Here is a 50,592-nt window from a genome sequence, read left to right on the forward strand (position 1 = left end):
TGCATGCGCACGCTTCCACGCTTATTACGGTAACAGTTTGAACCTGGGAGTGAGAGGCGTCAGCCACTCCCATCCGTTTCGAGTAGTTTGAGGTCGAAGCCAATGAAGAAGAAGCGACTATGACGACAAAAGCCAAAAGAACACCGAAAAGGGTGATCCGTTTTCCGGCTGATCGATATGAATACAAATGGCGCATGCTTATATTTTCATCAAAGGACAGCCCGTATCCGCATGCGCCCCATCGTTGACCGCAAACGGCCTCGCTGACTGCTCGTATTGGGCGCAAGCGCGGAATATTTCGATACTAGTTCCAACCGGCAATGCCGCGGGCAACTGGATATCATTCGTGGTCAAATGTTTCATGCAGATATGCCAATACGTCGTCGATATCTGAATCGGTAAGACTTGCGTTTCCTCCCTTTGCGGGCATTGGCATGGCCGAGCGCCGACCACGGAATCCGTTGGTGATATGATCTGTGAGGACATCATCGTCTTGAGATAGCACGCCATTCGCCTTGTTGAAATCTGGCGTACCGGGAATGGTGCCTTTGCCGGTAGGGCCATGACATGCGACACACGTCCCGGCATAGACTTCCTTGCCACGAGCCGTGTCGGATGTGTCTTGAGCCTCGGCGCCAGAAGCCAGGAACATGGCGCCGCTGGCAAAAAAGACGATGCAGAGGGTGCGTGGGAATCGCAAATTCATCGGAACGACCCTTTCATGTGATCTTGTTCGCTAATTGTTGCTGGCTTGAAGAAATGCTCGAATGTCATCGGTGTCCGATCCCGGCATATCGCCACCTGAAAAACCAACATCGGCATATCCGGCTAAATGCCATTTCGTATCGGGCGCTTCGCTTGGTCTGGTATTGTCCGCAATCAGATCCGTCTGATTTTCTACCCCTGCTATTCTGTCAACAGCATTGAGTGCAGTTGTCTCCGCTTTTGTGGCTGTCAGGGATGATTCCAGAACTTTGGCTCGCAAGTCTCCCAGTTCAGTCTCAAGCTTTTCTATGCGCTCCAACAGGGCCTGAGCCTGTTGATCGGCACCTGTCGTCGTTTGCTGGGCCTGCGCGTTAGCCGATAAGATACTGGACAGCGCCGTTGCAGCAATCAACGTGCGATACAAAGTGGAATTCATGTTTCAGCCCTCGATCTTTCCGCGTGTTGTCTGTCTTCAGCCTCAGGCAGCTTGTACGCGTCAGGTCATGGTGCCCCTCAGAATATCTGCGAGTATCCTGGGATCCGGTTTTCTGGCGGTTCGCCTGGGACCCATAGGCAAGGTGAAGACGGCGCGCGGATCGCGGTGGCCCGAGGGTTTTTGTTGTGCCGGCAGTCACCGCACGGCCTGAGCAGGCAATATCAGGTAAAACGGGCTTGGAGTGGTGTGCTCAGGCGAAATGATTTGCCCAGAGCATAATAGTCGATCGTTTCTTGCCGAGCGTTCTCTGGCTATAGTTGCCACTGGTCGGTCCGCTTGAAACGAGGTCCACGGAGCAGGGAGGGAGAGTTCCGACGAGCTCTTCTGACCGTGGTACGGGCGCGGCGGATTTTCTCATTGCAGCCTGAAATTTTGCCGCTACGCTTCCGATATTGAAAACGGGGCATCATGAAACCTACCGATATCAAGGATCCCGACTACTTCCACAAAGTCGTCGATTGCCAGTGGGCTTGCCCGGCACATACGCCGGTCCCCGCCTATATTCGTTTGATTGCGCAAGGCCGCTATGGCGACGCCTACTTGCTCAATCGCGAGTCTAACGTGTTTCCGGGCGTGCTTGGTCGCGTATGTGACCGCCCCTGTGAGCCAGCTTGTCGCCGCACGCGTGTTGAGGAAGAGCCGGTCGCAATTTGCCGTCTGAAGCGCGTCGCGGCCGACCACCGCGATGATATCACCGACCGTCTGCCCAAAAAGCCGGAACAGTCCAACGGCAAGCGCATTGCGCTGATTGGTGCAGGGCCCGCATCCTTCACTGTCGCAAACGATCTTGCCCCGATGGGCTATGAATGTACAATTTTTGAAAAGCTCGACAAGCCAGGCGGCTTGATGCGCTCCAACATTCCGGCGTTCCGCCTGCCCGAAGACGTGTTGATGGAAGAGCTTGGATACATCCTGCAAATGGGCGTCGACCTAAAACTTGGCGCAGCCATTGAGAGCATGAAGCAACTCCAGACCGAGGGATATGATGCCATCTTCGTCGGCACCGGTGCGCCCAAGGGCAAAGACCTCGATCTGCCTGGCCGTCGGGATGCGAAGGAAGGCATTCATATTGGCATCGATTGGCTGGAATCAGTGGCCTTCGATCATACTGACGCGATTGGCGAAAACGTTCTGATCATTGGTGTCGGCAATACCGCAATGGATTGCTGCCGCACCTCGCTGCGCCTCGGAGCCAAATCGGTCAAAGTCATGGCCCGTAAACCGCGCGCCTTCTTCAAGGCCTCCGAATGGGAGCTCGAAGACGCCGAAGAAGAAAGTGTGGATATCACAGTCAATCATTCGCCAAAATCATTCGTGACGGAGAATGGCAAACTGATCGGCATGATGTTCGACGTCATGGAATACGACGTGGACGACACCGGCCGCATTACCGACCAGCGTGTTGCAAGGGAGGTCATGATCCCATGTGACGATGTTATTCTCGCCATCGGCCAGGAGAACGCATTTCCGTGGATCGAAAAAGACTCTGGCATTGAGTTCGACAAATGGGATGTGCCAGTTATCAATGAGAAGACATTTGAGTCGACAAGGCGCGGCATCTTCTTCGGCGGCGACTCTGCATTTGGCCCCAAGAACATCATCTGGGCCGTTGAGCATGGTCATCAAGCCGCAATCTCAATTCACAAATATTGTCATGGCGCAGACCTCACCGTCCGCTCCCCCGACGAGATAGAGTTCGAATCGGCCAAAATGGGCATGTTTGAATGGCGCTACTCAAACGCGTATGATGCCTCTGACCGCCGCAAGATGGAGCATATTGCGCTGGTCGACCGGTTCAAGAAACTTGATATCGAAGTTGAACTTGGCTTTTCGGCGGAACAGATCGCGACTGAGGTCGAGCGCTGCCTGAACTGCGATGTGCATACCGTCTTCGACGCGCCGCTTTGCACCGAGTGCGATGCCTGTATCGACATCTGCCCGGTTGAGTGCCTGTCCATCACGCCTCAGGCTTCTGAAGCTGACCTTCGCAACATCGTGCATGCGGCAAACGCCGATCAAGCCTTGTTCACATCTGCCCCGCTATCGTTTAGCGGTCGTGTGATGATCAAGGACGAAAACATCTGTCTGCATTGCGGTCTCTGCGCCGAACGCTGCCCGACATCGGCATGGGATATGCAGGAAGGTGTCATCAAAATCCATCACGCCAGTGGGCAAAAGTTGAGTGCTGCGGAATGACCGGACCATCTGTCAATGATTTCGTGATCAAGGTCGCGACCGTCAATGGTACGGGGTCTGCCAGCGCCAATGGTCTCTTGATGAAGACGATATTCCGCATGGGCGTGCCGGTTGTCGGCAAAAACATCTTCCCGTCCAACATTCAGGGTTTGCCGACCTGGTACGAAATTCGCGTAACCGGCGATGGCTATGGTGGACGCGATGGCAATGTCCATTTGTCTGTGGCGATGAACCCCGATACTTATGCCGATGACGTTGCGGAGCTGACGCCAGGCGGCGTTCTGATGTACGATTCAACCTGGCCACGCCCACAGCTAACGGCACGTACCGATGTCACAGTCATTGGTGTGCCCTTGTCACGGATGTGTAACGACGCTTTCGCAGTCGCCCGCTCACGTGTCTTGATGAAGAACATGGCCTATGTCGGCGCAGCCGCCGCCCTGCTCAACCTCGACATGGCAGTCATCCAGGCGCTGGTTGAAGAAATGTTCGCCAGCAAACCAAGGCTGGTCCCAGACAATATGAAGGCGCTGGCGCTCGGCTTCGACTATGTCAATGAAAACTATGAATGCCCGCTACCCTTCCGCGTCATGTCAATGAACAAGACAGAGGGCAAAATTATCATCGACGGCAATACTGCCGCAGCGCTTGGTTGCGTCTATGGCGGCGCGACATTCGGGGCTTGGTATCCGATCACACCGTCGACCTCGTTGATGGATGGCTTTGCCGAATACTGTGCCAAGCTACGGGTTGATCCGGAAACCGGGTTTAACAAGTTTTGCATCATTCAGGCCGAAGATGAACTGGCCGCAGCCGGTCTGACCATCGGCGCCTCGTGGAACGGCGCCCGTGCCTTCACACCCACGTCCGGCCCCGGCATTTCACTGATGAGCGAGTTTATCGGATATGCCTATTATGCCGAAGTGCCGATGGTATTGTTCGATATTCAGCGGGTAGGTCCATCGACCGGCATGCCGACCCGCACCCAGCAGTGCGATATTCAGCTTTGCGCTTACGCCTCGCACGGCGACACTCGCCACATCCTCGTATTTCCCGCTAATCCACGCGAGTGTTTCGAGATGGCGGTCAACGCGCTGGACCTTGCCGAGCGCTTCCAGACCCCGGTCTTCTTCATGTCCGACATAGATATCGGCATGAATGACTGGATGGTCGACGAACTGACCTGGGACGACACATACGTCCCAGATCGCGGCAAAGTCCTGACTGCGGAAGAGGTCGATGGCCTCGACACATTCCATCGCTATCTCGACGTCGACAATGACAGCATCCCGTATCGTACCTTGCCCGGAACGAACCCAAAGGGATCTTACTTTCTTCGTGGATCGGGACACAATAAATTTGGGCGCTACACAGAAAAGGGCCCCGAATACAAAGAGGTGGTCGACCGTCTTCTGGCAAAGTGGAAAAACGCTGCCGAAGCCGTTCCTGCCCCAATCACCATCTCGGCCCGTTCGAAAGCGCGCTGCGGCATCATTGCTGTCGGCAGCTCGGATCCAGCGGTTCTGGAGGCGCGCGACCGCCTCGAAGCCTCCGGCATCCCGGTCGATTATATGCGTGTGCGGGGCTTCCCTTTCTCAAAGGAAGTCGAGGCTTTCATCGATGCGCACGAGCAGGTCTTCGTGGTCGAACAAAACCGCGACGCGCAGTTGCGCGGGCTTTTGGTCGCCGAGACCACTGCGCCTAAGGAAAAACTTGTTGCGATCCTCCATTATTCTGGCGAACCGCTGAATTTCCGCTTCGTCTATGATGAAATCCAGACCGCCGTGAAAGTAAGGAAGATCGCATGACCTCCTTCGTCAAACCAAAAATCCGCCGCAAGCAAGAGCCGGTCAACACGCTCGGCATGGTCCGGGCTGATTATGACGGCACCGCGTCGACCCTATGTGCTGGGTGCGGGCATGACAGCGTCAATGCAGCTCTGGCCCGCGCCTTTTTCGAATTGTCGGTCGAGCCGCACATGGCGGTTAAAGTGTCAGGCATCGGGTGCTCGTCGAAAAGCCCGACATACTTCATGTCCGGTGCGCACGGCGCCAACACCGTGCATGGCCGGATGCCGGCTTTTGCCACCGGCGCAGTCGCGGCAAATTCTGACCTGACCTATATCGGCATTTCCGGCGATGGTGACAGTCTGTCCATCGGTCTCGGCCAGATGGCACACGCGATCCGGCGCAACGTAAACATGCTCTACATGCTCTACAATAATGGCGTGTACGGCCTGACCAAAGGTCAGTTCTCCGCCTCCGCAGACATTGGCTCAATCGCCAAGAAAGGCGGCGCCAACGAGCTGCCACCGATTGATCCTGCTGCCCTTGCTCTGGCCACTGGCGCAACTTTCGTGGCGCGCAGCTTCTCCGGCGATCGCGAACAGCTCATCGCGCTGATCAAAGCCGGGCTCAGACATACGGGCTTTGCCCTTATCGACGTCATCTCGCCATGCGTGACGTTTAACGATCACAAGGGGTCCACCAAATCCTACGCGCACACCTACAAATATTTCCATCCGGCCGTGCACGCTGATTTCGTGCCGCCGAGTGAAGAGATAATGACAGCCTATGAGGAAGGCGAGCTGATGCCTGTCGAAATGCACGATGGCAGCCGCATTCGCTTGCGTAAGCTCGATAGCGATTACGACCCTCGCGACCGAGCGGGCGCCTTTGCCAAAGTGCTGGAAGGCCAGAGCAAGGACGAAATTCTCACTGGCTTCCTCTACATAAACGAGGACGTGCCCGACATGCACGCCCGAAAGAATACGGGACCACGCCCCCTCAACCAGATTCCCTACAGCGAATTGAACCCTGGCGCAGCGAAGCTGAAGGATCTGCAGAGGTCTTTTCGATAGGGCCTATTGGCATTGTCATGTTGGACATCGGAGTAGTCGCGGTTCGGCTTCACAAGGCCAGTATGATTCTACGCTCCCCGGGAGCTATGTCAGTGCAAGTGGCGTTGAGGTCGGAGCAGGGGTGCTTAGCCCTGTTTCAGGCCGAAAAAATCAGTCCGGCTACGTCATAAATTCGCTCGACATCATTCAGCTTGGCGTCCTGGTATCTGTCAGATTTCCACTCTCGTTTCGAAACCTCGGCAACCTCCTGCATGAGCGCGGGATCGTGCGGTTCATTGAAGTGTAGGTAGCCGGGGCGGCGGGTCAGGGACTGGATTCGCGCACCAGGTCCGGCGCATTCTATCAGCAAGAGGGCGCGTCCTGAAGCGCTTAACCTGTATGGATGCGCGCGGCCTTGCTGGCATCGACACGCAGAAAGGCACGATATAGAAGAGGCCCATTGTCCACCCATTCAGGGGTTCAGCCGCTACGACCCGTTCGAACTGGATGATCAGGGTCAGGAGCGAACCGGCCCGTGTCGCGACCATGAGACCCCTGGTCTGGATGGGGCGCATGATGTCGTCAAACTCTCTTCAAACGGTGGCAGGCCACGATCAAAGGCGGTAGGTTGGAGCGATTCGAAATCGTCTGATCAGAGCGACGAAAACGGTTTACATTAGACGGTTCTCTCCGTTGAAAGTATTGAGTATTTTGGAATGCGGTTTACTCGTAACACGTTGTAACTAAATGAAAAATGTGTCGTTTACACCGACAAAACCAAGCAGATTGGCTTTCGAGTAGTTCCTCTGCTGAATCCTTTGTAGTCATCAGTCAATAATCCCACGCGAAAACGTGCGTATACTAACCATCATATGTGCCGTAGGCGAAGCGATGCGTGAATGTATTGCGTCGTAGTGCAATATACTCATTATGTTCATCGCTGTCGGGCAGGTGCCGAGCCCCGACCGAATGCGAACCGATCACTCGCGCGTCAATCGTGATAGGATCGGGCCCGATCGACGCAATATGAGCGTCTAATCATTCCTATTAGCGCCTGCTGTCATTCCGACCGAGCGCGATGCGTGCCGGTGGTTTTCTAGCTGGCCTACGAAGGCTGCTGCTGGCTGCGTAGGGGTTGGCATATAACGCATTGATATACATATATATAATCTGGAGCGGGTGAAGGAAATCGAACCCTCGTTGCCAGCTTGGGAGTTTTAATTCGGCATTATGAGTGCCACTTTTAGCCTGTCGACAGGCGTTCCTCGGAATGCCCGATAGCGCCATTCGACGAAAGATTACCCACAAGCCGTTCCACTTCGTCACCCCACAACTCCATCGCCTGGCGGACATCGCCTATACTCTCTCCCACATCATAGCGCGTGCGCATCGATCGGTCGGGCGCGTGGTTGATACACGCCTCGGCGATCGCCGGTGACACTTCAAGCTCTCGTACCAAAAGTGTCCGACCGAGGCGCCGGCAGTCGTAGAGTTGAACGCCGTCGAGCGGGCAGGTCTGGTCTATTTTCCGGGCCTCGGCGACCAGCTTGTTGCGTATCCTCATCCAGCGCTGCTTTGGGCCATCGTGACGAATGTGGTCATCGCCGACTTTGTTCGGAAACACCCATGGCAGATTGTGCTTCGAAAGGGCATCGCGGAACAGCGCGGCTGCCTGAGGTGACAGCGGCACCTCGTAAACCTCGTTTGTTTTTGTCTGCCCGGCCGGGATGCGCCACATTTCCTTTCCGTGCGTCCAGTCGAATTGGTCGCGCCTGGCAGCAACGATCTCGGCGGGCCTTTGCAAAGTGAGGGCATGCAGCATGATAGCTAGCGCGGCCCCCCAGCCGTGGCGTCCCTCGTCGCTTTGCAGTTCTTCGTTCAATGTGTCCCACATGAGCTTCAAAGCCCCGTCTGGCATCTGTGAGCGTTTGTCGGGTGTGTCCTTGAACAGTTTCCGGAAGGTGGCCGGGTTCATATCTGCCAGTTCTTCTTCGATGGCCCAGTTGAACACCGCGCGAATAACGCCCTGACATTCATTGGCGAGTTTTGCGCCGGGATTGCTACTTTCTCTGGCGCGTGGGTGTTTAGCGGCTTCGGCCTGGATTGACCGCACCAATCCTCGTACCTGAGCCCTGGTGATCTGCCGGAATTGTGCTTCCCCAAGCGAAGGCAGGATGTGGACCCGAAGGAGTCGTTCCCGTTCATCGTAGGTGCGTTGCTTGATGCTGGGCGGGGATTTCTCCGGTGTTGCCATGAAACGGGAAGTCAGAGCGGCAAAAGTCGATGCTTTCTCCTCTTGCGCCGCAACCTTTGTAGTTCGCCTGCGGGTGACGGGATCCACCTCTCCCAGCGCCATCCGGCCCAATTCCTTCATTGCAAGGGCGCGGGCGATTTCCGGAGAGCCATCATTTGCGGCGATCAGTTTCGCGTCTGTCTTGCTGCCGTCGGGTTTCACGATCTGGAGCTTGTAGGCTGCACTGCCGTTCGGCGTGATGGCCAGGAACAGTTTCGGGACCTCGGTGTCCCAGTGGCGCACCTTTTTCGCCCCGTCATGCTCCCGGATAAGGCGCTGAACATTGGTTTGGGTGAGTTTGAGTCGGTTATTGGCCATGTCTTCTTGCTCTCTTTCGAGTCTGAAGACGGTGGCTTTCAAGCCCTGTGCCACCCAAGCCACCTCTGAGCCACCAATAAGCCACCTCGGGAAGTCGGAATATGTCCGGCTTTGTCCGATTTGGCCGCAAAGCAGAAAGGTGCGACTTCCGCGTGAAGGGGCCGGTATTTACAGGGAAATCTCAACAAGTACGGGCGTTTTGCCCGCTGAGAAAATGGTCGGAGCGAGAGGATTCGAACCTCCGACCCTCTGGTCCCAAACCAGATGCGCTACCAGGCTGCGCTACGCTCCGGAGTCCCGTAATAATGGGAGCGCCGCCGCGCGCAAGCCCCTTTTGTCTGTTATTTTCAATCGTTTTACGCCGCACCGGAAAAATCCAGTCAAACAAGGCTCTATTCACGCGGTTCGACTGAAAAAGCTCAGGTCCTGGGCTTCACCATGCGCATCAGTCCCTCCTGCGCGACGCTGGCAACCAGCTTGCCGTCCCGGTCATAGACGCTGCCACGGTTGAAACTGCGGCCGCTGCCCGCAAACGGGCTGTCCATCGCGTAGAGATGCCAGTCGGAGAACTTGACCGGCGCATGGAACCAGATCGCATGATCGAGGCTCGCGGACATCAGTTTCGGATCGAACCAGGTCAGTCCGTGCGGCCGGTTGCCTGTACCAAGCAGACTCATGTCGGAGGCATAGGCCAGCAGACACTGGTGAAGTGCCGGATCGTCGCCAACCTCACGCGCCACCCGGAACCAGACCTGATGCACGTCGCTTGCCGGTTCCGGATGGAACAGGTCGAGCGGCGAGACATCGCGCATTTCGATATCACGCTCGCGGGTGAATTCGTCGCGCAGGCGGTCGGGCACCTTGTCGACGATTTCCAGCCGCCGTTCCCGCAGCTCCTTAAGAGACTCAGGAGGCGGCACGTCGGGCATGTCGTGCTGGTGCTCCCAGCTTTCTTCCGGCACCTGGAAGCTGGCTGCGAGGTTGAAGATCTGCTTGCCGTGCTGAATTGCCACGACCCGCCGCGTGGTGAAGCTGCCACCGTCCCGGGCATGATCAACCTGGTAGATGATCGGAACCTTGGGGTCGCCGGGCCGGATAAAATAGGCGTGCAGCGAATGGCACATCCGATCCTTGACGGTGCGCTGTGCGGCGACCAGCGCCTGAGCGATCACCTGACCGCCAAACACGCGCTGGTTGGCGCGCTCATCCGGACTCTGGCCGCGAAAGAGGTCGAGCTCCAGCTGCTCGATGTCCAGCAACTCCAACAGGTTTCCGACAGGATCAGACATTGCGCACCCTCCGTTTCGCATCGACGGGACCTACCAGAGACGCCAGCGCCTGCAAACCCGTCATTGCGGGCCGATGGCCGCGCCCCTTTGACAATTCGTCCAATCCCGCGTTCACCTTGTCAGGAATTGTTGACTCGGGCCGAAAACGCCCGCCCCGACTGCAGGATGATGTCTATATGAATTTCGTTTCCGTTCTGGTCCGCGAAGCCAAATACTTTCTTTCAGTACGTGCTCTCACGAAATGGACCGGTGATATCAGCCCGGACTCGCAGAATCTTGTCCCCGACGACATTGAGGGCGTTGTCGACCGGCACGGGGCCAATGTCGCGTTCCGCTTCGAGGGCACGCTGACCACCTATGACGAGTTCGATGCCCGCGCCAACCGCATCGCCAACTGGGCGCTGGAGCAGGGGCTCAAGGCAGGAGACTGCGTTGCCCTGTTCATGGAAAACCGGCCCGACTATGTCGCGACATGGTATGGCATGTCCAAGATCGGCGTCGTCACCGCGCTGATCAATTCGAATCTCGAGGGCGATTCCCTCGCACACTGCATCAATATTTCGGATGCAAGATTTGTCATTACCGGAACCGAGCAGGATAATGTGATCCGCAGTTCGCAGGGCCTGTTCACCGCCAGGCCACCGGTCTGGACACTTGGCGGGACCGAAGGCGCTGATCTTGAAGCCGCCATGGCGGGCGTGTCAGCCGCGCGGCCGTCCCGCGAGCACCGGGCGGCCCTGTTTGGGCGCGACCTCTGCCTCTATGTCTATACATCCGGCACGACGGGCCTGCCGAAAGCCGCCAGGCTCACCTATGCCCGCACGCAAGGCATGATGCGCAGCTTCATTGCGCCCTGCCACATCACCGAGCGTGATCGCATCTATCTCACACTGCCACTCTATCATGGCACGGGTGGCCTCTGCGGCATTGGCCAGGCGGTGATGACCGGAGCGTCAATCATCCTGCGCCGCAAATTTTCCGCCAGCGCCTTCTGGGATGAGGCAACCGACCAGGGTGCCACGTCCATTGTCTACATCGGCGAGCTTTGCCGCTACCTGCTGAACCAGCCTCCGCATCCGAAGGAGCAGGCGCACAAGATCCGCACCGGCTTCGGCAACGGCCTGCGTCCCGAAGTATGGGCAGAGTTTCTCGAACGCTTCAAGATCCCTCACCTTTGCGAATTCTATGGTTCGACCGAAGGCAATGTCAGCTTCCTCAACTTTGACGGCAAGGTCGGAGCTGTGGGCCGAATACCGGGCTGGCTGGAAAAGCAGTTCGCGAATATCGCCTTTGTGAAGTTCGACATCGAGACCGAAGAGCCTGTGCGGAACGCTGAAGGTTTTTGTATCCGCACGGACGTCGATGAAGCTGGCGAGGCGCTCGGGCTGATCGGGGAAGACGTCCGCAACCGTTTCGAAGGCTATAATGACGAGCAGGCCACGAAGAAGAAGATCCTCAAGGATGTTTTCGAGAAGGGCGACATGTGGTTCCGCACGGGCGATCTCATGCGCAAGGACAAGGATGGCTATATCTACTTTGTCGACCGGATCGGGGACACGTTCCGTTGGAAGGGCGAGAACGTTTCCACGAACGAGGTCGGTGAAGCCCTATCCAGTCTTCCGGGCATCGCCACCGCCAATGTCTACGGGGTTCCGCTGCCGGGTTATGACGGCAAGGCGGGCATGGCAGCGATTACGACGGATGGCGACGTTGACTTCGAAGGGCTCTACAAGGCGCTCGACGAGAAGCTGCCGCCCTATGCCATTCCGATCTTCATCCGTATCCAGCGTGATGCCGATACGACCGGTACGTTCAAGTATCGCAAGGTGGAGCTGGTCCAGGAAGGATTCAACGTGGATGATGTGACCGACCCGATCTGGATGTATCATCCCGAACGCAAGGAATACGTGCCGTTCACGCATGATCGCTTTGACTCGCTCAGGTCCGGCGCCTTCAAGTTCTAGGCCTAGCCTGAACGCGCCATCCGCTGTTCCAGGCGCGTTGAAAACCACGAGATGATCCGACGCCAGATCTCGTCCTTCATCACGGCGCCTTCGACGTCATGGTCGATGCTCGGATTGTCATTGATCTCGATGATTACGACGCCCTTGTCGGTTTCCTTCAGGTCCACGCCGTACAGGCCGTCACCGATCAGGCGCGCCGCACGCACAGCGACATCGACAACATCCGGCGGGGCATCCTCGACCGGCATCGTGGTGAAACCGCCTTCGGTCGTCTTGCCCCCGGGGGCGTGCTTGACGATCTGCCAGTGGCCGCGGGCCATCCTGTACTGGCAGGCATAGAGCGGTTCACCGTTCAGCACGCCGATGCGCCAGTCGAACTTGGTTGGCATGAACTCCTGGGCAATCACCAGCGCGGTATCGTTGAACATGCCTTTGACGGCCGTTTTCAATTCCTCCAGCGTCGTCGCCTTCACCATATGGTTCCCGAACGACCCGTCCGGCGTCTTCAGGATGACAGGCGACCCCAGTACGGCAAACGCGGCGGCCAGGTCTGACTTCTCGTCCAGGATCTCGGTCCGGGGTATCGGCAAACCCGCCTTTTCCAGGATTTCCTTCAGGTAGACCTTGTTGGTGCAGCGGATCATCGAGTGCGTATCGTCGATGACGGGCATGCCCTCCTGTTCGGCGCGGCGGGCGAACCGATAGGTGAAATTGTCGATGGAAGTCGTCGCACGAATGAAGAGCGCGTCAAATTCGGCCAGGCTGGTGAGGTCTGATGGCTCGATCAGCTCGACTTCAACACCCATCTTGGCCGCGACATCAGCGAGGCGCTTGATGGAGGCCGGCTTGGATGGTGCATGCTGCTCCTTCGGATCAACCAGCACGGCCAGCGACCATTTGGCCGGTGTGCGGGTTTTTGGCGCGCTTATCCGTCCGCTCGTATAGGTCGCCATCGCCTCCAGGAAAAATGCGCGCCTTGCATCCTTCAGCTTGTGCGGGGACACCATGCGAACCCGGGCGATGCCGCTCGGTGTGCTATCGTCGAATTCCACTTCCAGCGCAGGCGTCCGGAACCAGTCCGACACTTCCCTGGCAAGCTTTTCGTAACCGGGAACTTCCGACTTCGAGAAGGCCACGAACAGGCTGGAAATTTCAGGCGCGCCCTTGGCGCGGGCTTCGCGCACACGTTCGCCCAGGTCGGGCAGGGCGTGGGCATAGAGTCCCTTGGCCGACAGTTCGACCATGGTCTGCACGCTGGGGCTGACACGGTGTCCGCGGGCTTCGCCCAGCAGGGACGCATAATAGCCTTCCGACTGGTAGGCATATGACCGCGACAGGTTGAGGACATAGGGCCGGCGTCCGGCAAACAGGGCCGGCTTGGAAATATAGTCATTGACCCGCAGAACCTTGTGAGGAGTTTCGGCTTGTGAAATGTCGCTCGCTGATTCGACGAGGATCACCCAGTCGGTCATCGGCTCGAACTCTCGGAATTGCCCAGGGGCTTCTCCATTCGCACCGCGGTCTCTCCATTCGGGTAATAGCCAGAAACCCGCGCAATTACGCGATATCCGCTGCGCTCGTAAAGCAGAATAGCATGCTGGTTTGATTCGCGCGCTTCCAGACGCATGTGTTCGCATCCTTTTTGTGTGGCCGCAGCCTCGCCCGCCGCCAGCAGCTGCCGGGCAATTCCCTTGCCCCGCAATTCCGGCGCAACAGACAGGGTGTACAGCCTGGCCACCCGGCTGCCTCGCCGAAAAAGCAACACGGCAGTCCCCACAACGGTTCCGTCCAGAACCGCGACATGCGCGAGGGTGTTTCCACTCAGGAGGCGCTTCCAGGTCCGTTTCGGGAAGCGGTCTTCCGCAGGAAAGGTCTCTTCAATGCCGACGAGGGCATCAAGGTCAGCTGCTGAGGCCAGTCGAACATGCGCCACACCGGCATCACTCATACGCGCACCATGTCATCCCGGTGAATGATGGCAGGCCGGCCGCGATAGCCGAGGACGGCTTCGACCGCGTCGCTTTGCAGGCCGAGAATGCGCAGGATGTCGGCTGAACCATAGGATGTCACGCCCTTGGCGATCGTCTTGCCGTCAGCCAGCCTGACCGCCACCGCAGCCCCCCGCTCGAACACCCCGTCCACCCCCGTCACCCCCACGGCCAGGAGGCTTGCCCCCCCTTGCAAGGCCCGCGCAGCGCCCGCGTCCACGATCAGCGTACCTTCGGGCTTCAAATGGCCCATCAACCAGGCTTCGCGCGCCGTGGCTGGTGTAATGTTTGCGACGATTAGCGTTGATAGCGCGCCGTTCTCGATGGCCCGGAGCGGCTGGTCCCGGTTGCCGCGCGTGATAATTGTCGAGCACCCGGCTGCATGGGCAATCCGCGCCGCTGCCAGCTTGGTCACCATGCCGCCAGACCCCACACCAGACGCCGCATTGGCGCCCGTGGCCATGGCATCGTGCTCGGCAGAAAGTTCTGTCAGAACAGGGATATGTGTCGCGTTCGGGTCCATATTCGGGTCGGCCGTGTACAATCCGTCAATGTCCGACAAGAGGACCAGCAGGTCCGCGCCCATCATTTGTGCCACCCGCGCCGCCAGCCGGTCATTGTCGCCATAGCGGATTTCATCCGTCGCAACCGTGTCATTCTCGTTGATCACCGGCACAATGCCCGCGTCCAGCAAGGTATCCAGCGTCGCCCGCGCATTCAGCCAGCGCCGGCGTATTTCGGTGTCGCTCAAAGTCAGCAGCGCCTGGCCAACGGTCACGCCATGCGGCGCGAAGGCTCCTGCGAGCGCAGCCATCAGGCGCGGCTGCCCGATCGCCGCCGCCGCCTGCTTCTGGTCCAGTCGCGCAGGGGAGGGCGACCCGAGGTCGACACGTCCCAGCGCCACGGCGCCAGATGAAACAAGGATAACGTCCTTGCCCCGTGCACGCAGGTCGGCAATGTCGCCAGCCAATCGCGCCAGCCAGTCGGTACGGGCTGCCCCGCCGTCAGCCATCAGTGCGGAGCCTGTTTTTACCACGATCCGCTTTGCTTTCTGGAACGCCTCGCGTGTCATGCGCAAATACTCATCCGGCGCTGGCAATTTGGCCGGCGCTGTGCTGTGTGGACCGCAAATTCTGATCCACTTTCGACAAGGCCGAACCGATGCCCCAATTCGACATGATTCTTCTGACGCCTGACGCGGCTGCCGGCGCCGATATCCTCGAGCACACGGCTGGCAGCCCTGTGCGGGAAGGCGGCGGCGATGAGACCTATCGCTGCGGATCCTGCAAGACCAAGCTGCTTGTGAATGTTGGCCATCACGACGCGCATGGTGTTGTAGTCAAATGCGGCAAGTGCGGGCGCCTGAATACAGAGCCGCACCATCATCATCACTAGCGGCCGTCGCGCGGCGCTCAGGGGGACCATGACCCGTCCTCGTCGACACCATCTGCCTCAGCTTCAGCCTGCAGGCCGAGGTGCTTCACAATCGCAAACAGCGCGTCGCGAACGCCGGCCCCGGTGACACCCGAGATCAAAAGCGGCTTGCCTTTATAGGCTTTCTTCAGCTGCTTGACCTGCTCGGCAACGAGTTCAGGGTTCAGCGCATCAATCTTGTTCAGGCCGACGATTTCGGGCCGCTCAGCCAGTTCCGGACTGTAATCCTCCAGCTCCTTGCGGATGGTACGGTAAGCCTCAGCCGGGTTGTCCTGGGTACAGTCGATCAGGTGCAGCAGCACCTTGCAGCGCTCGATATGTCCGAGAAAACGATGGCCGAGGCCAGCGCCTTCGGCGGCGCCTTCGATCAGCCCAGGAATATCTGCCAGCACGAAGCGCGTGTTCGGGCCAAGGTCGACCACGCCCAAGCCGGGATCGAGCGTGGTGAAAGGATAGTCGGCGATCTTGGGATTGGCGGCCGTTACGGCGCTCAGGAAGGTCGATTTGCCGGCATTCGGCAGTCCGACAAGCCCGGCGTCTGCGATCAGTTTCAGGCGCAGCCACAGCCAGCGCTCCTCACCCTCTTCGCCGGCATTGGCCCGGCGCGGTGCCTGGTTGGTCGAGGACTTGAAACGCAGATTACCCCAGCCGCCATTGCCGCCGGTTGCCAGCAGGACGCGCTGTCCCACTTCCGTCAGGTCTGCAATCAGCGTTTCCTGGTCGTCCTCGAAAATCTGGGTACCGACAGGCAGTTTCAGCGTAACATCATCACCCTTGGCGCCGGTGCGCTGCTTGCCCATGCCGTGACCGCCACGCTTGGCCTTGTGGTGCTGCTGGTAGCGATAGTCGATCAGCGTATTGAGCCCGTCGACCGCCTCGGCCCACACATCACCCCCACGGCCCCCATCGCCCCCATCAGGACCGCCATACTCGACATATTTCTCGCGCCGGAACGAGACGCATCCCGCCCCGCCACCGCCGGACTTGATATAAACTTTGGCCTGATCAAGAAATTTCATCGGGTCCTCTTACGCGTTTCGCGCGATCCGCGCCATGTCGAAGTGATCAACCGCTTCGCCCCGGCCGAGGGAAAACAGCTTGCTGCGGCCAGCCCGCATGAAGCCGAGCTTTTGTAACACCCGCCCTGATGCCGGATTGTCGGCAAAGTGCCCCGACAGGAAGGCAGTCTCGCCGCGCTGTTCCAGCCATGAGAGCAGGGCCATGGCTGCCTCTGTCGTCAGGCCCTTGCCCCAAGCTGAAGGCGAGAGCCAGTAACCGATTGTGAATGACAGGCCGGCCGCCTTCCGGTTCGCCCCTATGACGCCGACAAGCTGGCCGTCCAGGATCATCGCCCTGATATGTTCACGATCTGACACCGCGGCGGCACTATGGCCTGCAATCCAGCCCAGCGTCTGGGCCTTGGACTGGCCCGGCGCTACGCTGGCAAGCATGCGGTAGACCCTGGGATTCTGCACCACCTGCGTGATCGGGCCGGCATCAACAGGCCCGACCGGCCGTAACAGCAGCCGCTCCGTCCTTATCTCGTCACTCATCTTCGCCTCCTCAGGGCAGGACAAGGGCAGGGGAGGGCAAAGAAAAAGGGGAAGCAGTGGCCTGCCTCCCCTCGGAATGATCGACTTTCGATCCGGCCACGTTCCCGCGGCCGCGCTGTCAGCCGCTATTCTGCTGCGTTCGCGAGCGGTACAATATTCACATACATGCGGCCGCCGGTCTTCTTGGCGAACTCGATCTTGCCTTCGGTCAGCGCAAACAGGGTGTGGTCGCGGCCCATGCCGACGCCCTTGCCTGGATACTTCTGCGTACCGCGCTGGCGCACGATGATGTTGCCTGGCACGACATGCTCGCCGCCATATTTCTTGACGCCAAGGTATTTCGGGTTCGAATCGCGACCGTTACGTGACGAGCCGCCTGATTTTTTATGAGCCATACTCTGCTCCTGTCCTGTCTGAAGGGGCTTATAGCGCCCTTATGCGTCCTTGGCGAATTCTTGAGCCTGTGCGACCCAGCCGTCTTTTGCAAAACGGCCCGTCAGGCTCAGCTGTTCTTCGAGCTCGGCAATCTGCGGCTCCGTGAGGGCAGCAATCTGCGCGAAAGTCGTTATGCCGGCAGCGTTCAGCTTCTTTTCGAGCGCGGGGCCGACACCGGTCATCTTTTTCAGATTGTCGGCAGAAGCAGATTCTGCGACCGGCGCTGCTGCTGGTGCAGCCTTCGGGGCTTCGGCAGCGGCCGTTTCAGCCTTTGGAGCGGCTTCCTTCTTGGCGGCAGGCTTCTTAGCAGGCGCCTTGCCGTCAGCATTTATCGACGTGATCGTCACGGTCGTCAGGTGCTGCTTGTGGCCGATTGTCCGGCGGTAAGTCTGACGCTGGCGCTTCTTCCGCGTGATCAGCTTGGGGCCGCGCATGTGCTCGGCGATTTCGCCGGAAACGGTCGCACCAGCCACGAGAGGCGCGCCAACCGTAACGGACTCACCGCTTCCGAGCATCAGGACGTTATCGAACGTCACGTCTTTACCGGCTTCAGCATCCAGCTTCTCGATGACGATCGTGTCGCCCTCGGAAACTTTGTACTGCTTGCCACCTGTCTTGATGACCGCGAACATGGGTCTCATCCTTCCGGCATGAAATCAAAATGGAATACGCGCGAAACCGTCGCCGGTCCGCGCCTGAAGCGGGGGGTAAACACCAAACCGGACCTGCTGTCAAATGTCATCTTCAGGCGATTTCAGGTGGTTGAAATCTTCTCGCAGTCAGTATAGGTCACCACCCTTCCCACCGGGGCGCGGAGAGGTGCTAGAGTGGTTGAATAGGTTAGTCTCGAAAACTAATGTGCTCGCAAGGGTACCCAGGGTTCGAATCCCTGTCTCTCCGCCAGCCCCTGGGGGTACATTCCGGGCACATGGTTTACATTTGATACCGGACAGATGGTTTACACATCTGCCGGTGCGAATGGGTTGGTAGCGGGTTCGACGCGATCCTCCTGACTATCGAAGAAGCCCAGATCATAGTTTAGAAATGAGACGAGCCAAAGCTGGTCCTCGACTTCGCGCAGGCCGAGGATTTGGCCTGCGAAGACCTGGCTCAGATTTATCTTTCGCTTTCCAATGCAGATCCGTCCACAGCGTGTGACGCGGACAGTCCTGTCATGGAAGGGATATTCGGGGTCGCCTGGCGGCTCATAGATGCGCGCCGAGGGTGTATAGAGGTCGCCGGGACAAGCTCCGGCCAATGCCTGATGCGGACGCTCATTGTTGTAAACATCGACGAAGCGGTCAAAGCTCTCCTGTTGCTGGAGAGAGTTGAAGGCGGGAGGTTTTGTGGCCTCCTTCTTCAAGGTCAGTGCATGCGTTCATGCCGGCCGTTCTGCTGCGGGCAACCGGGACGAATGCGCTCGAGTCGGATGCCGAGACGCAGCCACCAGACCGAAAGTTTGCTCAGGCCGAACATGGCATGCGAACTGGCGGAAGGCGCACCATTGTCGGTCCTGATTGCACATGGAAGTCCGAACTCCTTGAAAACACTCTCAAATACAGAAAAGGCAAAGTCTGCCTTGGTTGAGGTTACCCGTTCGCAGGCGAGCAGGTAGCGTGATTGATAATCCGAGATCGTCAGCGGGTAGCAGTATTGCCGGTTACCGAGTTGGAACTCCCCTTTGCAGTCGGCGCACCATAGTCCGTTAGGCTCACTGGCGGCATTGAGCGGCGTGCCTTGCGCCGTGTAGCGTCGGCGCTTGCGACGGATCACCAACCCGTGCCGGTCAAGGACCGCGTGAACAGTCGACACGGCTGGTGGCTTTAACATCGGCAACTCCCGCAGCAGCTTGTCTCGGATCTTTGGCGCGCCCCAGGATGGATACTCGCGCTTTATCCTGAGAATGCTGCGCTCGATCTGGAAAGGCAGCTGACTGGCCTGCCGGTACGGGCGCCGGCTGCGATCATTCAGGCCGTCCAGCCCGCAGTCCTTATAGCGATCGTAAATCTTATAGCCGGTGACCCGCGAGATGCCGAACTGACGGCATAGCGGCGCGGTAATCATCCCATTTTTAATGGGCCTGTTTCCTAGACTTCACGCGGCAAGTTTCAGTTTCATGGTGGGGGTAATTCCGCCGATGCCCATATTGGGGCGTTGATTGTTGTATGACCATAGTCATTTGGTGGCGTGGTTGCGTACCTCCTCCAATTGGGTGAGGAAGCCTTTCATTTCATCTAAAGGCACAGCGGGTCCAGGGTTGATACGGAGCGTTCTCCCTGCCGATCGCGACGGCAAGATCGCAGCGCCATGTCCCCAACGTGACCCTGGTCATGCAGGTATGGCCTGTCGGGCGGCATGCAAGCCTGTTGTCCGATTCATAAACACGGCCCCGGCCGCGTTTGCGCTCGGAGCCGTATCTGATACTGAAATACCCGTGGATCAGAGTCTCACGTCAACATCGGTGGTGGTGGTCGCAAAGGGTTCCGTCGAGCCGATATCTGGCTGCCACAGGACTTCCACGCTCGTTGGGCAATTTGGCAGGTTCGTCTGCAGCTGGAATGTCGACGTTGCGCTTGGTCCAGGTGCCACATCGGGGACAATGTCAGTCGAGAACCGGGTGACGGAGTTTCCGTTAGGAAGAACGAAATTTGCCTGAATGACTCCCTTCGCAGAGCCAACCGTATCCGATGGCGTGCCATCCGGCTCGAGTGGAGAGTGGACTGCACCCCTTATTGCGAGCTCATCGCCTACACGGCAATTTGCCCGTTCAACAGCAACTTCGTGCATGTCCTTGTTGGCCAGGAAGGCGTCAAGCGGACCTGTAAGATCCAGTATGAAGTAATGGAGTGCCTTTTCATTCGCTCCATCGGGAGTCGCGACATTCCGGTCTCCGTAATATCCCTCCATCCCGTAGGGTACGCCGACGAGATCTGCAGACGTGAGATCGAGTGCAAATCCTGAGTCGACGCGGATGTCGTTGGCTGGCATGCGGCGGTCGTCGATGGGAAGCATGACTGGCCCGTTGCTGCCGCGAATGAAGTCGGTCTCACCATCGCAATTCGGTGTAGAGCACAGATTTGATGTTATGACGCCCAGGACGACGTTCTCGGCCGGTTCGGTGAATACATCATCGGCGACCATTATTCCGGTTCCGAGTGGTCCGCCTGTCGGATCCCATGTGCCGATTGCGATCGCCGTACCGCCGATGAAGCCGCGTTGACTCCTGCCGGGCAAGAAAGGTCCCTTGAACCAACCATTGAAACCGAGAACCAGTCCATCCCTTGCGGTGCGCCGATCTGCGGTCGGGGAAACAATCGTGGTTCGCCCGGACACAAGAACGTCAATGCCGGCAACTCGAAGAATCCTGTTGACGTTGTCCCAGTCTTCGATCGGCCCTTCGATTTCTGTGGGAATGGGGGGGGCGGCCTGTGCTGACGCGACCTGGCCGATCCCCAAAGTGGAAATTGCTGCAGCGCAAGCTGCTAGTTTCAATGCGTGACGATACATCCGTATGCCCCTCTGTTTGAGTGTCTCAATCCATTAGATGCGTTCACGATGCATTGTTGCCGATCGCCTTCCGCATGGAATAATTATCGCAGCAAGCTGGCAGAACGACAGATCCGAGTGATTTGTCGGGGTACGAAGTCTTTCGATACTTTAAGACATAGTGCCTGATGGCTTCATTGCGACGGTCCCGGGCCCTGTGATTGGCGAGCAGTAAAATAGTCGCGGTTTCTAACATCTTATAAGATGTGTGGCGCGCCATGCTGCATGGATTGTTCCAACTCCGGCGATTCGACTGTAGATTTCATTGGTCGGGATCCGTGGCAGGACGAGGAGCAGACATGACCGAAAAGATCACGCAAGCGCGGCGGGCGCATGACGCTGAAGCCGGATTCAGCCTAATGGAACTGCTGGTGGCGATGGTGATTCTCGCTCTGATCATGGGCGTGGTCGCTCCGCGCGTCGTCGGCTACCTGAGCCGTGCAAAATCGCAGACAGCGGAAGTGCAGATCCGCAACATAAGAGCTGCTGCGGACATGTTCCTACTGGATGTCGGGCGTTATCCGACAAATGAAGAAGGGCTGGGCGCTCTGGTCGAGCCAAAGCCAACTGCGACAGGTTGGTTTGGACCATACCTTCAGGAAGAGACAGTTCCAGTTGATCCGTGGGGGCAGCCCTTCCGTTATGATGTGAGCGATGACGGGATGAGGGTGCGAATATTTTCGCTGGGGCGGGATAATGCGGAGGGTGGAAGCGGTGAAGACAAGGATGTTGCCATATGATCCGCTTTCGTAACGCAAGAGGCCGACCCAACCACGCTAGTCTGAAGGCGACTCAGTAACAGTTTGGCAATGAAGTGCCTGGACGCAAAGCCAGCTCTGCATCGTTGGCTGGCGCGGCGCGGATTTCGATGATCGGCCGACTGGGTCCAGTACGTCCCGTGCGGCCAAATGTTGCCTCGACCACCCGAATGCGTCCGCCATGAAGGCGAGCGGCAGCGCGGACCATTAGCGGGGCTCCTGCGTCACCGTTTGAGCGCAGTGCGCTGAGGCGCGAGACAGAATCCCGAAGGGCGACTATTCGTGTGGGTGGAACGGGCTGTGCGTTCTCCAGCGATTGGCCTTGAACAGCAGCTTGCACAGGCTCACTTGCGTAACGGAGCGATACGGAGGGTGTCCCGTTGAGCAGGGTGAGGTGGGGTCGCGCCATTTCAACCATACGAGGCGGAATTCCCGCGACCGCTGCAAGCTCGCCCACTCTGAGGAAAGGGCGATTGGCAGGCCGCGTGCGCCCCTCGCGTTCATACACAATGCGCTCTGCCCCGCCAGGCCGCGGCGTGTCGTCTGCGTCGCGATAGTCAGCAATCGCTGCGGCCGCTCTATCCGCCTGTTGTTCGCTTTCACCGAGCGCCTCGAAAAGCCCGCTCAATACGCCCTCCGGTGCCGTGTTCAGGTCTATCAGGGCCGCCGTTGGCCTGACCTCGAGTCGCAGTACATCATCTCCAAGGCGGCAAGTGATCGACTCGCCCTTTCGAAAATCCGGATGGCCCGTTTCCCACAGATCGACAGCAACCCGCAATCCGCCTTCTGCCAGGACGGTTGCGGTCAGATCGTTACGCGCGTCATATGCACTGGCTGCGCCGAGATGTGCTTCGCGCGCCATGATTGTTGCGACGACGGCCATTATGCCGACGGCCCAGATCACCAGGATCACCGCGGCCCCCTTTTCGCTATCGTGAGGACCGGAAGCATTCATGCTGCAGGCTCACCCACGGCAACGGGATCCTCCACGACCTGATTGTCCAACCTCAGGTCAGACACGGCTTTGTCGGAACTGGAATTCGCAGTCGGCTCCACAATGAGCGGGACAGGCGCGCTTCTGAAGAATGCACTCTCCACGGATTTCATCCGCTTTCTCAATTCGTCGGTCACCGCAAATGCGGACTCGCGTCCTCGCACCACACGCGGTGTTATGAGAACCAGAAGTTCGGTTCGTTGCGTGGAATAACCTGTCGTGCTGAAGGCCGCTCCGATAAGCGGCAGGTCTCCCAGCAGCGGCACCTTCGTCCTGGTATCCGTGATCCGTTCACGCATCAGGCCGCCCAGTGCAACGCTTTCACCGTCCTGAACGGCGACGGACGTCGAAATGCGCCGCTGCTGTATGGTCGGAGAGTCAATGCCCGACGATTGCGTGGCAACAACATCGCTGACTTCCTGGTCGATCTCCAGAATGACGAGTCCGCCATCATTCACACGGGGTGTGACATTCAGAATGATGCCGGTATCACGCAGGGATACGGAATTGACAATTGGCGCATCTGGATTGGTGACGCTGACGGCCGATTGGGTCACGACCGGAACCTGGTCGCCAACCTGCAGGACTGCCGTTCGATTGTCGAGTACCATCAGCGATGGTGCTGAAAGGATCTTGACGTCGGTCACACCAGCCACTGCAGACAGGGCTGCCCGGCCGTTCTCTCCTGAGAAAAGCGCAGAGAAACCGGGGAATTGCGAGCTGACGGCACCTGATGCAATGTCGGTAAACGAAAGATCGAATTCTCCGCTCTGGAAGAACCATGTCAGTCCATAGGAGAGATCATCCGTCAGCGTTACTTCGGCAATTGTTGCCTCAAGGAAAACCTGATTTGGCGTTGCATCAAGTTGCGATATCGCCCCTTCCAGCATGCCGAATTGTTCAGGCGTTGCCAGGGCGACCAGTGAATTGTTGGCATCATCGGCAAAAACCTTTGCTGCGGGAATGCTTTTTCCATCAGCGCTGGCTCCGAAGACAATAGAGGCGGAACCTGTCGCATCGGTATCTGACTCGGTTGACTCAATGAGTGTCCGCTCGCCAGGCGCTACGCCGTTTCCATTAGAACTTCCTCCGGTACGTTCTGCCGTCAGTGTATCGCGCAGGATATCGGCAATTTCCGTTGCCGGCCTGTTCTGGATCGGGATGACATAGAATCTCTGTCCGGCCTGTCCGCCCGAGCGGTCCAGCCGGCCAATCCAGTCTCCGGCTTCGTCCAGGTATGATGCCTGGCCTGTTATCGTCAGAACGACGTTGAGCCGGTCGAGCGGGACGAACCGGACGACGCCCGAGATGGGCCCGGCCATGCCGGTTCTGAAGATCGCGTCAAGATCGTCCACAACACGCGACGCGGATGTATACTGGACGGGCGTTGCAGCAAATGACATGCCCCGCATCCAGTTCACGTCGAACACGTCCACCAGGGCTTCAGCATCGTCCAGCGCCGAGCGCGATCCGTTCAGAACGATGACATTGCGGTCTGTGTCAGATGTCACTGTGACGCCCGACTGTGCCATTCCGGAAAAGACTTTCTGCAGCGAGTCGGCTGAAACATAGTCCAGCGCGATGACCCGCTGGGTTCCGGTCGATGCCCCGCTGCCATCAGCATTCCCGCCCCCCTGTACGATCCGTATGAAATCATCACCGGATGCGATTGAAGCGCCCTTGCTGCGCAAGGCACTGTCTAGCAGGCGAAGTGCACCGCTGCGGCTGACCGGCCTGGCAGTCTGGAGCGTGATGGTGCCTGTCAGGTTTGCTTCAATGACATAGTTTTCCTTGAGTATTCCCCCAAGAACCTGTTGAACCGCGTCGCCGGAAGGGACATCTACGAGGTTGATGGTGATGTCTGCATTCGTGTCGGGCTCGCTGTCCACATTGAGGTTGCGGCCATTTCGGAGGCCTTCGCCGTACTGGACAAAATTGAGATCGCCGGGGCCATGCGGCGACGCCGAAACCGGCGCTTGCCCGGGAAGCGGCCTGCTGTCTTCCGGTCGAACCTGGACCTGGCTGGTGGCAGTCTGGGGAGCCAGAGAATAGTGCGATGTGCGCTCGGGAAAGCTATGACTGGTGCAGGCACCCAGAAGCAGTGCAGCAGCAGCTGGCACGACCCTGCGCAACCGGCAGAACTTGGACGCCGTCTTGCAGGAATCGCCGAAATAAGATGTGTTGACCTGCGTCATGGTTATGGCGCTCCTTGTGTGTCAGGGTAAAGGGCGAGGGTCGTTCTGTCGTCGCCAAGGGCGAGCGTGACCCTGTCTGGTATCACTCGCACGATTTCCCAGCCGGACAGGGTTTCCCCATGCGCCAGCCAGACAGGAGGCCCACCCGAGATGGGCTGGAATGCCGCGCGCGATTCAGCACCGGCGATCACGACGCCGCGTAGTCGATAAGCCGTGTCAGGAGATGTGGACGGGTTCGAGGCATCTGTCGTCGAAATGAAATCCGGTTCATCGGCAAAAGTCCTGCGTTCAGAATGAAACAGTGGCCGTTGCGCCATGACGAATTCGGCATTTGCTGTGGGCGCAAATGCGTCAATCTCAATCGGTTGCAATGATGGGGCAACCGAAGCAGAGCTTGCAGGTGGCGGTGTCCGGATCTGCACGGCCAGGACGAGGAAGAGCAGGGCGCACATACTCAGGAGCGTCGCCGAGATCATTGCAGTGGAGGCTGCAACCCTGTTCATGGTTGACGCTCCTGCACGTTCGCGTAGGCACCGACGTCAAGTCGAATTTGCAGAATGGGAGCAGTTGGTCGCCCCGCCTGCCGACGGCTGCTGCTTGAAAGCTGGACTTGCGCGCCGCTGACGAACAGGCTGGGACGGGCAGCGTTCAACCGGGTGATGGCGTCCTGGAACTGGTCGTGGCTGGCCATGGCAGTAACCCTGACGCCGACTTCCTGAAATCCGTCGCTTGTATGCGTTTGCAATGGCTGCAGGCTCTTCACGTCGGCTCCGGCATCCTGTAGTGCCTTGCGTACCAGCGACAGGAGTCCGGATGTAGCCTGAGACTCGGATGAGGCCTGGAATATCGAACTGTGCGCACTGGCGTCAGAGTTGAGCGATGCACTGACGGATTCCATTGCCTCCCGGGAGGCGATGATTCCTTCCCATTTGGCGAGGTCTGCTTCGGCCCTTGCAATTTCCTGCTTCTGCTTCTGGATCATGCTTGAGAGTGGCAGGCCCAGGGTGGCCACAAGGCACGTACCTGCCAGAGCTGCCAGGCCCGCTGCGAGAAGCTGCTGTCGAGCTTGAGGCATCGCATGGAGGTTCATCCATTGTCCTCCGCAGGGCGCGAGAGCGAAACTGGCTGCTCAAGCATGATTTCAATGCGGAAGCGGTCAGCGCCGAGGCGGGCATCCGACACGACGGGCGACGAGAAGCGTGCGCTAAGTATGCCGGGCGTGTCTTCCAGGGTCTGCAGGATCGTACCTGATGAACGTGACAAGCCGATGAGTGAAAGGGTCTGCTCATCGAATGTCAGCGCCTCGATCCAGGTATCATCGGGAATGGCTTCGGTCAGGCTGGCATACAATTGGGGGAACTGCGTCGGCCCCGACATGCGGTTTGCGATTGTTTTGCGAATCCCGATTTCACGGCGAAGCCTGGCCTGAAGCTCCAGGACGTGTCTGGCCTCTGCTTCGGCACCTGATATCCGTGTCTGCAACGCCTCAACCTGCCGCTCCCGGTTCACCCAGCCAAGTGCAAGTATCGCGAGAACCAGACCCAGCGCGACAAGCGTCAGAATGCGGTTGAGTTGCGGCCAGGTGGCGTCCATCCGGGTTCGCAGCGCGGAGTCGAGCAGGTTGAAGCCCATTGGCGTGCCGTCCGGAGACGCAATATCCACCCTCGCAAGGCTGACGCCGTGCTGAGCCAGAGCGGATCTGTGCGTGTCGATGAGGTCCTGCCGTATGATCGCTTGCTGAACCTGAATCGTGTTGCCCGGCCCGGAGGACGAATCGACAAGCGTGTCGCTTGCGACTTCTGCCATGTCGAATGGTGTTTCCACGGGGATTTGAAGTCGCATGACCTGCTGGACGTGATTTGCGGATGCGGCAGGAAGCGTTTTCCGCCGAAGAAAGACATCATCCTGCGACACGATCAGAAGCGCGTCCGCGCTGTTCACGAGCTGTTGGGCCCGTTTCGACGCCGCAAGGTCCTCCGTCACGCCCCCAGGCGTTTCGAATACGAGATATCCGTGCGGTTGCTCACGCAGAAACACCCACCTGCGCGAAGGCATATAGGCTGTTATCAGCCATCGGGGAATCAGGGTTCTCATGGTGCTTGTCCACCATTCGAGAAGTGACCTTGCGTGCAAGGTCACGCCCAGCGCTAAGTCGGCTCGCCTTGCGCCCACGCGTTCGCTTGCATCGACCATGACTTATTCCCCACATCGCAGGCCAGACAGGGTAAGCCCGGCAGAACCTGCGCTAGGCGACAAGTCTTTGTGACTGTCCTTCCACTGTCAATCGGAGGGGGATACGCAGACGCCAAAGGCAGAGAAACGAATCTTCGCATATTTTACACTGGCCCCCCATATGACAACCGAACCCTGTTTGCCTTCTCCGGGAAGTATCGGACAATTGGAAGTATCAGCCTTGGCAGGACGGTATGGGATGGACGGCGAAGTAGATTTGATTTCATCTTGCCCTTCATCAGGTGAGGGTGATGGTGAAGGTTGGATAGAGGCTTTCGAAGCCGAGCTTCTTCGCGTCGGTCAGATTGATCCTGCGCGCCTCGCCCGGGCCAGGACGTCCGCCGCCCGGGCTGGGGAGCCTTTGGCCGCTGTTCTCGTTAAACTGGGATTGTGTACGGAAAGCCATGTCTCGACGGCGTTGGCGCGCGCAATGAACCTGCCTCACAGACCCTTGTCATCAGCCAACAGCATTCCGCCGGAATGTACCGGCATTAAGCCTTCCTTCCTGCGAGCCAGTGAGGCTGTACCTGTTGAGCTGGAGGATAATCGGCTGCTGCTCGTGATGGCGAATCCCGCTGATCTGGAATGTGCTGCAGCTATCGCCTACAAGACCGGCTTCAAGGTGGAGCGTGCAGTCGGGTTGCGCTCTGAAATCCTCGCCATGATCGACCGGCAGGCTCCGATTGAGGTGAGCGCCACTCCGGTTTTTACCGGTCATGCCAACGAAGATGAAGACCTGGAGCGCCTGATTGATCTGGCCCGCGGTGCGCCGGTTGTGCGCTGGGTCGAGGACTTGTTGACACTGGCAATCGAAGCGCAGGCTTCAGACATCCATATCGAGTCCGAGCGCAACGGCTTGCGGGTACGCATACGGGTGGATGGCGCCTTGCAGGAGGTAGATCGGCCACTTAATGGCGCTGCAGAAGCGGCGGTGTCCCGCATAAAGATATTGGCAAAGTTGAATATCGCGGAGAGACGCCTGCCGCAGGATGGGCGCATCAGGGTCGCCGTCCAGGGGCGTGAAATTGATCTGAGAATAGCCACTCTGCCAAGTCTGCATGGCGAAACGGTGGTGCTGCGTATCCTGGACCAGTCGGCGGGATACCTCACACTGGAGCGCCTCGGGCTGTCTTCGCACGCGCTGGGCTTGATCCGGAATGCAATCGCCCAACCCCATGGCATGATGCTGGTGACTGGACCTACAGGGTCGGGCAAGACGACGACGCTGTACGCTTGCTTGCGGCACCTGATCTGTCCGGAGTTGAAATTTGTTTCGGTCGAAGACCCCGTCGAATACGAGATCTCAGGCGTGACGCAGGTTCAAGTTAAGCCGGAGATCGGTCTGGGCTTTGGTCAGGCACTCCGATCGGTCCTGCGGCACGACCTCAATGTTTTGATGATCGGTGAGATACGTGACCTCGATTCTGCTTCCATCGCAGTCGAGGCGGCCCTGACAGGTCACGCGATCCTCTCGACAATCCATACAAACAGCGCGCCTGCAACGGTTACGCGCCTTATCGAAATGGGGATCGAGGATTACCTTGTTGCTTCGACAGTGAATGCAATCAGCGCCCAGCGGTTGCTACGTCGCCTCTGCCCCGATTGCGCAACTCCTGCTGCGCTGCCAGCGGGCTTCCTTGAGCGGATCGGGTCACACCTGGATGCGGAAATTGAGCGCGATTTTCGGCAACCGGTCGGGTGCACGAAGTGCCGTGGCACCGGATTCCATGGCCGCCTCAGTGTCGCGGAAGTGATGCCGATATCTGGCAGCGTGCAGGCTGCCATCATGTCCAGAATGCCGGAACAGGATTTACGGGACCTCGCGATTGATGAGGGCATGGTGGCACTGATAACTGACGGTTTGCGGCGGGCACAGACGGGACAGACGTCCTTAGATGAAGTATTTGCGGTCCTTGGAACGCAGTATCTATGATGCGCCACTTTCGGTTCAGCGCGTATGGGGCAGGCGGCCAGATCGTTCGTGACACTGTTAGCGCGGCCACCGAGACCGATGTCCTTAGCCAGCTCAGTCGCGATGGCCTGATCCCATTTGAACTCGAGATGGTCATTGCCCGCCCGCGCCAGAAGGCTTTGCGCAGAAAGCGGATTACTGGAACGGCACTTATCGGATTTTGTCGTTCAATGGCATCGATGGTGGAGGGAGGACTTCCCGTCGACGAAGCATTACAACTGATTGCGTCCGATCAAGATGATCGTTCGGCAGCGACACTGGCTGAAGCGGTCAGGGAAGAGATTATTTCAGGTGCGTCCCTGGCGGACGCGTTGTCCCGGATTCAACCCTCGCCGCCAGATTATCTCGTCGGGCTGGTCAGAGCCGGAGAGGAGGGTGGCTCCCTCGCAACGGTTTTCAGGCGTCTGGCACTTGCTTTGGAAAGCGAGAACCGCCTGGCTGATGCTGTGAAATCGGCGCTCATCTACCCTTCGGTCCTGTGCGTCACGGCCTTGGCATCGATCTGCCTGATACTGCTCGTCGTTGCCCCGGCATTGAAACCCGTCCTCATGGCGAGCGGAGCCGACGCGCCTGCGGCCGCGCGAACCCTGATTGCCGCATCCGATCTTGTGCGAGAGGGGTGGGTATGGGGACTCATATCCGTCCTTGCGCTTTGCCTCGGCTTGTCGGCCTGGTTGCGCAGCGACCATGGACGTAATCGGCTTGGTGGATGGGTCCTGAAATTGCCTTTGATTGGACAGACCGTTCTCGACATTGAATTGGCACGGTTTTCCGCAACGCTGGCCGCCTTGCTTGAAAATGGCGTCAGCATCGTGCCGGCCCTGATCATTGTACGGCAAGGCGTAGGGAATCCCGTGCTCCAAGCGTCAATCGAACCAGTGATCGACTCGGTGCGCGAGGGGAGCCGACTTTCGACGTCAGCATTGGACAACACACTTATCCCGGCCGTATTGGCGAATTTGGTCGCGGTAGGAGAGCGATCAGGGCATCTCCCGATCCAGCTTATGCAAGCGGCAAGCGTGCTTGAAGAGCGGAGCCGACGAAGGATAGACCGGACGGTAGCGCTGGCAGGTCCGACGCTCACACTCGTGTTGGGTGTCATGATTGGTGCGGTGGTGCTGACCTTGTTGAGCGCCATCATGAGTGTCAACGACCTGGCTATGTGAGATCGTGACCATGAGCCGTAACGCAGAATCGGGATTTACACTGATCGAACTCCTGGTGGCCATGTCCATCATGGCGCTTGGCTTGAGTGTCGTTACGACCACGCTGATGCGTCGCGGAAGCAATTTTGAAGCGCGCAAGATTGCACGAGAAATCGTGACGCTCGCTCGGGAAACACGATACCGAGCCAATCACGAGGGGCGGCCAGGTACCCTGATTTTCGATTCAACCGAGCGTACTTTGTCAAATGAAGCAGGTCGTCTGCTGAACCTTCCCGAACCCTTCCAGGTCGAAATGGAGTCAGCCGCTTCGGCCGGGTCCGGGAGGATTGCCTTTTATCCAGGCGGGATATCAAGCGGCGGACAGGTGCGTTTGACATCATCCCAGATTGAGATCGTGGTGAAGGTGGACTGGCTGACCAGCCATATCGACATGGTCGAGGTGTCACCTTGAACGATTCCGGCTTCAGCCTGGTAGAAACGCTGGTCGCATTCGCGATCTTCAGCCTGTCCACGGTTGCGATACTTCAGTCACATTCGGCAAGTGCGCGCACTAACATGCGCGCGAGTTCTATTTCGGAGGCGACGCTGCTGGCGCGGGAGTTATTACTGCTCGCCGAGACAGGCGCTCTGACATCGGGCGAACGAACAGGAACAACGAGCAGTGGTGCAACCTGGCGTGTCGAAGCCAGGGAATTGAATGAGAGACTGACGCGATTAACAGCGACGGTTCAGACCCCGGGCGCGCCGGAGGTTCAGATCGACACGGTTCGTTGGCATGACGAAATTGCAGTGGTGGCACCATGAGCAAGGATGCAGGCTTTACGCTGATCGAGACCATGCTGGGGCTGGCATTGACTGCGCTCATAACCGTGTCTGTTTCAAGTGCGCTCGCGACCAGCGTGCGGATTTGGGCGCGATCAGACGCGGGGGTCGCTGTTGCTGAAGCAGCACAATCGACGCGCCAGGTGGAGGTGTGGCTGTCGGGAGCGCTTCCAAACGATATTTACGATACTGATTCTCGAAAATCATTCACAGGCTCGTCTGAAAGCGTTGTGTTTTTCTCTGAAAACATTCCGGGACCTGGCAGATCGGGGCTTGTCGAGATCGTCCTGGGTGTGGTCCCTTCTGTAACGTGTCAGGGTTCGTTCGACCTGACGCTCAGGTGGACGGCGCTGGATGCGGCAGACGACCTGACTCCTGGCTTCTCGGACTTGCGGACCCTGCAGGCGTGTGGCTCTCAGCCCGCGTTTTCCTATTTCGGTCGGGCCCACCCTGAAGCGGAGGCCGCTTGGTCATCTGAATGGACCGGAAGCCATTTGCCGACACTGGTGAGGGTGGACTCCGCGGATCCTGCAAAGCGCATGATCGCTCGGCTGACATACGCAGATCGGAACGGCACTTCAATGGACGAGGACGATGAAGAGTGACCAGCTTCCCTCATGGTAAGCGCATTTTCGCAACCCGCGCTTTGGGCAAAATATTCGAATATTCATAGTTTCGAATTTCGGTCCCCTTCGTGATCCATGGACCATCTTTCCTCTGACGACTTAGTATGAAGAGCACATCCATGTTGGATTCGTAGACGTTTAGATTCGGGATAATCTGAGCGCAAGACACCTCGAAACATCATGTTTTCGAGAGGGGGACGAAATGCATTCTTTCATCAAGTTGACAGCTCTGGCCTTAATTTCGGCGACTGTATCGATGGCTGCCCATGCGCAGGCGACCTGCGCGCGAACCGTGACCGCTGATGTGGTCGTGCTGGATCAGCCCTTGATGTTCAATCGCATGGGAGCCCAGAACGTCAACGGAATGGTGTATGCCTTGCGCGGGGATGTCGTCGACAAGTTTAGTGGCAAGACCGAAGCGACAGGCGGTATTCTTGTCCCGGGCCATGTTGAGTTGCGGGCGGATAAACGCCCCCGGCCGCTGGTTCTCAGGGTGCGAGTCGGCGATTGCCTGAGAGTCAATTTCTCGAATCTGCTGGATGGCGCAGCAAATCCGAACAATGCGACTCCGTCAATTCTGACGATCAATGACCAGGTGGCCGAGCGCACGGTCGGCTTCTCGCCTGTCGGAATGAACGCCGTCAATTCGATCGATGATGTGTCCAGCTTTGCCGGTCAGAATGCAAACAGCATGGTGGCCCCTGGCGAGTCCCGTAGTTACACACTATATGCGGCGGCCGAGGGATCTCACCTGATCGTGTCGAATGGGGCAACCTTTGGCGGCGAAGGCACCGGCGGAAACATCGGCGCAGGCCTTTTTGGAGCTGTTGCGGTGCAGCCAGTAGGCGCGAAATTCTATCGCAGCCAGGTCAGCGAGGAAGATTTGCGGCTCGCAACAACGGGCACGACCGCAACGGGCCATCCGATCATCAATTATGAGGCGGTCTATCCAGCCCGCCAACCGTGGATCGCGGAGGGCAAGGCGGGCAAACCCATTTTGAACATGCTGCAGCACGCGGGCGGCGAGCTGAAGCTCGTCCACTCGGATCTGACTGCCATGATAGTGGGGCCCGATCCGGACGGTAGCTTTCCGGCGTCGACCTATCCGCTTGAATCTCAGGGCAAGCGCAATCCTGCCCTGCCAAACCGGACGGAGCCGTTCCGGGAATATGTCACGATCTTTAACGACGAAACCGTTTCGAAACAGGCATTTCCTGGCTGGTTCGAGGATCCGGTTTTCTCGCACACGTTGCATGGTGTCGGCGACAACTTCATGATCAATCAGGCATCTGCAGGTGTCGGAGCCGAAGTGATTGCCAACCGGCTCGGTGTGGGGCCCATGCATGACTGCTTGAGTTGTTCATACGAGGAATTCTTCCTCTCTTCATTCAGTGTGGGTGATCCATCCATGCTGGTGGATATTCCGGCGAATGCGGGTCTCGAATTCTGTACGCCGCTGCCAGGTGATCCCTATTGTGAGCGTGATGCGTCCATTCGGGCGACCTATGCCAAATATCCTGATGACCCAAGCAATGTATATCATTCCTATACCAATGACTTCGTGAAATTCCGCAACCTTCATGCCGGTCCAAAGGAAGCGCACGTCTTCCACCTGCACAACCATCAGTGGCTGGCGAATCCGGATGATGAAAATTCCAGCTATCTGGATGCCCAGGCGATTGGCCCTGGCGGAGCCTATACATATGAGATCGCATTCGGTGGCTCGGGCAACCGTAACAAGACTGCCGGCGATGCAATCTTTCATTGCCATTTCTACCCGCATTTTGCACAGGGCATGTGGGCGCTCTGGCGCAATCATGATGTACTTGAAACTGGAACGGTTCTCGATGCCTCCAACGGCACAGACGGCTTCCACACTAATGCTTTCGCGCTTGAGCAGGCAAAACCTGCATCCGGAGCGCGTGCTCTTCCCGATGGGGAGATCATTGCAGGCGTGCCTATCCCTGCAATTGTTCCGCTGCCAGGCAAGGCGATGGCACCTCTGCCGGGGCGGGTCTTCATTGCAGCGCTCGACAAGAACGGCGATTCTATTGCTGAATCGAGCCAGGCCGTCATTGATCGGACCGACACGGATGTTGCACTTGTGGATACGCGTCCCGTCCTTGCGTCGCTTGATCCGGGAAATCCCGAATACCAGCTCAACCCGACGGGTTTAAAAAATCCCGGCTATCCCTTCTGGATTGGCGGGATCGAGGGCGGTGTCGGCCAGCGCGCACCTACGCCTCCCCTGGATATGGCTGAAAATCCGTCTGACAGGACAGAGGGTGGTTGGGATGGTGGTTTGCCACGACACTGGCTGGATGGCTTCTCCGTTGGGGGACTTGTCACACAGGTTCAGTCGCGGTTCAGCTTCGAGAAGCACATCGACAAGGCCAAGGCCGTCTACATCAGCGAATACGGCAATGATGTGGAGCGAGCAGCGATGTCCTTCCATGCGACGCGGGAGCATCAGACCAGCCTGCTTGACATGTCCGGGAATGCGTCAGCTGCAACATTCATCACGAATGGTGGTCTGCCACGACCCGGGTCTCCTTTCTTTGAGCCATGCCAGGACGATGAGGGAGATCTGCTGAAGGCAGGCACGACGGGGCAATTCCTGTCGGGGACGCCAGGGGGGCTCGATAACAACTTCACCATCGCATATGGAGTCGATAATCCGCGGGTTTACAAAGCGGCCAACATTCAGCTCGATGTCGTGTTTAACAAGGCTGGCGATCACTTCCCGCAGCAACGCATTCTGACACTCTGGGACGACGTGGAGCCGACTCTCAACAAAACGCGTCCTCCAGAGCCTTTCGTGTTCCGTCTCAATTCCTTCGACTGCGCAAATTACTACCAGACCAACTTGGTGCCGGAATTCTATATGGTGGATGATTATCAGGTGACGACGCCCACAGACGTGATCGGTCAGCACATTCATCTACCGAAATGGGACCTGGTTGCCGCAGATGGGTCGGCCAATGGCTGGAATTACGAAGATGGCGTCCTCGGCGCAGAGACTGTGCAGGCACGGATTGAGGCCATCAACCGCTATACGCTGGAGGAAGCGACTGGGGATGAAATTCTCGAAGCCGCACCCCACCCGTATTTCGGCGCAGGACCGAATGGCAAGTACCTGGGCGCGCGCACCAATATCCAATCCTGGTTCGTGGACCCGCTACACAATACTTCCGGATTTGACCGGGGTCTTGGCATCACCTTTACACACGATCACTTCGGTCCGTCCACGCATCAGCAGGTTGGATTGTATGCGACCTTGCTCGTTAATCCGGCAGGATCAACATGGAAGCACAACGAGACAGGCGAGCCGTTTTACACTCGCCATGATGGGGGGCCGACCTCGTGGCAGGCAATGATCCTGGCGGGCGATCTGAATGGTGACGGGACTGACGACTCGTTCCGGGAATTCTATGTCGAAGCCCAGGATTTCGCACACGCCTACAACGCGAATGCCTACGTGGGCGTTGACGCCAACGGCAATCCTGCGCCGCCGACGTCGGACTCCTTCCGGTATGCACTGAATCCGTCGGTTCGTCAGTCAACGACCTTCCCGGATGCCGCTATACTGTCGGCAACATGTCCGGGCGGTGCACCGCGACCTTGCCCGGAAGCGGTGTCGGCAGCAGATATCGGGACATTCGTTCTCAATTACAGAAATGAACCGGTTGGGTACCGTGTCTATGACCCGGAAAAACTTGGCCCGGATGGCAAGCCAGGCTCACAGGCCGATGGCCTGGCTGGTGATCTGTCGTTCGCGCTGCAGACCCGGACTGATCGCGCCATGCCGCAGTTCAATACCAAGCTGGGTGATACGCCTTATCCAGCCCTGACGAAAGGGGTGCGGAACGGTGACCCGTTCACACCTCTCATGCGAACCAACGCAGGTGACATCGTCCGCATCAAGATCCAGGGCGGAGCTCATGAGCACGAACACGCTGCGACGGTGCACGGGGTCAAGTGGTTGAACGGTGGTGGCGGGTGGGGTGAAAGTGCAGATTCCGGCTGGCTTGCCGCCATGCAGGTTGCCTTGTCCGAGAAGGCCAGCTTTTCGACGAATATACTGGGCGATGTGGATGCTGCCAAGACAGTGTCCGACCATCTCTATGCCTGGGACGGTTCGCAAGAAGGCCTTTGGACCGGGACGTGGGGTGTGTTGCGAACATATGAGGTCTCGCCTTCGAATCTGGCGTCGCTGCCTAATAATCCCCGTTCGAGCACTTTGACGATCGCCAATCGTCAGGAGTTCAATGGTGTATGCCCGGTCACGGCGCCCGTTGAGTCCTTCGATGTGACCGCAGTTGCCGTAAACCAGGTGATCAAATACAACTTCAACACGACGATCATTCCGGCAGATTCATCGGCCACGATGCACGTGGGTGGACCGCTGGATCCGGAGGGAGGAACCCTTCGATACAACAAGAAGGGCTTCAGGCTTTCGAATGGCGAGAGTGGCCCTCTGCATGATCCGACGGCGCTGGTTTACGTTCCGACAGGCGATCTTCGCAAGAACATCGTCACGCCTATTGATCGTGCCAATTGCAATGAGAGGCGGGGTGGGATCCGGAACTTGCAGTGCCCTGTTAAGTTGCCGAATTCGTATAAATTCGAGCCGCTAAATCTGCGAGCAAATGCAGGAAGCTGTATCGAGATAACAGTTCGCAACCGGTTGCCTGAGACGACGCCAGACCTCGCCTCCTTTGTCACTCAGCACTTCACGGTAATCCGTGACCGTAACAGCCCGCAGGGCGTGACGACATTCAACAATAACCTTATCCGCGCCTCCAGCCATATCGGTATGCACACGCAGAAGCTGGAATACGACATATCAAGGGATGACGGTGTGAACGTGGGTATTAACCCCATTCAGACTGTCGCGCCTGGTGGTGAGAGAACATATCGCTTCTATGCGGGTGACCTCGAGCTGGATGCCCGTGCAGGGGGCAGCGGATCAGGCGTGTATGGTGGCCTCTGGGGCAATCAGTTCAATCTGGTGGCAAGACCGGTCGAGTATGGTGCAGTGAACCTGCAGCCATCAGATCTAGTGAAGCAGGGTCAGAAGGGATTGTTTGGTTCACTCACTATCCTGCCGCAAGGCTCGACCTTCGTGACGGATCCCGGCACGAATGCTCAGGCAACCGTCACGCTTCCCAATGGAGATACGTTCCGGGATTTCTCGATGGTGATCCACAAGGCCGTCAATCTTCGCTACCGGAGCGGCGCACCGGTCGAGAATATAGCTGGAGAAGGCTTCGGCGTTCCGGAAGATGCGCACGATGCCGGCGCTGCCGCCATCAATTTTGCGACTGAGCCGCTTTGGTTCCGCTATCGGCAAGCAGCAGGAACCGATTGGGGCAATGGCGGTGATCATGGTGCAGGACTGGGATCTATCCTCAACATGCGCGAGGCTTACGCGAACTCCCTGGTGAATGGAGATCCACAGACACCAGTCTATCTTGCAGAGCCAGGTCAGCAGATGCGCTTCCGCGTGGGTGCGCCCGCCGGATATGCACGTAGCACGACACTCGGCATTTTTGGGCACAACTGGGCCTACGAACCCTTTACCAGTACCGCGATGGCGTCCGATGTGATGGATTGGTCGCCTACGCATCAGTTCAGATCGTCGCAGGACCTGATCCTTCCGCCCATGTCTTACAACATACTCACACAGGCGGGAGGGCCATTCTCCGTCACCGGTGACTATCTTTACCGGGACCTTGCATCGTTCGGAAATGCGAATGGTCTTTGGGGGATCGTCCGCGTCGAGGAGGGGGCGGTTCCGCCGCCAAACTAAGCAGGATGGGGGAGGTTGTCTGGCAGGTGACCTCCTCACATCACCAGCAATGAAGTGGGGACAGGATGATCCGGCAGGCATCATCAGATTGCGATCGAAGCGCTAGGACAGGAAAGCGTGTTGCCATGGCCATCTGCGGCCTGGTGCTGTCGTACGGCCTTGCGGGGTGCGGAAAGGTCAAGGCACCTGTTCCGGAAGCAGGTGCGCAGGTCATCGAGCGGGAGGGGTTGAGGGTCGCTTTCGCGGTATCACCGGTTGGCCGCCCGGGCGAGCCGGTCAAGGCAGGGGAGATCGCTCGCCTCTCCCTGCAGATAACCAACTCCCAGACCGGGAAACCTGTCTCCGGCCTCTATCCAGCTGCGTGGATCGACCCACAATCAGGGAGTGAAGAGCTGACGCAGGAGTCGTGCAGAGCCGCGGCCGGCATGTATTTGTCCGGATATGTGGGCGTCCGTCCAATGATCGATCTCAATTCGTATTATCTTGTCGTATTGAACGAAGATCCCACGATTGCCGTGATAGATCCCATTGTCGGAATCAAAGGCATCACGAAGTTACTGACGCAGGTGATCCTTCCTGCGCGGGGTGAGGACTGGGCCCCATCCCTGGACCAGAAGAAGGTGTTTATCGCCTTGCCAACGGCAGACGCGGTCAGTGTGCTGGATCTTGATACATTCCGACTGACATCCACCGTCAATGTGGGAGACAAGCCTAACCGCATCGCGGTCCAGCCGGATGGCCGATATGTGTGGATCGGTCGCGTTGGAATAGAGCCGGGAGTGACGGTTCTCGATGCCGTGACGGATAAGGCCGTTGCTCAAATAGAGACCGGAGAAGGACATCATGAGATGGCCTTTTCAAAGGACAACCGGTTCGCATTTGTGTCCAACCGGGATTCCTCCACCGTCAGTGTCATAGATATCAGGACGTTGAAGAAGCTGCGCGACATATCATTTGATGGCGCTCCGATTTCCCTGGCATGGTCTGATCTCTCCGAAGTACTGCTTGTCGTGGATGGCGAAGAAGGAGCGGTCCATGCGATTGAGGTTCCAGGCGGCAAGACTCGGTCTCGCCTGGATCTAGAGGCGGGACTTGGCCCATTGCGCATGATGCCGGGCGGGCGTTATGGCTTCGTCGTCAATCCATCAGAGGACAAGGTAATTGTCTTCGACACAGCAACCATGCGCGAAGCGCACGCGATTGCAGTTCCGGGGCGGCCATTCCAGGTGTCGTTCTCTCGCAATTACGCCTTTGTGCGTTCGCTGGAATCAACCCGCGTTTCAATGATCAAGCTGTCTGATATCGGCGGCAAGAATGTTCCAACAGTCACAGGGTTCGAAGCCGGGGAGCGCCCGCCTTCTGAGGCGCCTCGCCTATTGCCTTCAGACTTATTCGCTGGAGCTGTGACTGAGGCGGCGACGCTCGCCGTGAGTCCCGGAGACGCTACAGTCTATTACTATATGGAGGGCATGAATGCTCCGATGGGCAGCTTCCGCAATTACGGGCACAGACCACTGTCGGCGCTCGTTGCTGACCGGACCATCAAGGAGGTCTCGCCTGGAGAGTATGTCTCCGCAGTGAAAATACCGGCATCTGGAGATTTCAAAGTCATTCTTACGATGGATTCGCCCCAAATGATCGAATGCTTCCGGTTTTCAGCGGAAAGGAACCCCCTCATCGAAGCTGATGAAGCACCGCTGCGAATTGCCTTTGAAACGCGGTCGGGATCTATTGTGCGAACAGGTGAAGCGACCACTGTTCGGTTCAGGTTGACCGACACAGCCCGCGCGGGAGCTCCGGCAAATCGGGAAGACGTCCGTGTGCTAACCTATCGCGCACCCGGACAGGACCGCACCGAGCAGACCGTGAAGCCGGTGGGTAATGGCGCTTACGAAGTGACGTTCATTCCCCAGCAGGATGGTGCACACTATGTCTATCCTGCGGTAGATGCGCTGGGCCTCACCTATGCCAAGCTTCCGTTCCTGACGGTCATTGCCCGCAGCGACACATTGCCGGTGAAAGGAACTCCGTAATGTCATTCAGCAAGTCATTGAACCGTGCTGGCGCAGGAATGGCAATGCTGTCTCTCCTGACGGTAACAGGTTGCAGCGCCGAGTCGCAGAATGCCGATCAGAAGAGTGATCCTCACGCCGCGCACCGCGCTGCGCTGGAAACTGGTGATGCCCGGCACGAGATGGTTTCAGCGGACGTCACGTTGAGTGATGCACCTATGGTGGATCAGGATGGAAATCCAAGAACGCTTGCCTCGGATGTCGTAGGTGACCGGATCGTGGTGGTCGATTTCATCTTCACGAGCTGCCAGACAATTTGCCCGGTTACAACCTCGCTCCTGGGTGAGGCGCGAAAGCGATTGGAACACATTCCCGACAGCCAGCTTGCGTTTGTGTCCATGAGTATCGATTCCAACACGGATACTCCCGAGAGACTTGCAGAATTTGCCGCCCGTCATCGTGCCAACTGGACTTTTCTCACGGGTGAAAAGGCAACCATGGATGCGGCGCTTACAGAGATGGATGCCTATTCCACCAATCCGGAAGACCATGCGCCGATGGTCCTGATCGGGGATGCGCAATCGGGACATTTCGTCCGCGTGTTCGGATTGCCCGATCCTGCCTTTGTGGAAAGCCGCGTACAAGACTATCTGACCATGCGGGAGGCGCGGTGTGACGATCCGGGCTCGCAGGAGCATGTCGAGCATGCAATGGACACTCATGGGGGGCCGCAATGAAATTTCTGGTGACGCTCAGCATCGCCTTCGCATGCCTGCTGGCGGGTCCGGCTCACGCGCATGGCGGCAAGCATAATGACGCCGCGAATGGCGTGGAGACACGGACCGTCAATGAATCGAAAGAGCACACGAAAGCGCGGGCCTATTTCACTGACACGGTGCTGAAAACGCATGATGGTTACAATGTCCGGTTCTATACGGACGTCTTGGAAGGAAAAACAGTTGTAATCAGTTTCATTTTCACGAGCTGCCTGGAAGCGTGTCCGCTGATCAACGCCTCCTTGCAGCGGGTCCAGGATCGGCTTGGTGACCGGATCGGACAGGATATCGTATTCGTATCGATAACGGTCGATCCCGAAACGGATACTCCCTCGGTCCTTCGAGAGTATCGCAAGAGGTTCAAGGCCGGTCGCGGCTGGCTGTGGCTTACTGGAGACGCAGCATCGGTCGAAAAAGTAAGTGAACGGATGGGGCAGGTGTTCGAACGGGATGCGCACCTGACGGCACTACTCGTTGGCAACACTCGCACAGCGCGCTGGCGCAAGATTCCGGCACACCTGAGCGACGCTGTCCTGGCTGCGCAGATTACAGACATTGCTGATGACAATTTCAAGTAGGGTCAGGCTGGTCACGGCCCTATTGGCGAGCGTCTGTTTCGCAAATGCAAGCCATGCCCAGCTCAGGCCCGACGAGGCGCGGGGCCGGTCTATATATTATGGCGAGCGTAGCTCGGCGCTCGAGCAGGCAACCGCGCGAATTTCCGATATGGATGTAGACTTGCCTGCCCGGAGTTTTCCATGCGCCAGTTGCCATGGAGAGAAGGGTGAGGGAAATTCTGAACGGGGCATCGTGCCAAGCAACCTTTCGCGCGACGCGCTCACACGTCCTTACGAAGTGGCGGGGCAGACCGGTCGTATGAGGCCTGGCTATACACGCGAGAAATTTGCACGAGCCGTGCAGACTGGAGTGGATTCCGGCGGCAGCTTGCTCGATCAGTCGATGCCACGGTTTAATCTCACAGATCGGGATACAGCTGATCTCTGGGCCTTTCTGGCGCAGCTCGCCAGTATCGAAGCGCCGGGCATGGATGATGGAACTATTCGAATCCTTCTCTCGCAGGACAATGATGCTGCGCCGGCAGAGGCAGAGCGAAAAATAGTGGAAGCGCTGTTTGCCGATCTCAACGCTGTTGGCGGCATCTATGGTCGCAAACTGGAGCTGGTCGTTGCAAAGGTGAACGATCCGGTACCTTCCGACATATTTGCGGCCCTGTTCCCGCCGCCGTATCCCGAGAACGATCTGCCGATAGTTGGTGTACGGGGCAGCGGTGGTGCAGACCCGCAGGTTTTTCGGCTCATGCCCGGACTCTCTGAACAGGAGGCTGGTCTGCGGCTCTATGCAGCCCGGGAGTGGGAAGAAGTTCGTTTGGCAGATCCTTGTCTGGAAGAAGATGGCAGAGTTGCCCTCCTGGGCGATCCGGCTTGTGCGTCTATGGTTGGCGCCTACGAAAAGCTACTGGTACCGCATGCCGTTCTTACGCGGATCGACGTGAAGACTCGGAGGAGTTTCCCCGAGGAGACGCGGGTCGCCTTGCCTGCATCACTGGACCGGATATCCAGACAGGCTCAGGCGTCTTTCGCCAGAACGCGAGCACATGCCGGCACCGGAGCCGACAGCGTGATCGTCCAGGCGGAGGCCTGGTCGGCGGCCGTAGTCTTGATCGAGGGGTTGATGCGGGCCGGACGGGGTGTCACCCGCGCCAGCCTGACGAAGTCGCTTGAAGGATTGAAAGAATTTGACGGCGTGATGAGCGCTCCCGTGAGCTTCGGGCCGAATGACCGTGTTGGAGCGGCTGGTGTCAACATTGTTGCGTTTGACGCCAGATTGAACCGCCTGGAAGCGCGCGGCAGCTGGATCGATCCAGAGCAGCCGACGAGATGAGCGCGTATGTATTGCGAACCGGATTTCTTGCGCTTCGGAAATGGAGAATCTTATAAAAGCAGTATTTTCCTCCGCTTTGCTTGGCCCCAAGTCTTTGACCGGGCGCTGCCCATGAGCAAGACTATTTCGTGTTATGTGGGGATACGACCGGTTCGAGTGGTTTGAATCTGGATTAAAATCCCCTCAGTGGGGAGCGCACGATGAAGTCAGGCAGGCAAGTCATCACAGCGTCTTTCTTGGTCCTGGCAAGCTGGTCGTTTGCAGGTGCCGGGGCGCAGGAAATCGTCTACCATCCTATCAATCCCTCGTTTGGGGGTGACAGTTTCAATTCGTCGCATTTGCTGGCTGTTGCCAATGCTCAGAACGATCATACGGATCCAAGGCGATCGGAAACGGGTAACACCCAAGTCGACCAGTTTTTGCGGCAACTGCAAAGCCGGCTGCTCTCATCCCTTGCAGGCGAGGTCAATGATGCGATTTTCGGTGAAAGTCCTCGCGACAGTGGAACAATCACATTCGGCGACCAGACGATAACGTTTGTCCGGGGGCTGGACTCTGTCCACCTGACCATTACGGACACATCGACAGGCGCGATTACTGAAATTGAGATTCCACTGTTCGATCAGTCAGGCTCGAGTTCGGCCGCCACCGGCGTGGACCTGCTCCAACCGGCATCACAATCCCCGATTTCGAGTTTCTCTCCCAACGCTTCTGCTGAAACCGGAGAGGCGGCCCTGTCCGCCGGTGATCCTGGCTTCAACCAATCGGGGGTGTTTTAGGTCGTGGACGCAATTTGGAGAGGTGCATTTGCATTGGCGATCATGCTGGTTCTCGGAGCATGTGCGACCACACATGACGGACACCCGGGCTTTATCGAGCAGCCTGCGATGTCGGAAGTTGAGACGCCTACACAATCGCGTCTGCGGTCCCTTCCGCCACCAGCCGAGAGGCCCGCAGTGGCGGTCTACCGTTTCGAAGACCAGACGGGGCAGTTCAAGCCGTCTGATCGCGTGCAAACTTTGTCGCGCGCTGTAACACAAGGATCGTCATCAGTTTTGCTCAAAGCGCTTCAGGATGCTGGAAACCGGTCCTGGTTCACAGTTATCGAACGCGAAAACCTGGATAATCTTCTCAAAGAGCGTCAAATCATCCGCGAAATGCGTCGGCAGTATTTGGGTGAAGATGAGGTCAGCGAGGATGCGCTGCCGCCACTTCTGTTCGCCGGCATCATACTCGAAGGCGGTATTATCGGCTACGATACAAATACGAAGACCGGAGGTGCTGGCGCGCGTTTTCTCGGAATTGGAGCATCGACTGATTATCGCGAAGACAAGGTGACAGTCTACCTTCGGGCGGTCAGTGTAAAGACTGGCGAAGTCATAACGTCAGTGGTAGCCTCGAAGAGGATCGCATCGGTCGGGCTGGCTGCGGACGTGTTCAAATTTGTGTCGTTTCAGGAGCTCCTTGAAGTTGATACCGGCATCACGTCGAACGAACCAGATCTTCTTGCGCTGCGCCAAGCGACCGAGAAGGCCGTGGAACTGTTGATCCTCGAAGGCGCAGATCTTGGCGTATGGGGATTTCAGGACAAATTGGCGGGCGCCCAGTTGCTCGAGCAATATCGGGCGAGTCGTGACGGCACATCCGTGACCAGGCAAGCCTTTGCAGACGCAGGGAAGGCAGGATCCACTACTGCGGCCTCAAAAGTGGCGTCCACGAGGGTCGTCTCCAGGCCTGTTGCGGCGACGGTAGCCGGGTCGGTCTCCAATTCAGCCCCGGGACGGAGCATGCAGGTCTCCCCACCTGAGGCGCAGGCAAGCAAGCAGCGCACTCAGCGGCTGAGCCCTTCCTCGGTCGAGACATCTGCCTTGAAGGACGATGTCGCGGAAACCGATCAGCGCTCTCGCACTGAATGGGACATGCAACGAGTCAAATTGGCCGCACTGGAGCACTCGCAATGACATGGCCACTGAAATTGGACGGACTACAAAGTCCGTATCAAGAGCAGTCCGGATTTGACCGGGCGCGGAATCCAAAGAAGCCTTTCAATGTGACTGGCTCGCAATGTCGCAGGAGAAAAGAAATGCGAAACAAACTTCTTATAAGCGCAGCTTTGGCTGCCGTGCTGGCCATTCCCGCCCTGGCAGACGATTCCCAGGTCACCCAGCAAGGACTGAACCAGAGCGCAACAGTCAATCAAACCGGAAGCTTTGATGCGCTATCCGTCATTGACCAATCGGTTCAGGGCAATATCGCAACAGTAACCCAGACTGATACGGCAACATCGGCAACGGGTGCGAATGTCAACGATAGTGCTATTCTTCAGCAAGGTATCGGCAACTTGGCGACTGTAACCCAGCACAATGATGCAGGTCAGGGGGGTGCAACCAACACGTCTGACATTGATCAAATATCCAGCAATGCGGTGGCTACGGCTGATCAGTCTGGCTCGGCCAATGAATCAACCATTTTCCAGGATACGAGTGGATTATCGGTCGCAGATGTTACGCAGGATGGCGGCGGAAACCAGTCTGATATTAACCAGTCGGGTTCCGATGTGACTGCGACGGTTGTCCAGAATTCTGAAAACAGCGTTTCGAATATCTATCAAACCGGCAATCTGGAAACGGCCGAGGTCAGCCAGGCTGGCGATCAGCAGACCTCAGACGTCATTCAGTCTGGTGGCTCTGATTTTGTCGGAGTTGATCAGAGCGGGACACTGAACACCTCCATGGTCGAGCAGACTGGATTTATGGGCACGATCAACGTCACGCAGATTGGCGTTGGGGCGGGAAACACAAGCAACCTCCTCCAATCCGGCACGCAGGGCACAATTGTTGTCTCGCAGGAAGGCGACGGCAACAGTGTCGGCGGTGCAGGCGGATTTGCCCAGTCAGCAGACAATACTGACGCCATGATTACGCAGATTGGCAATGGAAACAGTGTGATCGGCTTCCAGGCAGGAAGTTTCAATGAGGCGACGATCACTCAGAATGATGATGATAATGCGGTGACACTGCATCAGGACGGATTCGTTAGCAGCGTAGAGTTTGTCCAGAGCCTCGCGTCCAATATGGCCTTCATTACCCAATTGGCTTCAGGAACCGGGAACACGATCGCTGGATTCCAGGATGGAACATCAAATACTGCGACGCTGACCCAGGACGGATCCGACAACGGGCTCACGTCAAACCAGACCGGGGCCGGCAATATTTCGACCATAGATCAGTCGGGGGCGTCGGGAACCGTTTTCGCCGCTCAATTCGGTACGAGTAACGAGTCCCTGATCACTCAGTCCGGTTTCAGCAACGAGGCCAGTCTTTCCCAGACTGGCGCCGACAATGAATCGGAGATCATCCAGACGGGTACTGATGGTCTTGTTGATGTCGTTCAGACTGCGGCGGGAGGATACTCGTATGTCAACCAGGCAGGCGGCTCGCTCAACGTGGTGGACGTCTCGCAATTCTCCGATGACGCGTATTCCAGCGTCACGCAACTCGGCTCTGGCAACACCGCGCTTGTCAGCCAGTAGTCACGAGACAAAAGAAAGGACAGTACCATGAAGAGACTTCTCCTCACTGCCATCTCAGCCGCCGCAATTGCGTCGGCGCCTGCCTTGGCACAACAAGCCCCCGCGCTGGACGGCAACAACACGTCGATTATCAGCCAGCGCGGCAACGGCAACACGGCAGACGTCAACCAAGCCGTGGGTGGAACCACGAACAGTCAGGGCTATTCCAGTATTGAACAGCTCCGCGGCGCCTCGGGCAATGTGAACAATGCAAGTGCGACTGTGAGACAATCCCAGGGCAGCTATGTCATGGGCGGGAACGATTACGCAAACGCGTCGGTGATCGAACAGAGAAGGAATGGTGCGGTTGCATTCGTAAACCAGGTTCACGATTATGCATCGTCCACCCAGAACAGCTCGACAATCCGGCAACTGTCTGCCAACGCGGATGCATCAGTTCGCCAGCGTGGTGATGGAAACACGGCGACCATCACGCAACGGGCGGTAAGTGTTGCCCCCACCGGCCGGATCAATCAGAACGGCCTTGGCAACACCGCTAAGATTCTTCAGGAGAGTAATGGTGGCAGCGTTGTCATCAATCAGGGGACCTGGGCCGGGCCGGGCCAGGTTGCCAGCCCTGATTCCTGGGATAATAACGCAAATGTGGACTCCGCAGGGCTCGATCCGCTTGTTCGGGTCAACCAGTTCGGAAGTTTGAACAGAGCTGTTGTCTCCGAAGACGGTATCGATGGCATTGTCCGTATCGACACGGACGGCGTGCTGAACCGTGCGAACGCAATACAGTTGGGTGAGGATAACCGGGTCGACATCGACCAGCTCAATACGGGCTTCCGCAACACGGTCGATATCACGCAAGAGGCGAGTTTGACTGATGGCCTTGCAAAGGTGGAGCAGTCGGGCTACCGGGCCAGTGCAACGATTACGCAGAAGGGTGGCTTTGACAATGACACGCGCGTCATGCAGTCGGGGCTCGGTGCCACAAACACGGATATTCTGTCGACTGTGCTTCAGGACGGCAGCAGCAACATCGCCACAGTTGACCAATTCGCCGAAAGTGCTCTGTCTGATGTCAGCCAGATAGGCATGATGCACGTCGCCACTATCAGCCAGTAGCATGGTGTGGGGCAGCGCCTTCGTGCGAGCACTGGCGACAGTGCTCGCCGTTTGCCTGCTCACTCAGGCCCTTTTTCAGTGGGACCGTGCGATGGCGCAAGCCAGTGGAGAACAGGCGCTTGCAACGTCATCATTACTCGATTCGCCGCTTGATCCGGACGAGGACGAATCAGCCTTGGCAGAAGATGATGATTCATTCGTGCTTGATGATTCTCCCGAGCGCATTCTCCTCGGCAGATCCTACCGCAATACTTCTATACTGAACCAGCGTGGTCACGACGGGAACGCGGCCCGGATCGATCAGGCTGGTCTTGGACATCTCGCGATTGCCTACCAGGAATCTTCAGGAGGCGAAAATGCGCTCCATGTTGATCAGGCCGGTGCCCGGAATACGCTAATCGGTGTTCAGGTTGGTGGCCGCAACAATCTTTCGGTTCAGCAGGGTGGTTTGAACAATTTTTCGCTCGCGACACAGCTGGGGTTCGATAATACACTGGTGCATGTGCAAAATGGCAATGGGCTCGGACTGGCTGTTACCCAGTTCGGAAGCTCATCCATTTCGATAACGCAGACGGGATTCGATTGACATGGAACCGGCCAGACTGGTCATTGCGCTTGTCGTTGGGCTGATGCTCCTGAATGAGAATTCGGTGGCGGGCGAGAACGCAGATGCGCACATGCGTCAAGTCGCTGAAGATGCCCCCATGGGCGATCGCAGTCATGCCGTTCTCACGCAAATGAATTCGGTAACACCTGAAAGCCGCGGCAAGGTTCAGCAGATACAGGTCGCGACAATCGTCAAAACACCGACTACGGAAGACATGCTCTCCAGCCAGCGGACTGAAATAGGCGACATGAAGTGCGCAATAGACCCGGAAGATGAGGCGCTCGTCGAGCGCATGCGGCTGAGCGGGCGCCAGTTCAACGATGATTGCACAAGGCTCTCTTCACTCGATCAGAGTGAAGAGGAGCGCGAAAGGCGCGAGCAATTGCTCGTCGAAGGTGGTCTGCTTGCGGCAGAGAAACACCGCATGGAGGCAGAAGCGGCCTCGGAACGCGAACTGGAAGAGTTGGAACGCGCGCGTGAGGCGGCATTGTCATCATTTCTGTTTGATGTGGTCAATCAACCGGCCAATACGCCTGGTAACTAGATGGAGCCGGTTTTCAGGTGCCCGCCGGGGCGGTCTGATCAGGAGACGGCCATCACATTCTGACAAAAGGCAGGTATGCCGGCGCCGCCCTTCGTCCAACATCCGCTTAGTGGGGACCTTGCGAAAATGGGACGAATCATGCGCGCAAGGACCTTGGCAGGCTTGACCTTGCGCCGATGGACTGAACGCCGGAACGACCCCGAAGAGCCTTTTCGACGCCGACAAAGTCTGGATTTGGCCAAAGTGAATTGCGCCGGGTTTCGAATGTAACCCAGCGCCTGATCAGAACCTATGGGCAGTGGAGTGTTTCGCACACTGTCCATTTCCCTGGGGTTCCCCTCGACCTTATCTGAACATATTCATCATGGCATAAGGGTGCCCGATCAAGAGTGTCGAGAGTTCGCGCACATCGAAATATTCAGATAGTTTGTCGACGCGCCTTGCGTGTTCAATTCTCGCGGGCCGCCCTTCGGGCAACCTGGATACGGATGTTATTACCGCACTTCAAAAGACCGGAATTTATTCGTGCGACGGCTATAATCATCGTGATCGTTGCACGTGTGCACACATTGGCGAACGGCTTTTAACACGGCAATAATTTTATTAAAAGAAAGTTAATAATCTATTGTACCCAAGTAAAAAATAAGTCAAAATAGGAACCTATAGTTACGCTACATTACAAGCCAGAGCCACGACTATATGGTTGATAGGCGTGTTGGGAGAGGGACGAATGGGTAGGAGTCTGTCTGGGCATTGAGCAATCAGGCTGACTGAAATTTTCGACAGAAATTCGAAAGCAAGGTGGGGACCGTGTTACAAGAGTTAAGACCGGACAGCTCCGTTGTGGGCTGCGAGAAAAGTTGTGCCGAAATTGTAAACAGAGAAGTGGACACGCTTCACGGCATCATAAAAGACCAGGGGATTGTAACGCGCCTGCGCCGGGGAGAGCATCTCGCGCAAATGGGGCAGCCAACGAATCGGGTCTATCTGATCGAAAATGGTATCGTGGCGTATACGCGCTCGAACCAGACCGGAAAGCGCCAGGTCATGGAGTTCGAACTTTCCGGGTCTCTTGTGCTTCCGCTGGATGCTCTGGGGTCTGGCAGTCCCTGCTCCACGGAAGTCCTTTCGAACACGGAAGTCTACATGATGCCGACGAAAAGCTTCCAGCGGTACCTGGATGCTGTGCCCATGGCGAAGGACAAGGTCGCCCTGCAGAGAGAAAACCTGATCGCCCGTGTATTCCGATCGTTCGCGAATATTGGAAGCCGGCAGGGCCCCCAGAAGATAGCTTGGTTACTGGCCTACCTGTGGGAACGGCAGGGCTGCGTTTGCGGAGTGGATGGCGCATCAATTCCGGTCCGTCAGATCGACCTCGCCGATGCAACAGGCGTAACCAGCGTGTATGTCAACCAGATCTTGAGAAAGCTCGAGAAGCAGGGGATCATAGCGCTTCACAAAGGTGCGGCCCAGGTGATCGACCTGCCAGCCTTGAAGGCATCGTCAAAATCATTCGGCTGAATATCTCAGCATCTCCAGGAATGAATTCCTGTTCGACGTCGTGGCGGATCCTCTGTAACGTGGCAACCTCAAGGCTAGGTATCCTGACGTGTTTGCCGACCTGAAGGCGCGTTTTGCGGCATGGACCGAAACCATGCTGCCCTATGACGCCGAATCTTTTTCGCACGGCTTCACGAGCAACGAACTGGCCGACCACTTTAGCCCAACGCCCTCGAAGTAGGCCAGTTACTCGACGTATTTTGTCCTCCCCTCAATTTTGAGCGATTTCGCGCACCGTTCTTCATCCGAATTTTCATCACAGCCGCGATATAATGCTAATAGATGTGGGTAGCGTCCCGGGGCTTGGTGTAAATTCGACCTGAGGAAGGTCATCGTGCGCGAATCCGTCGAGGTTGTGGTTGCGAAACTCAACCAGAAGGACCTCACACGATGACCGAAGACAGATTGGCTTTATTCGAGCTGATTGACCAGAGCGCAGACAACGATCTGGTGCGCGACATGCTGGCTTTTGCGGCCGGGCGCTTGATGGAGATGGAGGTGGAGTCGCATACGGGCGCGGCTCCCGGTGCCCGCTCCGCGGATCGCAAGACTTACAGGAATGGTTACCGCGAACGGGCTTGGGAAACCCGTGCCGGGCGGATTGATCTCGACATCCCGAAGCTGCGCAAGGGAACGTACTTCCCGTCGTTCCTGGAGCCGCGACGGACGGCCGAGAAAGCGCTGACGGCTGTTATACAGGAGGCCTACATCAAGGGCATCTCCACACGCGCCGTCGATGACCTGGTCAAGGCGATGGGCGGCACAGGCATCTCCAAGAGCCAGGTCAGCCGGTTATGCGAAGAAATAGATGGGCGGGTACAGGCTTTCCTGAACCGCCCGATAGAGGGCGAGTGGCCCTATCTGTGGATCGACGCCACGTACATCAAAAGCCGGCAGGGAGGGCGTATCGTAT

The 50,592-nt window shown here is 57.7% G+C and carries 42 protein-coding genes, 2 tRNA genes and 3 pseudogenes; 27 read left to right on the forward strand and 20 right to left on the reverse strand.

Translation table 11 applies throughout. The features are described from left to right. Positions 1 to 340: 340 nt before the first annotated feature. Complete coding sequence (locus tag VR74_RS01175; protein WP_299949272.1) at positions 341 to 706, reverse strand: cytochrome c; 366 nt, start codon at positions 704 to 706, stop codon at positions 341 to 343. A gap of 30 nt (positions 707 to 736) precedes the next feature. Next, entirely contained in the window at positions 737 to 1,141 is a 405-nt protein-coding gene (locus tag VR74_RS01180; RefSeq protein WP_045693663.1) for a hypothetical protein, read from the reverse strand. Between the two features lie 468 nt (positions 1,142 to 1,609). Here VR74_RS01180 and VR74_RS01185 point away from each other — a divergent pair, with 468 nt between their 5' ends. The 4 genes and pseudogenes from VR74_RS01185 to VR74_RS21480 form a co-directional block, all read left to right on the forward strand. Continuing rightward, on the forward strand, positions 1,610 to 3,397 hold the full coding sequence (locus tag VR74_RS01185; RefSeq protein ID WP_045693664.1) for an FAD-dependent oxidoreductase: 1,788 nt from the start codon (positions 1,610 to 1,612) through the stop codon (positions 3,395 to 3,397). Then, positions 3,394 to 5,205, forward strand: coding sequence for a 2-oxoacid:acceptor oxidoreductase subunit alpha (locus VR74_RS01190; RefSeq protein ID WP_045693665.1), 1,812 nt, complete (start codon positions 3,394 to 3,396; stop codon positions 5,203 to 5,205). The genes VR74_RS01185 and VR74_RS01190 overlap by 4 nt, the downstream gene beginning before the upstream one ends. Beyond that, positions 5,202 to 6,257: a 2-oxoacid:ferredoxin oxidoreductase subunit beta gene (locus tag VR74_RS01195; RefSeq protein WP_045693667.1), complete on the forward strand. Its 1,056-nt coding sequence runs from the start codon at positions 5,202 to 5,204 to the stop codon at positions 6,255 to 6,257. Before VR74_RS01190 ends, VR74_RS01195 begins: the two co-directional genes overlap by 4 nt. 166 nt (positions 6,258 to 6,423) lie before the next feature. Continuing rightward, positions 6,424 to 6,522, forward strand: a pseudogene (locus tag VR74_RS21480) (IS6 family transposase); the annotation flags it as partial. Positions 6,523 to 7,479: 957 nt separating this feature from the next. Here VR74_RS21480 and VR74_RS01205 read toward each other — a convergent pair. From VR74_RS01205 to tesB, 3 genes are all read right to left on the reverse strand, one after another. Beyond that, positions 7,480 to 8,889 (reverse strand): tyrosine-type recombinase/integrase, encoded by a 1,410-nt coding sequence (locus VR74_RS01205; RefSeq protein WP_299949274.1) that lies wholly within the window; start codon positions 8,887 to 8,889, stop codon positions 7,480 to 7,482. A 173-nt stretch (positions 8,890 to 9,062) separates the two neighbouring features. After that, positions 9,063 to 9,139: transfer RNA gene (locus tag VR74_RS01210), tRNA-Pro, on the reverse strand. Between the two features lie 127 nt (positions 9,140 to 9,266). Beyond that, positions 9,267 to 10,136: an acyl-CoA thioesterase II gene (tesB, locus tag VR74_RS01215; RefSeq protein WP_045693672.1), complete on the reverse strand. Its 870-nt coding sequence runs from the start codon at positions 10,134 to 10,136 to the stop codon at positions 9,267 to 9,269. A 176-nt stretch (positions 10,137 to 10,312) separates the two neighbouring features. On the opposite strand from tesB, the gene VR74_RS01220 reads away from it, so the two are divergent. Further along, on the forward strand, positions 10,313 to 12,100 hold the full coding sequence (locus VR74_RS01220; RefSeq protein ID WP_045693726.1) for a long-chain-acyl-CoA synthetase: 1,788 nt from the start codon (positions 10,313 to 10,315) through the stop codon (positions 12,098 to 12,100). A 2-nt stretch (positions 12,101 to 12,102) separates the two neighbouring features. Here VR74_RS01220 and VR74_RS01225 read toward each other — a convergent pair whose 3' ends face one another. Genes VR74_RS01225 through proB form a run of 3 tightly spaced genes read right to left on the reverse strand, consistent with a single transcriptional unit; the run spans position 12,103 to position 15,160 of the window. After that, complete coding sequence (locus VR74_RS01225) at positions 12,103 to 13,572, reverse strand: RimK family protein (RefSeq protein WP_045693674.1); 1,470 nt, start codon at positions 13,570 to 13,572, stop codon at positions 12,103 to 12,105. After that, complete coding sequence (locus VR74_RS01230; protein ID WP_045693676.1) at positions 13,569 to 14,048, reverse strand: N-acetyltransferase; 480 nt, start codon at positions 14,046 to 14,048, stop codon at positions 13,569 to 13,571. The genes VR74_RS01225 and VR74_RS01230 overlap by 4 nt, the downstream gene beginning before the upstream one ends. Then, the gene (gene proB / locus VR74_RS01235; protein ID WP_045693678.1) at positions 14,045 to 15,160 is read right to left on the reverse strand and encodes a glutamate 5-kinase; all 1,116 of its coding nucleotides are present in this window, start codon (positions 15,158 to 15,160) and stop codon (positions 14,045 to 14,047) included. Before proB ends, VR74_RS01230 begins: the two co-directional genes overlap by 4 nt. An 89-nt stretch (positions 15,161 to 15,249) precedes the next feature. On the opposite strand from proB, the gene VR74_RS20290 reads away from it, so the two are divergent. Further along, complete coding sequence (locus tag VR74_RS20290; protein ID WP_299949276.1) at positions 15,250 to 15,483, forward strand: hypothetical protein; 234 nt, start codon at positions 15,250 to 15,252, stop codon at positions 15,481 to 15,483. Positions 15,484 to 15,500: 17 nt separating this feature from the next. On the opposite strand, the gene obgE is transcribed toward VR74_RS20290, so the two are convergent. The 4 genes from obgE to VR74_RS01260 all read right to left on the reverse strand — a co-directional run bounded on the left by obgE (position 15,501) and on the right by VR74_RS01260 (position 18,142). Continuing rightward, on the reverse strand, positions 15,501 to 16,541 hold the full coding sequence (obgE, locus tag VR74_RS01245) for a GTPase ObgE (protein WP_045693682.1): 1,041 nt from the start codon (positions 16,539 to 16,541) through the stop codon (positions 15,501 to 15,503). A 9-nt stretch (positions 16,542 to 16,550) separates the two neighbouring features. Further along, complete coding sequence (locus VR74_RS01250; RefSeq protein WP_045693684.1) at positions 16,551 to 17,075, reverse strand: GNAT family N-acetyltransferase; 525 nt, start codon at positions 17,073 to 17,075, stop codon at positions 16,551 to 16,553. 125 nt (positions 17,076 to 17,200) lie between these two features. Continuing rightward, complete coding sequence (gene rpmA, locus VR74_RS01255; RefSeq protein ID WP_045693686.1) at positions 17,201 to 17,470, reverse strand: 50S ribosomal protein L27; 270 nt, start codon at positions 17,468 to 17,470, stop codon at positions 17,201 to 17,203. Between the two features lie 39 nt (positions 17,471 to 17,509). Continuing rightward, the gene (locus tag VR74_RS01260) at positions 17,510 to 18,142 is read right to left on the reverse strand and encodes a 50S ribosomal protein L21 (RefSeq protein WP_045693688.1); all 633 of its coding nucleotides are present in this window, start codon (positions 18,140 to 18,142) and stop codon (positions 17,510 to 17,512) included. 181 nt (positions 18,143 to 18,323) lie between these two features. On the opposite strand from VR74_RS01260, the gene VR74_RS01265 reads away from it, so the two are divergent. Further along, positions 18,324 to 18,413 (forward strand) — tRNA-Ser (locus VR74_RS01265). Between the two features lie 55 nt (positions 18,414 to 18,468). Here the strand turns inward: VR74_RS01265 and VR74_RS21485 are convergent. From VR74_RS21485 to VR74_RS01275, 3 genes and pseudogenes are all read right to left on the reverse strand, one after another. Further along, a pseudogene (locus tag VR74_RS21485) lies at positions 18,469 to 19,574 on the reverse strand (IS481 family transposase). A gap of 30 nt (positions 19,575 to 19,604) precedes the next feature. Next, a pseudogene (locus VR74_RS20305) lies at positions 19,605 to 19,718 on the reverse strand (IS3 family transposase); the annotation flags it as partial. A gap of 231 nt (positions 19,719 to 19,949) precedes the next feature. Further along, entirely contained in the window at positions 19,950 to 20,744 is a 795-nt protein-coding gene (locus tag VR74_RS01275; protein WP_299949280.1) for a hypothetical protein, read from the reverse strand. 611 nt (positions 20,745 to 21,355) lie between these two features. Here VR74_RS01275 and gspG point away from each other — a divergent pair. Then, positions 21,356 to 21,796, forward strand: coding sequence for a type II secretion system major pseudopilin GspG (gene gspG, locus VR74_RS01280; RefSeq protein WP_045693692.1), 441 nt, complete (start codon positions 21,356 to 21,358; stop codon positions 21,794 to 21,796). Between the two features lie 52 nt (positions 21,797 to 21,848). On the opposite strand, the gene VR74_RS01285 is transcribed toward gspG, so the two are convergent. From VR74_RS01285 to VR74_RS01305, 5 genes are read right to left on the reverse strand one after another with little or no spacing between them, the layout of a single operon-like run. After that, entirely contained in the window at positions 21,849 to 22,769 is a 921-nt protein-coding gene (locus tag VR74_RS01285) for a type II secretion system protein GspK (RefSeq protein WP_045693694.1), read from the reverse strand. Further along, positions 22,766 to 25,003, reverse strand: a complete 2,238-nt coding sequence (gspD, locus tag VR74_RS01290) for a type II secretion system secretin GspD (protein WP_299949282.1) — start codon at positions 25,001 to 25,003, stop codon at positions 22,766 to 22,768. Before gspD ends, VR74_RS01285 begins: the two co-directional genes overlap by 4 nt. Before the next feature lie 2 nt (positions 25,004 to 25,005). Beyond that, positions 25,006 to 25,506: a hypothetical protein gene (locus VR74_RS01295; RefSeq protein WP_045693695.1), complete on the reverse strand. Its 501-nt coding sequence runs from the start codon at positions 25,504 to 25,506 to the stop codon at positions 25,006 to 25,008. After that, positions 25,503 to 26,093 carry a type II secretion system protein GspM gene (gspM, locus tag VR74_RS01300; RefSeq protein ID WP_045693697.1) on the reverse strand — a complete coding sequence of 197 codons (591 nt, stop codon included), beginning with the start codon at positions 26,091 to 26,093 and terminating at the stop codon, positions 25,503 to 25,505. The genes VR74_RS01295 and gspM overlap by 4 nt, the downstream gene beginning before the upstream one ends. Beyond that, positions 26,090 to 27,097: a PilN domain-containing protein gene (locus VR74_RS01305; protein WP_299949284.1), complete on the reverse strand. Its 1,008-nt coding sequence runs from the start codon at positions 27,095 to 27,097 to the stop codon at positions 26,090 to 26,092. Before VR74_RS01305 ends, gspM begins: the two co-directional genes overlap by 4 nt. A 337-nt stretch (positions 27,098 to 27,434) precedes the next feature. Here VR74_RS01305 and VR74_RS01310 point away from each other — a divergent pair, with 337 nt between their 5' ends. From VR74_RS01310 to VR74_RS01400, 19 genes are all read left to right on the forward strand, one after another. Then, a complete protein-coding gene (locus tag VR74_RS01310; protein WP_045693699.1) occupies positions 27,435 to 29,168 on the forward strand; it encodes a GspE/PulE family protein in 1,734 nt (577 codons plus the stop codon). Further along, on the forward strand, positions 29,165 to 30,373 hold the full coding sequence (locus tag VR74_RS01315; protein WP_045693701.1) for a type II secretion system F family protein: 1,209 nt from the start codon (positions 29,165 to 29,167) through the stop codon (positions 30,371 to 30,373). Before VR74_RS01310 ends, VR74_RS01315 begins: the two co-directional genes overlap by 4 nt. A 10-nt stretch (positions 30,374 to 30,383) precedes the next feature. Then, positions 30,384 to 30,824, forward strand: a complete 441-nt coding sequence (locus tag VR74_RS01320) for a prepilin-type N-terminal cleavage/methylation domain-containing protein (protein ID WP_045693702.1) — start codon at positions 30,384 to 30,386, stop codon at positions 30,822 to 30,824. After that, entirely contained in the window at positions 30,821 to 31,177 is a 357-nt protein-coding gene (locus tag VR74_RS01325; RefSeq protein WP_045693704.1) for a prepilin-type N-terminal cleavage/methylation domain-containing protein, read from the forward strand. The genes VR74_RS01320 and VR74_RS01325 overlap by 4 nt, the downstream gene beginning before the upstream one ends. After that, the gene (locus VR74_RS01330) at positions 31,174 to 31,800 is read left to right on the forward strand and encodes a prepilin-type N-terminal cleavage/methylation domain-containing protein (RefSeq protein WP_045693706.1); all 627 of its coding nucleotides are present in this window, start codon (positions 31,174 to 31,176) and stop codon (positions 31,798 to 31,800) included. The genes VR74_RS01325 and VR74_RS01330 overlap by 4 nt, the downstream gene beginning before the upstream one ends. Before the next feature lie 223 nt (positions 31,801 to 32,023). Further along, entirely contained in the window at positions 32,024 to 37,633 is a 5,610-nt protein-coding gene (locus VR74_RS01335) for a hypothetical protein (RefSeq protein WP_045693708.1), read from the forward strand. A 125-nt stretch (positions 37,634 to 37,758) separates the two neighbouring features. Further along, positions 37,759 to 39,666, forward strand: coding sequence for a YncE family protein (locus VR74_RS01340; RefSeq protein WP_299949286.1), 1,908 nt, complete (start codon positions 37,759 to 37,761; stop codon positions 39,664 to 39,666). Next, positions 39,666 to 40,382, forward strand: coding sequence for an SCO family protein (locus VR74_RS01345; protein WP_045693710.1), 717 nt, complete (start codon positions 39,666 to 39,668; stop codon positions 40,380 to 40,382). Before VR74_RS01340 ends, VR74_RS01345 begins: the two co-directional genes overlap by 1 nt. Further along, the gene (locus tag VR74_RS01350) at positions 40,379 to 40,999 is read left to right on the forward strand and encodes an SCO family protein (protein ID WP_299949288.1); all 621 of its coding nucleotides are present in this window, start codon (positions 40,379 to 40,381) and stop codon (positions 40,997 to 40,999) included. The genes VR74_RS01345 and VR74_RS01350 overlap by 4 nt, the downstream gene beginning before the upstream one ends. Continuing rightward, positions 40,983 to 42,323, forward strand: coding sequence for a c-type cytochrome (locus VR74_RS01355; RefSeq protein WP_299949302.1), 1,341 nt, complete (start codon positions 40,983 to 40,985; stop codon positions 42,321 to 42,323). Before VR74_RS01350 ends, VR74_RS01355 begins: the two co-directional genes overlap by 17 nt. A gap of 200 nt (positions 42,324 to 42,523) precedes the next feature. After that, a complete protein-coding gene (locus VR74_RS20310) occupies positions 42,524 to 43,102 on the forward strand; it encodes a curli assembly protein CsgF (protein WP_299949290.1) in 579 nt (192 codons plus the stop codon). Between the two features lie 108 nt (positions 43,103 to 43,210). Further along, positions 43,211 to 44,284, forward strand: a complete 1,074-nt coding sequence (locus tag VR74_RS01365) for a CsgG/HfaB family protein (protein WP_299949292.1) — start codon at positions 43,211 to 43,213, stop codon at positions 44,282 to 44,284. Then, positions 44,281 to 45,855, forward strand: coding sequence for a hypothetical protein (locus VR74_RS01370; RefSeq protein WP_299949293.1), 1,575 nt, complete (start codon positions 44,281 to 44,283; stop codon positions 45,853 to 45,855). Before VR74_RS01365 ends, VR74_RS01370 begins: the two co-directional genes overlap by 4 nt. A gap of 27 nt (positions 45,856 to 45,882) precedes the next feature. Continuing rightward, complete coding sequence (locus VR74_RS01375; RefSeq protein WP_045693715.1) at positions 45,883 to 46,968, forward strand: hypothetical protein; 1,086 nt, start codon at positions 45,883 to 45,885, stop codon at positions 46,966 to 46,968. A gap of 1 nt (position 46,969) precedes the next feature. After that, on the forward strand, positions 46,970 to 47,554 hold the full coding sequence (locus tag VR74_RS01380) for a hypothetical protein (RefSeq protein ID WP_045693716.1): 585 nt from the start codon (positions 46,970 to 46,972) through the stop codon (positions 47,552 to 47,554). A 64-nt stretch (positions 47,555 to 47,618) separates the two neighbouring features. Then, the gene (locus tag VR74_RS01385) at positions 47,619 to 48,119 is read left to right on the forward strand and encodes a hypothetical protein (RefSeq protein WP_299949295.1); all 501 of its coding nucleotides are present in this window, start codon (positions 47,619 to 47,621) and stop codon (positions 48,117 to 48,119) included. 843 nt (positions 48,120 to 48,962) lie between these two features. After that, positions 48,963 to 49,640 (forward strand): Crp/Fnr family transcriptional regulator, encoded by a 678-nt coding sequence (locus tag VR74_RS20315; RefSeq protein WP_299949297.1) that lies wholly within the window; start codon positions 48,963 to 48,965, stop codon positions 49,638 to 49,640. 88 nt (positions 49,641 to 49,728) lie between these two features. Beyond that, entirely contained in the window at positions 49,729 to 49,860 is a 132-nt protein-coding gene (locus VR74_RS20320; RefSeq protein ID WP_299949298.1) for a hypothetical protein, read from the forward strand. A 209-nt stretch (positions 49,861 to 50,069) separates the two neighbouring features. After that, a partial coding sequence (locus VR74_RS01400; RefSeq protein WP_045693723.1) for an IS256 family transposase occupies positions 50,070 to 50,592 on the forward strand: 523 nt, incomplete at its 3' end.

Source organism: Hyphomonas sp. BRH_c22 (assembly GCF_000961795.1).
Lineage (GTDB): Bacteria > Pseudomonadota > Alphaproteobacteria > Caulobacterales > Hyphomonadaceae > Hyphomonas.

What these genes read in the sequence shown, in the direction of transcription:
- VR74_RS01380 (WP_045693716.1), top strand. Translation starts at nt 46,970, where the DNA reads ATGGTGTGGGGCAGCGCCTTCGTGCGAGCACTGGCGACAGTGCTCGCC.
- VR74_RS01370 (WP_299949293.1), top strand. Translation starts at nt 44,281, where the DNA reads ATGACATGGCCACTGAAATTGGACGGACTACAAAGTCCGTATCAAGAG.
- VR74_RS01250 (WP_045693684.1), bottom strand. Translation starts at nt 17,075, where the DNA reads ATGAGTGACGAGATAAGGACGGAGCGGCTGCTGTTACGGCCGGTCGGG.
- VR74_RS01320 (WP_045693702.1), top strand. Translation starts at nt 30,384, where the DNA reads ATGAGCCGTAACGCAGAATCGGGATTTACACTGATCGAACTCCTGGTG.
- VR74_RS01225 (WP_045693674.1), bottom strand. Translation starts at nt 13,572, where the DNA reads ATGACCGACTGGGTGATCCTCGTCGAATCAGCGAGCGACATTTCACAA.
- VR74_RS01180 (WP_045693663.1), bottom strand. Translation starts at nt 1,141, where the DNA reads ATGAATTCCACTTTGTATCGCACGTTGATTGCTGCAACGGCGCTGTCC.
- tesB (WP_045693672.1), bottom strand. Translation starts at nt 10,136, where the DNA reads ATGTCTGATCCTGTCGGAAACCTGTTGGAGTTGCTGGACATCGAGCAG.
- VR74_RS01305 (WP_299949284.1), bottom strand. Translation starts at nt 27,097, where the DNA reads ATGAGAACCCTGATTCCCCGATGGCTGATAACAGCCTATATGCCTTCG.
- VR74_RS01285 (WP_045693694.1), bottom strand. Translation starts at nt 22,769, where the DNA reads ATGAATGCTTCCGGTCCTCACGATAGCGAAAAGGGGGCCGCGGTGATC.
- gspG (WP_045693692.1), top strand. Translation starts at nt 21,356, where the DNA reads ATGACCGAAAAGATCACGCAAGCGCGGCGGGCGCATGACGCTGAAGCC.
- proB (WP_045693678.1), bottom strand. Translation starts at nt 15,160, where the DNA reads ATGACACGCGAGGCGTTCCAGAAAGCAAAGCGGATCGTGGTAAAAACA.
- VR74_RS01340 (WP_299949286.1), top strand. Translation starts at nt 37,759, where the DNA reads ATGGCCATCTGCGGCCTGGTGCTGTCGTACGGCCTTGCGGGGTGCGGA.
- VR74_RS01185 (WP_045693664.1), top strand. Translation starts at nt 1,610, where the DNA reads ATGAAACCTACCGATATCAAGGATCCCGACTACTTCCACAAAGTCGTC.
- VR74_RS01345 (WP_045693710.1), top strand. Translation starts at nt 39,666, where the DNA reads ATGTCATTCAGCAAGTCATTGAACCGTGCTGGCGCAGGAATGGCAATG.
- VR74_RS01330 (WP_045693706.1), top strand. Translation starts at nt 31,174, where the DNA reads ATGAGCAAGGATGCAGGCTTTACGCTGATCGAGACCATGCTGGGGCTG.
- VR74_RS01375 (WP_045693715.1), top strand. Translation starts at nt 45,883, where the DNA reads ATGAAGAGACTTCTCCTCACTGCCATCTCAGCCGCCGCAATTGCGTCG.
- VR74_RS20310 (WP_299949290.1), top strand. Translation starts at nt 42,524, where the DNA reads ATGAAGTCAGGCAGGCAAGTCATCACAGCGTCTTTCTTGGTCCTGGCA.
- VR74_RS01190 (WP_045693665.1), top strand. Translation starts at nt 3,394, where the DNA reads ATGACCGGACCATCTGTCAATGATTTCGTGATCAAGGTCGCGACCGTC.
- VR74_RS01350 (WP_299949288.1), top strand. Translation starts at nt 40,379, where the DNA reads ATGAAATTTCTGGTGACGCTCAGCATCGCCTTCGCATGCCTGCTGGCG.
- VR74_RS01175 (WP_299949272.1), bottom strand. Translation starts at nt 706, where the DNA reads ATGAATTTGCGATTCCCACGCACCCTCTGCATCGTCTTTTTTGCCAGC.
- VR74_RS01365 (WP_299949292.1), top strand. Translation starts at nt 43,211, where the DNA reads ATGTCGGAAGTTGAGACGCCTACACAATCGCGTCTGCGGTCCCTTCCG.
- gspM (WP_045693697.1), bottom strand. Translation starts at nt 26,093, where the DNA reads ATGAACCTCCATGCGATGCCTCAAGCTCGACAGCAGCTTCTCGCAGCG.
- VR74_RS01310 (WP_045693699.1), top strand. Translation starts at nt 27,435, where the DNA reads ATGGACGGCGAAGTAGATTTGATTTCATCTTGCCCTTCATCAGGTGAG.
- VR74_RS01295 (WP_045693695.1), bottom strand. Translation starts at nt 25,506, where the DNA reads ATGAACAGGGTTGCAGCCTCCACTGCAATGATCTCGGCGACGCTCCTG.
- VR74_RS01195 (WP_045693667.1), top strand. Translation starts at nt 5,202, where the DNA reads ATGACCTCCTTCGTCAAACCAAAAATCCGCCGCAAGCAAGAGCCGGTC.
- VR74_RS20290 (WP_299949276.1), top strand. Translation starts at nt 15,250, where the DNA reads ATGCCCCAATTCGACATGATTCTTCTGACGCCTGACGCGGCTGCCGGC.
- gspD (WP_299949282.1), bottom strand. Translation starts at nt 25,003, where the DNA reads ATGACGCAGGTCAACACATCTTATTTCGGCGATTCCTGCAAGACGGCG.
- VR74_RS01220 (WP_045693726.1), top strand. Translation starts at nt 10,313, where the DNA reads ATGAATTTCGTTTCCGTTCTGGTCCGCGAAGCCAAATACTTTCTTTCA.
- VR74_RS01230 (WP_045693676.1), bottom strand. Translation starts at nt 14,048, where the DNA reads ATGAGTGATGCCGGTGTGGCGCATGTTCGACTGGCCTCAGCAGCTGAC.
- rpmA (WP_045693686.1), bottom strand. Translation starts at nt 17,470, where the DNA reads ATGGCTCATAAAAAATCAGGCGGCTCGTCACGTAACGGTCGCGATTCG.
- VR74_RS01260 (WP_045693688.1), bottom strand. Translation starts at nt 18,142, where the DNA reads ATGTTCGCGGTCATCAAGACAGGTGGCAAGCAGTACAAAGTTTCCGAG.
- VR74_RS01355 (WP_299949302.1), top strand. Translation starts at nt 40,983, where the DNA reads ATGACAATTTCAAGTAGGGTCAGGCTGGTCACGGCCCTATTGGCGAGC.
- obgE (WP_045693682.1), bottom strand. Translation starts at nt 16,541, where the DNA reads ATGAAATTTCTTGATCAGGCCAAAGTTTATATCAAGTCCGGCGGTGGC.
- VR74_RS01335 (WP_045693708.1), top strand. Translation starts at nt 32,024, where the DNA reads ATGCATTCTTTCATCAAGTTGACAGCTCTGGCCTTAATTTCGGCGACT.
- VR74_RS01315 (WP_045693701.1), top strand. Translation starts at nt 29,165, where the DNA reads ATGATGCGCCACTTTCGGTTCAGCGCGTATGGGGCAGGCGGCCAGATC.